The 57,671-nt window shown below is 74.7% G+C and carries 45 protein-coding genes, 2 tRNA genes and 1 pseudogene (2 of these 48 running past the window's edge); 15 read left to right on the forward strand and 33 right to left on the reverse strand.

Features of this window, described 5'->3' with window-relative positions:
• The 10 genes and pseudogenes from gltX to ilvD form a co-directional block, all read right to left on the reverse strand.
• A pseudogene (gene gltX, locus E7744_RS09550) lies at nt 1-423 on the reverse strand (glutamate--tRNA ligase); it reaches 1,124 nt to the left of the window's first position.
• 45 nt (nt 424-468) lie between these two features.
• Entirely contained in the window at nt 469-1,263 is a 795-nt protein-coding gene (locus tag E7744_RS09555) for a fumarylacetoacetate hydrolase family protein (RefSeq protein WP_137773911.1), read from the reverse strand.
• A 72-nt stretch (nt 1,264-1,335) separates the two neighbouring features.
• Nucleotides 1,336-2,439, reverse strand: coding sequence for a branched-chain amino acid aminotransferase (locus E7744_RS09560; RefSeq protein ID WP_137774971.1), 1,104 nt, complete (start codon nt 2,437-2,439; stop codon nt 1,336-1,338).
• Between the two features lie 169 nt (nt 2,440-2,608).
• Nucleotides 2,609-3,733: a 3-isopropylmalate dehydrogenase gene (locus tag E7744_RS09565; RefSeq protein ID WP_137773912.1), complete on the reverse strand. Its 1,125-nt coding sequence runs from the start codon at nt 3,731-3,733 to the stop codon at nt 2,609-2,611.
• 171 nt (nt 3,734-3,904) lie between these two features.
• Nucleotides 3,905-5,536 (reverse strand): methionine--tRNA ligase, encoded by a 1,632-nt coding sequence (metG, locus tag E7744_RS09570; protein ID WP_137773913.1) that lies wholly within the window; start codon nt 5,534-5,536, stop codon nt 3,905-3,907.
• A gap of 6 nt (nt 5,537-5,542) precedes the next feature.
• A complete protein-coding gene (gene serA / locus E7744_RS09575) occupies nt 5,543-7,141 on the reverse strand; it encodes a phosphoglycerate dehydrogenase (RefSeq protein ID WP_137773914.1) in 1,599 nt (532 codons plus the stop codon).
• 178 nt (nt 7,142-7,319) lie between these two features.
• Nucleotides 7,320-8,348: a ketol-acid reductoisomerase gene (gene ilvC, locus E7744_RS09580; protein WP_137773915.1), complete on the reverse strand. Its 1,029-nt coding sequence runs from the start codon at nt 8,346-8,348 to the stop codon at nt 7,320-7,322.
• Between the two features lie 103 nt (nt 8,349-8,451).
• The gene (gene ilvN / locus E7744_RS09585) at nt 8,452-8,964 is read right to left on the reverse strand and encodes an acetolactate synthase small subunit (protein ID WP_137773916.1); all 513 of its coding nucleotides are present in this window, start codon (nt 8,962-8,964) and stop codon (nt 8,452-8,454) included.
• Nucleotides 8,965-8,967: 3 nt separating this feature from the next.
• Nucleotides 8,968-10,806, reverse strand: coding sequence for an acetolactate synthase large subunit (locus E7744_RS09590; protein ID WP_371415397.1), 1,839 nt, complete (start codon nt 10,804-10,806; stop codon nt 8,968-8,970).
• A 432-nt stretch (nt 10,807-11,238) separates the two neighbouring features.
• A complete protein-coding gene (gene ilvD / locus E7744_RS09595) occupies nt 11,239-12,996 on the reverse strand; it encodes a dihydroxy-acid dehydratase (protein ID WP_256376011.1) in 1,758 nt (585 codons plus the stop codon).
• A 132-nt stretch (nt 12,997-13,128) separates the two neighbouring features.
• Between ilvD and E7744_RS09600 the strand changes: the two genes are divergently transcribed.
• From E7744_RS09600 to E7744_RS09635, 8 genes are all read left to right on the forward strand, one after another.
• Nucleotides 13,129-13,599: a hypothetical protein gene (locus E7744_RS09600; RefSeq protein WP_246858385.1), complete on the forward strand. Its 471-nt coding sequence runs from the start codon at nt 13,129-13,131 to the stop codon at nt 13,597-13,599.
• 165 nt (nt 13,600-13,764) lie between these two features.
• Nucleotides 13,765-13,840, forward strand: a tRNA-Lys gene (locus E7744_RS09605).
• Between the two features lie 261 nt (nt 13,841-14,101).
• On the forward strand, nt 14,102-15,826 hold the full coding sequence (locus E7744_RS09610) for a M23 family metallopeptidase (protein ID WP_137773918.1): 1,725 nt from the start codon (nt 14,102-14,104) through the stop codon (nt 15,824-15,826).
• A gap of 64 nt (nt 15,827-15,890) precedes the next feature.
• The gene (gene bcp, locus E7744_RS09615) at nt 15,891-16,367 is read left to right on the forward strand and encodes a thioredoxin-dependent thiol peroxidase (protein ID WP_137773919.1); all 477 of its coding nucleotides are present in this window, start codon (nt 15,891-15,893) and stop codon (nt 16,365-16,367) included.
• Nucleotides 16,368-16,474: 107 nt separating this feature from the next.
• Nucleotides 16,475-16,556: transfer RNA gene (locus E7744_RS09620), tRNA-Leu, on the forward strand.
• Nucleotides 16,557-16,699: 143 nt separating this feature from the next.
• Nucleotides 16,700-18,475 (forward strand): ABC transporter substrate-binding protein, encoded by a 1,776-nt coding sequence (locus E7744_RS09625; RefSeq protein ID WP_137773920.1) that lies wholly within the window; start codon nt 16,700-16,702, stop codon nt 18,473-18,475.
• A 45-nt stretch (nt 18,476-18,520) separates the two neighbouring features.
• Nucleotides 18,521-20,005, forward strand: a complete 1,485-nt coding sequence (locus E7744_RS09630) for a malate:quinone oxidoreductase (RefSeq protein ID WP_137773921.1) — start codon at nt 18,521-18,523, stop codon at nt 20,003-20,005.
• A 20-nt stretch (nt 20,006-20,025) separates the two neighbouring features.
• The gene (locus tag E7744_RS09635; protein WP_137773922.1) at nt 20,026-23,352 is read left to right on the forward strand and encodes an efflux RND transporter permease subunit; all 3,327 of its coding nucleotides are present in this window, start codon (nt 20,026-20,028) and stop codon (nt 23,350-23,352) included.
• A gap of 9 nt (nt 23,353-23,361) precedes the next feature.
• Here the strand turns inward: E7744_RS09635 and E7744_RS09640 are convergent, their stop codons facing one another.
• The 3 genes from E7744_RS09640 to E7744_RS09650 form a co-directional block, all read right to left on the reverse strand.
• Entirely contained in the window at nt 23,362-24,219 is an 858-nt protein-coding gene (locus tag E7744_RS09640; protein ID WP_137773923.1) for a transglutaminase family protein, read from the reverse strand.
• An 88-nt stretch (nt 24,220-24,307) separates the two neighbouring features.
• The gene (locus E7744_RS09645) at nt 24,308-27,424 is read right to left on the reverse strand and encodes an AAA family ATPase (RefSeq protein ID WP_168199792.1); all 3,117 of its coding nucleotides are present in this window, start codon (nt 27,422-27,424) and stop codon (nt 24,308-24,310) included.
• Nucleotides 27,421-28,761, reverse strand: coding sequence for an exonuclease SbcCD subunit D (locus E7744_RS09650; protein ID WP_137773925.1), 1,341 nt, complete (start codon nt 28,759-28,761; stop codon nt 27,421-27,423). The genes E7744_RS09645 and E7744_RS09650 overlap by 4 nt, the downstream gene beginning before the upstream one ends.
• Nucleotides 28,762-28,833: 72 nt before the next feature.
• On the opposite strand from E7744_RS09650, the gene E7744_RS09655 reads away from it, so the two are divergent.
• Both E7744_RS09655 and E7744_RS09660 read left to right on the forward strand, forming a co-directional pair.
• The gene (locus E7744_RS09655; protein WP_137773926.1) at nt 28,834-30,009 is read left to right on the forward strand and encodes an ADP-ribosylglycohydrolase family protein; all 1,176 of its coding nucleotides are present in this window, start codon (nt 28,834-28,836) and stop codon (nt 30,007-30,009) included.
• Nucleotides 30,010-30,321: 312 nt separating this feature from the next.
• Nucleotides 30,322-32,061, forward strand: coding sequence for an HNH endonuclease signature motif containing protein (locus E7744_RS09660; protein ID WP_137773927.1), 1,740 nt, complete (start codon nt 30,322-30,324; stop codon nt 32,059-32,061).
• A 19-nt stretch (nt 32,062-32,080) separates the two neighbouring features.
• Here E7744_RS09660 and E7744_RS09665 read toward each other — a convergent pair whose 3' ends face one another.
• The 7 genes from E7744_RS09665 to clpS all read right to left on the reverse strand — a co-directional run bounded on the left by E7744_RS09665 (nt 32,081) and on the right by clpS (nt 38,112).
• Nucleotides 32,081-33,352: an exonuclease domain-containing protein gene (locus tag E7744_RS09665; protein WP_137773928.1), complete on the reverse strand. Its 1,272-nt coding sequence runs from the start codon at nt 33,350-33,352 to the stop codon at nt 32,081-32,083.
• Complete coding sequence (rdgB, locus tag E7744_RS09670) at nt 33,352-34,035, reverse strand: RdgB/HAM1 family non-canonical purine NTP pyrophosphatase (RefSeq protein ID WP_137773929.1); 684 nt, start codon at nt 34,033-34,035, stop codon at nt 33,352-33,354. The genes E7744_RS09665 and rdgB overlap by 1 nt, the downstream gene beginning before the upstream one ends.
• Nucleotides 34,032-34,838, reverse strand: coding sequence for a ribonuclease PH (gene rph, locus E7744_RS09675; protein WP_246858388.1), 807 nt, complete (start codon nt 34,836-34,838; stop codon nt 34,032-34,034). The genes rdgB and rph overlap by 4 nt, the downstream gene beginning before the upstream one ends.
• Before the next feature lie 65 nt (nt 34,839-34,903).
• A complete protein-coding gene (locus tag E7744_RS09680; protein ID WP_137773930.1) occupies nt 34,904-35,719 on the reverse strand; it encodes an MBL fold metallo-hydrolase in 816 nt (271 codons plus the stop codon).
• The gene (gene murI, locus E7744_RS09685) at nt 35,716-36,855 is read right to left on the reverse strand and encodes a glutamate racemase (protein WP_246858389.1); all 1,140 of its coding nucleotides are present in this window, start codon (nt 36,853-36,855) and stop codon (nt 35,716-35,718) included. The genes E7744_RS09680 and murI overlap by 4 nt, the downstream gene beginning before the upstream one ends.
• A gap of 112 nt (nt 36,856-36,967) precedes the next feature.
• Nucleotides 36,968-37,744, reverse strand: coding sequence for a DUF2017 family protein (locus tag E7744_RS16500; protein WP_137773931.1), 777 nt, complete (start codon nt 37,742-37,744; stop codon nt 36,968-36,970).
• Entirely contained in the window at nt 37,744-38,112 is a 369-nt protein-coding gene (clpS, locus tag E7744_RS15970; protein ID WP_210417097.1) for an ATP-dependent Clp protease adapter ClpS, read from the reverse strand. Before clpS ends, E7744_RS16500 begins: the two co-directional genes overlap by 1 nt.
• Before the next feature lie 132 nt (nt 38,113-38,244).
• Here clpS and E7744_RS09695 point away from each other — a divergent pair, with 132 nt between their 5' ends.
• Nucleotides 38,245-39,582 (forward strand): nicotinate phosphoribosyltransferase, encoded by a 1,338-nt coding sequence (locus E7744_RS09695; RefSeq protein WP_371415398.1) that lies wholly within the window; start codon nt 38,245-38,247, stop codon nt 39,580-39,582.
• A gap of 25 nt (nt 39,583-39,607) precedes the next feature.
• The gene (locus tag E7744_RS09700; RefSeq protein ID WP_137773933.1) at nt 39,608-40,279 is read left to right on the forward strand and encodes an isochorismatase family protein; all 672 of its coding nucleotides are present in this window, start codon (nt 39,608-39,610) and stop codon (nt 40,277-40,279) included.
• A 24-nt stretch (nt 40,280-40,303) separates the two neighbouring features.
• Here the strand turns inward: E7744_RS09700 and E7744_RS09705 are convergent, their stop codons facing one another.
• From E7744_RS09705 to E7744_RS09730, 6 genes are all read right to left on the reverse strand, one after another.
• Nucleotides 40,304-42,100 carry a DEAD/DEAH box helicase gene (locus tag E7744_RS09705; RefSeq protein WP_137773934.1) on the reverse strand — a complete coding sequence of 599 codons (1,797 nt, stop codon included), beginning with the start codon at nt 42,098-42,100 and terminating at the stop codon, nt 40,304-40,306.
• A 380-nt stretch (nt 42,101-42,480) separates the two neighbouring features.
• On the reverse strand, nt 42,481-42,849 hold the full coding sequence (locus E7744_RS09710; RefSeq protein ID WP_137773935.1) for a DUF3039 domain-containing protein: 369 nt from the start codon (nt 42,847-42,849) through the stop codon (nt 42,481-42,483).
• A 142-nt stretch (nt 42,850-42,991) separates the two neighbouring features.
• Nucleotides 42,992-44,566, reverse strand: coding sequence for a Tat (twin-arginine translocation) pathway signal sequence (locus E7744_RS09715; RefSeq protein WP_137773936.1), 1,575 nt, complete (start codon nt 44,564-44,566; stop codon nt 42,992-42,994).
• Nucleotides 44,551-45,465 carry an ABC transporter ATP-binding protein gene (locus E7744_RS09720; protein ID WP_137773937.1) on the reverse strand — a complete coding sequence of 305 codons (915 nt, stop codon included), beginning with the start codon at nt 45,463-45,465 and terminating at the stop codon, nt 44,551-44,553. Before E7744_RS09720 ends, E7744_RS09715 begins: the two co-directional genes overlap by 16 nt.
• Before the next feature lie 34 nt (nt 45,466-45,499).
• Nucleotides 45,500-46,498 carry a co-chaperone YbbN gene (locus E7744_RS09725; protein ID WP_246858391.1) on the reverse strand — a complete coding sequence of 333 codons (999 nt, stop codon included), beginning with the start codon at nt 46,496-46,498 and terminating at the stop codon, nt 45,500-45,502.
• Nucleotides 46,499-46,536: 38 nt separating this feature from the next.
• Entirely contained in the window at nt 46,537-48,282 is a 1,746-nt protein-coding gene (locus tag E7744_RS09730) for a hypothetical protein (RefSeq protein WP_137773938.1), read from the reverse strand.
• 127 nt (nt 48,283-48,409) lie between these two features.
• Between E7744_RS09730 and E7744_RS09735 the strand changes: the two genes are divergently transcribed.
• Nucleotides 48,410-49,825 (forward strand): AI-2E family transporter, encoded by a 1,416-nt coding sequence (locus tag E7744_RS09735; protein WP_137773939.1) that lies wholly within the window; start codon nt 48,410-48,412, stop codon nt 49,823-49,825.
• A 38-nt stretch (nt 49,826-49,863) separates the two neighbouring features.
• Here E7744_RS09735 and E7744_RS09740 read toward each other — a convergent pair whose 3' ends face one another.
• Both E7744_RS09740 and E7744_RS09745 read right to left on the reverse strand, forming a co-directional pair.
• Nucleotides 49,864-50,694, reverse strand: a complete 831-nt coding sequence (locus tag E7744_RS09740) for an alpha/beta hydrolase (protein ID WP_137773940.1) — start codon at nt 50,692-50,694, stop codon at nt 49,864-49,866.
• A 92-nt stretch (nt 50,695-50,786) separates the two neighbouring features.
• Nucleotides 50,787-51,170 (reverse strand): hypothetical protein, encoded by a 384-nt coding sequence (locus E7744_RS09745; protein WP_137773941.1) that lies wholly within the window; start codon nt 51,168-51,170, stop codon nt 50,787-50,789.
• Between the two features lie 61 nt (nt 51,171-51,231).
• On the opposite strand from E7744_RS09745, the gene nucS reads away from it, so the two are divergent.
• Together nucS and E7744_RS09755 are read left to right on the forward strand one after the other, a co-directional pair.
• A complete protein-coding gene (gene nucS, locus E7744_RS09750) occupies nt 51,232-51,927 on the forward strand; it encodes an endonuclease NucS (RefSeq protein ID WP_137773942.1) in 696 nt (231 codons plus the stop codon).
• On the forward strand, nt 51,905-53,290 hold the full coding sequence (locus E7744_RS09755) for a hypothetical protein (RefSeq protein ID WP_137773943.1): 1,386 nt from the start codon (nt 51,905-51,907) through the stop codon (nt 53,288-53,290). Before nucS ends, E7744_RS09755 begins: the two co-directional genes overlap by 23 nt.
• Nucleotides 53,291-53,393: 103 nt before the next feature.
• Here E7744_RS09755 and E7744_RS16505 read toward each other — a convergent pair whose 3' ends face one another.
• The 5 genes from E7744_RS16505 to atpA form a co-directional block, all read right to left on the reverse strand.
• Nucleotides 53,394-53,867: a DUF2550 family protein gene (locus E7744_RS16505; RefSeq protein WP_137773944.1), complete on the reverse strand. Its 474-nt coding sequence runs from the start codon at nt 53,865-53,867 to the stop codon at nt 53,394-53,396.
• A 1-nt stretch (nt 53,868) separates the two neighbouring features.
• A complete protein-coding gene (locus tag E7744_RS09765) occupies nt 53,869-54,165 on the reverse strand; it encodes a F0F1 ATP synthase subunit epsilon (RefSeq protein WP_137773945.1) in 297 nt (98 codons plus the stop codon).
• A gap of 2 nt (nt 54,166-54,167) precedes the next feature.
• Nucleotides 54,168-55,625 (reverse strand): F0F1 ATP synthase subunit beta, encoded by a 1,458-nt coding sequence (gene atpD, locus E7744_RS09770; RefSeq protein ID WP_137773946.1) that lies wholly within the window; start codon nt 55,623-55,625, stop codon nt 54,168-54,170.
• Between the two features lie 55 nt (nt 55,626-55,680).
• Entirely contained in the window at nt 55,681-56,574 is an 894-nt protein-coding gene (locus tag E7744_RS09775; RefSeq protein ID WP_137773947.1) for a F0F1 ATP synthase subunit gamma, read from the reverse strand.
• A gap of 69 nt (nt 56,575-56,643) precedes the next feature.
• Nucleotides 56,644-57,671, reverse strand: partial view of a F0F1 ATP synthase subunit alpha gene (gene atpA, locus E7744_RS09780; RefSeq protein ID WP_137773948.1) — the 3' portion only. It continues 610 nt past the right edge of the window; the window shows 1,028 of its 1,638 coding nt (coding positions 611-1,638); its start codon lies beyond the right edge, outside the window; it ends in the stop codon at nt 56,644-56,646.

The raw sequence follows: 57,671 nt of genomic DNA on the forward strand, positions 1-57,671 counted from the left end.
CGCGGCCGGCGGCCCGGTGCCGGGCCTCGATCTCCTCCGGGGAGGAGAAGCTCTCGTAGATGTAGCCGGCCTCCCGCAGGCGGGCGATGACGTCCTGGTAGACCTCCCCGCGCTGGGACTGGCGGTAGGGCCCGTGCGGGCCGCCGACCTCGACGCCCTCGTCCCAGTCGATCCCGAGCCACGCCATGGCGTCCAGCAGTTGGCGGTAGCTCTCCTCGGAGTCGCGCTTGGCGTCGGTGTCCTCGATCCGGAACACCATGGTCCCGCCCGTGTGCCGCGCCCAGCCCCAGTTGAACAGGGCCGTGCGGATGAGCCCCACGTGGGGGTCCCGGTGGGCGAGGGGCAGAAGCGGACGCGGACGGGGGCGTCGGCGGGGACGGCGGGGATGTCGGCAGGGGCCGTGGCGGAGTGTGCAGTCGTCATGATGACTGCCAGTCTATTATCGACGCCGGCCGGCCCGGCCGGCGCTCAGCGGCGGTAGACGCTGGCCAGGGTCCCGATGCCCTCGATGCTCGCCTCGGTGCGCTGGCCCGCCTCGACCGTCCCGACGCCGGCCGGCGTCCCGGTGAGGATGACGTCCCCGGGCAGCAGCGTGAAGGCCTCGGAGGCCGCGGCCACGATCTCCCGGACGCCGAAGACCATGTCCGCCGTGGTGCCGTCCTGCACCGTCCGGCCGTCCAGCGCCATGGTGATGCGCAGGTCCTCCGTGGCGGAGGAGTCCAGGCCGGTCTCGATCCACGGCCCCAGCGGGCACGCGCCGTCGAAGCCCTTGGCCCGGGCCCACTGCAGGTCCGAGCGCTGGGCGTCCCGGGCGGTGAGGTCGTTGGCCACGGTGTAGCCGAACACCACGTCGTCCACGCGGCCGAGGGGGACGTCCTTGCAGATCGTCCCGATGACGACCGCCAGTTCCGCCTCGTAGGAGACCTCCTCGGACCAGGACGGCAGCGTGACCGGCTCCCCCGGGCCCACCACGGAGGTGTTCGGCTTGAGGAAGAACTGCGGGCGGTCCGGGACCTCGTTGCCCAGCTCGGCGGCGTGGTCCGCCCAGTTGCGCCCGACGCCGACCACCTTGGACCGCGGGATGATGGGGGCCACCAGCCGCACGTCGGCCAGGGCGTGCCGCGTGGAGGTGGGCTGGATGCCCTGGAAGAACGGGTCACCGTGCAGCTCGGTGACCGTCAGCTCCTCCGCGGGGGCATCCGGCTCCCCCTCGACGATGCCGTACACGGGCTCTGACTGGGCGACGAAACGGGCGATGCGCATGCTCCCAGCGTACTGTCTGCCGGCAGGGCGGGAGGTCGTCGTGCGCCGTGGGAGCGGGGGCGCCCCGCCGGCTCAGGCCAGGCGGTAGAGCCAGCCGTGGCGGTCCTCGCCGTGGCCGGTCTGCAGGTCCAGCAGCTCATGGCGGATGTCCAGGGCCACGGAGTCGCCCGGGGTGACGGCCGGGGAGTCGAAGTGCTCCTCCCCGTCCACCAGCCGCCCGATCGGCGTGATGACGGCGGCCGTGCCGCACGCGAAGACCTCGGTGATCTCGCCGCCGGCCACGCCCTCGCGCCACTCGTCCAGGGTGATCCGCCGCTCCACCACGTCCAGTCCGCGGTCCCGGCCCAGCTGCAGCACGGAGGAGCGCGTCACGCCCTCGAGGATGGTGCCCGTCAGCTCCGGGGTGACGAGCGAGCCGTCCCGGAACACGAAGAAGACGTTCATGCCGCCGAGCTCCTCGACCGCGTTGTCCCGCACGGGATCCAGGAACAGGACCTGGTCGCAGCCGTGCGCCGAGGCCTCCAGCTGGGCCGCGAGGGAGGCCGCGTAGTTGCCGCCGAACTTGGCGGCGCCCGTGCCGCCGTGGCCGGCGCGGGCGAAGTCCCGGGACACCCAGATGGAGACGGGCTTGAGCTCGCCGCCGAAGTAGTTGCCGGCCGGGGAGGCGATCACCTTGTAGGCGATCTCGTTGGCCGGGCGCACCCCGAGGAACGCCTCGGAGGCGAACATGAACGGGCGCAGGTACAGGGACTGGCCCTCGCCGTCCGGCACCCAGGCCTCGTCCGTGGACACCAGCAGCCGCAGGGACTCGAGGAAGTCCTCCTCCGGCAGCTCCGGCAGGGCCAGCCGGCGCGCGGAGCGGTTCAGCCGGGCCGCGTTGGCCTGCGGGCGGAACGTCCACACGGAGCCGTCGGCGTGGCGGTAGGCCTTGAGGCCCTCGAAGATCTCCTGCGCGTAGTGGAACACCGCGGCCGCCGGGGAGAGGGTGAGCGGTCCGAAGGGCTCGATCCGGGCGTCGTGCCACGTGCCGCCGTCCTGCCCGCCCTCGCCGCCGCGGGTCCAGTCGATCGAGACCATGTGGTCCGTGAAGTGCTGGCCGAAGCCGGGGTCTGCCAGGATCTCCCGCCGCCTCTCCTCGGTGACGGGCGAGGTCTGGGGGTGGACGGCGAATTCCATGGTCACGACTGCTTCCTTCTCGTTGGGCCGGGCGCGCCGGCACGGGCGCGCGGTGGGTTCCTTGACGGACCCGGTGGACAGCGTCGGAGCGCTGGGGCGCCGGGAGGGGTGAGTCCATCATAGGACCCGGTCACCGCCCGGCGCCGATGGCCGGCAGGCCGCGGCCCGCTCAGACGGCGGCGGCGATCGCGTCCCCGACCTGCGCGGTCGTGCGCGGGCCGGACTGGGCCGAGCCGGCCTCGCCGCGGGCGGCGATGTCCGCCCACACGGCCTCGTTGATCCGCTTGGCGGCGTCCGCCCGGCCGGCCTGCTCCAGCAGCAGCGCGCCCGAGAGGATCGCGGCGGTGGGGTCGGCCTTCTGCTGGCCGGCGATGTCCGGGGCCGAGCCGTGGACCGGCTCGAACATGGACGGCGCCGTGCCGGAGATGTTGAGGTTGCCGGAGGCCGCCAGGCCGATCCCGCCGGTGACGGCGGCGGCCAGGTCCGTGAGGATGTCGCCGAAGAGGTTGTCCGTGACGATCACGTCGAAGCGGGCCGGGTCCGTGGTCAGGTAGATGGTGGCCGCGTCCACGTGCATGTAGTCGTGGGTGACGTCCGGGAACTCGGCGGCCACGGCCTCCACGGTGCGCCGCCACAGGTGCCCGGCGTGCACCAGGACGTTGTGCTTGTGCACGAGCGAGACGTGCCGGCGGGGACGCGAGTCCGCCAGGGCGAACGCGTGGCGCACCACGCGCTCCACGCCGAAGGCGGTGTTGATGGAGACCTCGGTGGCGATCTCCTGGGGCGTGCCGGTGCGGATCGCCCCGCCGTTGCCCACGTAGGGCCCCTCGGTGCCCTCGCGCACCACCACGAAGTCGATGTCCCCGGGCTCGGCCAGCGGGCTCGGCACCCCCGGGTACAGCCGGGCGGGGCGCAGGTTCACGCCGTGGTCCAGGGTGAACCGCAGGCGCAGGAGCAGCTCGCGCTCGATCAGGCCCGAGGGGATCCGGGTGTCGTTGGGGTCCGCGCCCACCGCGCCGAACAGGATCGCGTCGTGGCCGCGCAGGCGCTCCAGCGTCTCGTCCGTGAGGGTCTCGCCGGTCTCGAGCCAGTGGGCCGCCCCGAGGGAGTACTCGGTGGCCCGGATCTCCGGGTCGCCCGCCTGCGCCGTGGCGGCCCGCATCACCTTGAGCGCCTCGGCCGTGACCTCGGGGCCGATCCCGTCCCCGCCGATCACGGCGAGGTCCAGGACGCCGGGGGTGCTGCCGGTGGCGGACGGGGCGGACGTGGAGGCCGGGAAGGAGACGCGTTCCATGCCGTTCAGGCTAGGCCGCGCCCCGTCCGGAGGTCCACCATGTGGTCCCTCCGTCCACCATGTGGACGCCACTCCGCCCCCGCCCATGCCTCATCCCCTCCCTTGACTTTGCGGGCAGGAACCACCGGTGGTTCCTGCCCGCAAAGTCATCGGGGGTGGGAGGGTGACCGGTCAGCCGGCCTCGGGCTCCTCGTGCCGGGGGAAGACGGGCACCGGGGCGGGCAGCGCGGTGCCCGGGACGAGGGCCTCGTCCCAGGCCGCGAAGGACCGCGGGCCGGTGGCCGAGGAACCGGTGCGGCCGGCGTCGCCCCCGGCCGCCACGCCGAGCAGGTCCAGCAGGCGCGTGGCCGAGCCCGGCATCACGGGCTGGACCAGCAGCGCCACCCGGCGCACGGTCTCCAGGGTCACGTACAGCACCGTGGCCATCCGGTCCGGGTCCGTCTTGCGCAGCACCCACGGCTGCTGCTCGGCGAAGTAGGCGTTCGCCTCGCCGAGCACGGCCCACGTGGTCTCCAGCGCGTGGTGGAAGTCCTGCACGGCGAAGTCCGCCCGGGCGGTCTCCAGCAGCCCGGACGCCCGGTCCAGCAGGGACCGGTCCGCGGCGGTGTACTCCCCCGGCTCCGGCACGGCGCCGCCGAGGTTCTTGGCCACCATGGACAGAGACCGCTGGGCGAGGTTGCCCAGGTTGTTGGCCAGGTCCGCGTTCTTGCGGCCCACCACCGCGTCGTGGCTGTAGGAGCCGTCCGCGCCGAAGGGGAACTCGCGCAGCAGGAAGAACCGCACGGCGTCCAGGCCGTAGTGGGCCACCCAGTCGGCGGGGGCCACCACGTTGCCCAGCGACTTGGACATCTTCTGGCCCTCGTTGTTGAGGAAGCCGTGGATCATGACCCGCCGCGGCAGCTCCAGGCCGGCGCTCATGAGGAAGGCGGGCCAGAAGATGCAGTGGAACCGGGAGATGTCCTTGCCGATGACGTGCAGGTCCGCGGGCCAGTACCGGCCGAACCGCTCCGAGCCGGTATCCGGGAAGCCCGCGCCGGTGAGGTAGTTCGTCAGCGCGTCCACCCACACGTACATCACGTGCTCGCGGCTCGGCGTCACCGGCTGCCCGTCCGGCCCGACGGCGGTCCCGCCGGCCGGGGCGGGCACGTCGATGCCCCAGTCGAAGGAGGTGCGGGAGATGGACAGGTCCTCCAGGCCGGACTCGACGAAGCGGATGACCTCGTTGAACCGGTACTGCGGCGCGGCGAACTGCGGCCGGGTGCGGTACAGCTCGAGCAGCGGCTCCTGGTACCTCGAGAGGCGGAAGAAGTAGCTCTCCTCCTCCGTCCACGTCACCTCGGTGCCGGTCTCGGTGGCGTACCGCACACCGTCCTCACCCACGTGGGTCTCGTCCTCGCCGAAGAACCGCTCGTCCCGCACCGAGTACCAGCCGGCGTAGCTGCCGAGGTAGATGTCCCCCGCGGCCTCCATCCGACGCCAGATCTCCTGCACGGACGCGCGGTGGTCGGCGTCCGTGGTGCGGATGAACCGGTCGTAGGACACGTCCAGCACGTCGTCGTCCACCGCCTGGAAGGCCGCTGCGTTGCGCGTGGCCAGCTCCAGCGGGGTGATGCCCTCCGCCTCGGCGGTCTGCTGCATCTTCTGGCCGTGCTCGTCCGTGCCGGTCAGGAAGAACACGTCCTTGCCGTCCAGCCGCTGGAACCGGGCCATGACGTCGGCGCCCACGTACTCGTAGGCGTGGCCGATGTGCGGCTCGCCGTTCGGGTACGAGATGGCCGTGGACAGGAAGTAGCTCTCGGACACGGGCGCTCAGTCCTCCAGGTCGATGCCGGCGACCCGGGAGGCGCCGATGGCCCGGCCGAGCTCCTCGGCGACGCCGGCCGGCACGGCCGCGTCCAGGGTCAGCAGGGCCAGGGCCTCGCCGCCCTCGACCTGGCGGGAGACGTCCATGCCGGCGATGTTCACGCCGGCGTCCCCGAGCATCTTGCCGATCGTGCCGATCACGCCCGGGCGGTCCGCGTAGCGGAAGACCAGCAGGTGCTCGGCGAGGGGCACCTCGAGCTCGTAGCCGTCGATCCCCACGACCTTCTGGACCTGCTTGGGGCCGGTCAGGGTGCCGGCCACGGACAGCTGGGTGCCGTTGGAGGTGGCGCCCTTGACCGTGACGGTGTTGCGGTAGGCCGGGGACTCCGAGGTGGTCGTCAGGCGGGACTCGACGCCACGCTGCTCGGCCAGGACCGGGGCGTTGACGTAGGAGACCTGGTCGGAGACCACGTCCGTGAACACGCCCTTGAGCGCGGCCAGCTGCAGGGACTTCACGTCCTTGTCCGCGATCTCGCCGGCGACCTCGAGCTCCACGACGGTCAGGGAGTCCCCGACGGACAGCGCGGTGAGGATCCGGCCGAGCTTCTCCGCCAGCGGGATCCCCGGACGCACGTCCTCGTGGATGACGCCGCCGGCGACGTTGACCGCGTCGGGGACGAGCTCGCCGGCCAGGGCCAGGCGCACGGACTTGGCCACCGAGACGCCGGCCTTCTCCTGGGCCTCCGTGGTGGAGGCGCCCAGGTGCGGGGTCACCACGGCGTTGTCGTGGGCGAAGAACGGCAGGTCGATCGCCGGCTCGGAGGAGAACACGTCGATCGCGGCGCCGCCGATGGCGCCGGAGGCCAGGGCGCGCTCCAGCGCGTCCTCGTCGATGAGCCCGCCGCGGGCCACGTTGACGACGAAGGCGGTGTCCTTCATCCGGGCGAACTGGTCGTCCGAGATCATCCCCACCGTCTCCGGGGTCTTCGGCATGTGGATGGTGATGAAGTCCGCCTCGGCCAGCAGCTCGTCCAGGCCCAGCAGGCGCGCGCCCATCTGCTGGGCACGGGCGGAGGTGACGTAGGGGTCGTAGGCCAGGATCTCCATGCCGAAGGAGCGCATGCGCTCGGCCACGAGGGAGCCGATGCGGCCCAGGCCGATGATGCCGAGCTTCTTCTCGTACAGCTCGACGCCCGAGTACTTCGAGCGCTTCCACTCCCCGCCCTTCAGGGCGCGGTTGGCCGGGGCGATGTTGCGGGCCACGCCGAGGATGTGGCCGCAGGTCAGCTCCGCGGCGGAGAGGATGTTGGAGGTCGGGGCGTTGACGACCATGACGCCGGCCTGGGTGGCGGCCTTGGTGTCCACGTTGTCCAGCCCGACGCCGGCGCGGGCGATGACCTTCAGCTTCGGGGCCGCGGCGATCGCCTCGGCGTCCATCTTCGTGGCGGACCGGATCAGCACGGCGTCGGCCTCCGGCAGGGCGGCCAGCAGCTGTCCGCGGTCGGAACCGTCCGTGGTCCTGATCTCGAAGTCCGGACCGAGGGCGTCCACGGTGGCCGGGGAGAGTTCTTCAGCGATGAGGACGACGGGCTTGGTTTCAGACACGGGACAATCACCTTCGGGTAGACAGTGGCGCCGGCACGGTACAGGTCGGCCGTTCCCGATTCTAGGACCTGCCGCGGCACCGGCCCGAACTTCGCCGGGGTGCGACGGGAACGACGACGGCCCCCCGCCGTGGGCGGGGGGCCGTCGCGGACCGGCAGGACCGGGCCGAGGGGGCGGCTCAGCGGGCCGCGGTGCCCTCGGTGTAGTCGTCGTCGGAGTCCTTCAGCCAGGAGAACATCTGGCGCAGCTCGCGACCGGTCTTCTCGATCGGGTGGGCCTCGCCCTCGGCGCGCAGCTTCTTGAACTCCGGGGCCCCGGCGGCCTGGTCGTCCATGAAGCGCTTGGCGAAGGTGCCGTCCTGGATGTCGGCCAGCACGGCCTTCATGTTCTCCTTGACGTGCGGGTCGATCACGCGCGGGCCGGAGACGTAGTCGCCGTACTCGGCGGTGTCCGAGACGGACCAGCGCTGCTTGGCGATGCCGCCCTCGACCATCAGGTCCACGATGAGCTTGAGCTCGTGCAGGACCTCGAAGTAGGCGATCTCCGGCTGGTAGCCGGCCTCGGTGAGGGTCTCGAAGCCGTACTGGATCAGCTTGGAGGCGCCGCCGCACAGCACGGCCTGCTCGCCGAAGAGGTCGGTCTCGGTCTCCTCGGTGAAGGTGGTCTCGATGACGCCGGCGCGGGTGCCGCCGATGCCCCGGGCGTAGGACAGCGCGAGGGCCTTGGCGTTGCCGGTGGCGTCCTGCTCCACGGCGATGAGGGCCGGCACGCCGCGGCCGGCCTCGAACTCGCGGCGGACCACGTGGCCCGGGCCCTTGGGGGCGACCAGGGCGACGTCCACGCCGGCCGGCGGCTGGATGAAGCCGAAGCGGATGTTGAAGCCGTGCGCGAAGAACAGGGCGTCGCCGTCCTGCAGGTTCGGCGCGATGTGCTCGTTGTACACGGCGGCCTGGACCTGGTCCGGGGTCAGGATCATGATGAGGTCCGCCTCGGCGGCGGCCTCGGCCACGGAGACGACGCGCAGGCCCTCGGCCTCGGCCTTGGCGCGGGACGTGGAGCCCTCGGCCAGGCCGATGCGGACGTCGACGCCGGAGTCGCGCAGGCTCAGCGAGTGGGCGTGGCCCTGGGAGCCGTAGCCGATGACGGCGACGGTGCGGCCCTGGATGATCGACAGGTCGGCGTCGTCCTCGTAGTACTTCGTGGTCACAGGAGATCTCCTCGTGGTGTTGGGGTCGTTGGGGTCGGAAGAAGGGTGGGGCGCGTCCGGCCCGGGCCGTGGGCCTCGGGAGGAAGCGCCCGGGACGTGGCGCTCAGGACTTGGCCAGGGCTCGGTCGGTCATCGACTTGCCCCCGCGCCCGACGGCGATGGTCCCGGAGCGCACGAGCTCGCGGATCCCGAAGGGCTCGAGGACCTCGAGCAGGGCGGCGAGCTTGTCCGCGGCGCCGGTGGCCTCGATGGTCACCGAGTCGGTGGACACGTCCACCACCGAGGCGCGGAACAGCTCGACGGCCTGGACCACCTGCGAGCGGGTGGCGGCGTCGGAGCGGACCTTGACCAGCAGGTGGTCGCGCTGGACCGAGTTGCCGGCGCTGAGCTCGACGATCTTGATGACGTTGACGAGCTTGTTCAGCTGCTTCGTCACCTGCTCGAGCAGGTCGCCCTCGGCGTCCACCACCACGGTGATCCGGGACAGGCCCTCGATCTCCGAGGTGCCGACCGCGAGGGAGTGGATGTTGAACGCCCGTCGGGCGAAGAGGCTCGCGACGCGCGTCAGCACGCCGGGCACGTCCTCCACCAGGACGGACAGGGTGTGTCGTGCCATGGGTCAGTCCTCCTCGTCCCAGTCCGGGGTCATGTCCCGGGCCACCTGGATCTCGTCGTTGCTCACGCCGGCGGGCACCATGGGCCAGACCATGGAGTCCCGCGAGACCACGAAGTCCACGACCACGGGGCGGTCGTTGACGGCCATGGCCTGCTCGATCGTGGCGTCCAGGTCCTCCTCGCGGTCGCAGCGCAGCCCGAGGCAGCCGTAGGCCTCGGCGAGCTTGACGAAGTCCGGGACCCGGATGGTGTCGTGGCCGGTGTTCAGGTCCGTGTTGGAGTACCGGGACTCGTAGAACAGCGTCTGCCACTGGCGCACCATGCCGAGGGAGGAGTTGTTGATGACCGCGACCTTGATCGGGATGTCGTTGATCAGGCAGGTCGCCAGTTCCTGGTTGGTCATCTGGAAGCAGCCGTCGCCGTCGATCGCCCAGACCACGCGGTCCGGGTCCCCGACCTTGGCGCCCATGGCCGCCGGCACGGCGAAGCCCATGGTGCCCAGCCCGGCCGAGTTCAGCCACTGGTGCGGCCGCTCGTAGCGGATGAACTGGCTGGCCCACATCTGGTGCTGGCCCACGCCGGCCACGTACACGGCCTCCGGGCCGGAGTGGGCGTCGAGGCGCTCGATGACCTTCTGCGGGGACATCAGCCCGTCCGCGGTGGGCGTGTAGCCCATCGGGTAGGTCTCGCGCAGCCGGTCCAGCACGGTCCACCACTCGCCGAGGTCGGGGGCGCCGGCCTCCTCGCGCAGGTCGCGCACCGCCGCGGTCAGCTCGGGGATGATCTCCTTGACGGAGCCGACGATCGGCACGTCCGCGGTCCGGTTCTTCGAGATCTCGGCCGGGTCGATGTCCGCGTGGATGACCTTGGCCCGCGGCGCGAAGCTGGACAGCAGCCCGGTGACGCGGTCGTCGAAGCGGGCCCCGAGGGTGATCAGCAGGTCGGACATCTGCAGCGCGGAGACGGCGGCCACGGAGCCGTGCATGCCCGGCATGCCCAGGTGCTGGCGGTGCGAGTCCGGGAACACGCCCCGCGCGGTGAGCGTGGTGACCACGGGGGCGCCGGTCAGCTCGGCCAGCTCGGCCAGCTCGGCGCTGGCGTGGCCGCGGGAGACGCCGCCGCCCACGTAGAGCACGGGGCGCTCGGCGTGCTGGATGAGCCGGGCCGCCTCGCGGACCTGCTTCGAGTGCCCGCGCACGACCGGGCGGTAGCCGGGCAGGTCGATCCGCGGCGGCCAGGAGAACTCCATCTGCGCCTGCTGGGCGTCCTTGGCCACGTCCACCAGCACGGGGCCGGGCCGGCCGGTCGTGGCGATGTGGAAGGCCTCGGCCAGCGCCTGCGGGATGTCCTGGGCCTTGGTCACCAGGCGGGAGTGCTTGGTGATCGGCATCGTGATGCCGACGATGTCCGCCTCCTGGAAGGCGTCCGTGCCGATGGCGCTCGAGGAGACCTGGCCGGTGATGAACACGCAGGCCTCGGAGTCCATGTGGGCGTCCGCGATCGCGGTGACGAGGTTCGTGGCGCCCGGGCCCGAGGTGGCGATCGCCACGCCGGGCCGGCCGGTGGCCAGGTAGTACCCCTGGGCCGCGTGCCCGGCGCCCTGCTCGTGGCGCACGAGGACGTGGCGGATGGTCGGGGAGTCCATCAGCGGGTCGTAGGTGGGCAGGATCGCCCCGCCCGGGAGGCCGAAGACGTCGGTGACGCCGAGCTCCTCCAGGGACCTGACGATGGCCTGCGAACCGGTCATGGCGACCGGTTCGACGACGCGGTTGGGCCCGGGGACCAGGCTCTCGCTCGGGGAGTCGTTCCGGTCCCGCTGGTCGCGGGGCGCATGGGACGTCATCACCGACGGGGTGATGCGGGATCCGTTACTCATTGCTGTGCCTTCTTGCCTCGTACTGGCGTGTCCGGTGTACGGCTGTGTACCTCTGGTGCCCGTCGCGGGTGTCCCCCGTGGCGTCCGCCTGCCGGCGGAGCAGTCCGTGGCGCCGATGTGGTGGCCGGCGCCATGCTTGCTGTCCAACAAAAAGACCCCGGGGGCGGCCGGTCGGCTCGCTCGGGGTCTCGCGCGTGGCGGCGGGCGGACCCGCCGGCCGAACCGTGGTTCAGGCCCCGCGCTGGCTGACGACGACTAGTCGCATGTCGGACATGTGCATCAGTATTCCCGAGCGGTCGGCCGGGTGCCAATCGCCCCCGCCCGTGTCTCACATCGTGAGACGGGTGTCCGCTCCGTGGACAGCGCCGGGGTGCGGCGCCGCCCACGGAGCGGGCCGGCTCAGCCCAGGTACGCGCCCTCGGCGGCGGAGTGGACGAGCTTGGCGTACTTGCCCAGCACACCCGTGGTGAACTTCGGCGGCAGGGGCTCCCAGTCCGCGCGGCGCCCGGCCAGCTCGTCCTCCGGCACCAGCAGGTCCAGGGTGCGCGCGGCGATGTCCACGCGGATCCGGTCCCCGTCGCGCACGAAGGCGATGGGGCCGCCGTCGGCGGCCTCCGGGGCGATGTGGCCGATGCACAGGCCGGTCGTCCCGCCCGAGAACCGGCCGTCGGTGAGCAGCAGGACGTCCTTGCCCAGGCCCGCGCCCTTGATGGCGCCGGTGATGGCCAGCATCTCGCGCATGCCCGGGCCGCCCTTGGGGCCCTCGTAGCGGATGACGACGACGTCCCCGGCCTGCAGGGTGCCCGCCTCGAGGGCGTCCATCGCTTGGCGCTCGCGCTCGAACACGCGGGCCGTGCCCTCGAAGACGTCGGCGTCGAAGCCGGCGGACTTGACCACGGCGCCGTCCGGGGCGAGCGAGCCCTTGAGCACGGCGAGCCCGCCGTTGTGGTGCAGCGGGTCGTCCAGGGCGCGCAGGACCTTGCCGTCCGGGTCCGGCGGGTTGATGCCGGCCAGGTTCTCGGCCACGGTCTTGCCCGTGACGGTCAGGGCGTCGCCGTGGACCAGCCCGGCGTCCAGCAGCGCCTTCATGACCACCGGGACGCCGCCGACCTTGTCCACGTCCGTCATGACGTACTGGCCGAAGGGCTTGAGGTCGCCCAGGTGCGGGACGCGGTCGCCGATCCGGTTGAAGTCGTCCAGGGTCAGGTCCACGCCGGCCTCGCGGGCGATCGCCAGCAGGTGCAGGACGGCGTTGGAGGAGCCGCCGAAGGCCATGGTCACGGCGATCGCGTTCTCGAACGCCTTCTTGGTCATGATGTCCCGCGCGGTGATGCCCAGGCGCAGCAGGTTGACGACGGCCTCGCCCGACTGGCGGGAGAAGGAGTCACGCCGGCGGTCCGCCGAGGGCGGGGCCGCGGAGCCCGGCAGGGACATGCCCAGCGCCTCGCCGATGCAGGCCATGGTGTTGGCGGTGTACATGCCGCCGCACGCGCCCTCGCCCGGGCAGATGGCCCGCTCGATGGCGTCCAGGTCCTTCTCGCTCATCAGCCCGCGGGCGCACGCGCCCACGGCCTCGAAGGCGTCGATCAGCGTGACCTGCTTCTCGGTGCCGTCCTCGAGCTTGGCGTAGCCGGGCATGATGGACCCGGCGTAGACGAACACGCTCGAGACGTCGAGGCGGGCCGCCGCCATCAGCATGCCCGGCAGGGACTTGTCGCAGCCGGCCAGCAGCACGGAGCCGTCGAGGCGCTCGGCCTGCATCACGGTCTCGACCGAGTCGGCGATAACCTCGCGGGAGACGAGCGAGTAGTGCATGCCGTCGTGGCCCATGGAGATGCCGTCCGAGACGGAGATGGTGCCGAACTCCAGCGGGTAGCCGCCCCCCGCGTGCACGCCCTCCTTGGAGGCCTGCGCCAGCCGGTCCAGGGACAGGTTGCACGGGGTGATCTCGTTCCACGAGCTGGCGATGCCGATCTGCGGCTTGGCGAAGTCCTCGTCCCCCATGCCGACCGCTCGCAGCATGCCACGGGCCGGAGCGCGCTCCATGCCGTCGGTCACCGCCCGGGAGCGGGGCTTGATGTCCGGGGTGCGGTCCGCGGCGGCGTCCTGGCCGTCTCGACCGCCGGGAAGGGTCGTGTCTGCGCTGGGGCTGGTCATGGCGACCATCCTAGGGCGGGGGGCCGCCCCGCAGGGCGCACGTGACGCGCCGGCCCCCGGCGCGGGGTGCGCGTGACGACGGGTGTCGGGTCCCTCCGGGCCGCCCGGGGGGCGGTCCGTAGACTGGGCGGCATGAACGGCGAGGACCTCAAGCAGCTGCTCCGCGGGGCGTTCGACGCCCGGGTCCTCAACTACGGGGACTTCAACCTCGTCTACGGCCAGCCCTCCGGCAGCGGCGCGGCCTGGGTGATCGGCTACCGGCACCAGCCCCTGGAGATGCTGCTGTGCCCCGTGGAGCTCGGGACGCTGCCGGAGGTCCCGGTCGCGGACGGCATCGCCACGGTGGCCCTGGACAACGTCGCCACGCTCGCGGACACCGGCACCGGCTACCAGGTGGAGACCGTCACCGGCTTCCGCACGTGGTTCGAGGTCACCGGTGCGCCCCGCGTCCCGCTGCCGGGGCGGATGCGCGACGGCGGCCCCACCGGGGACGGCGACGGCACCGTGGTGGTCCACCAGGAGGAGGACGCCGAGGACTTCCACCAGTTCATGACCCACTTCATGGACACCCTCGACTCGTACTACCGGCTCCCACGCGCCTGACGGCCGACTGCGGGTCCTCCCGCCGCGGGACGGCGTGCTGGGACGTGCGGCAGGGCCCCGACCGGGGACGTGACGGAGATCTCCCCCGCCCCGGTTTCGCGTCCGGGCCAGATCTCTGCTAGAGTCTTTCCTCGTTGCACGGACCGGTTTCCGGCCCCGCACACTGCGCCTCTAGCTCAACTGGCAGAGCAATTGACTCTTAATCAATGGGTTCCGGGTTCGAGTCCCGGGGGGCGCACCACACGGACCATCCCGCCCGGGATGGCACGCAGGAGGCCCCGGTCGTTCGACCGGGGCCTCCTGCGTTTCCCGGCCCCGCCGTCCTTCCCTGGCGGCCCCTCCGCCGGCCTCCACCCCACTCCCCCCGCCACGTGCTCCGGGGCCGGCCCCGGAGCGGGCACACCCTAACGGCACCTACCGCCCACTCCGGGTCTTACCGTGTCCGGGCAAGCGTGCCACGATGGGCGTGTTCCCGCGCCGGTCCGCTGAAAGGTGCACCCCCGTGACACGTCGATGGGCGCCCGCGCTCGCAGCACTGGCCTCCCTGGCGGTCCTGGCCTCCACCGGCGGGATCGCCCCCGCCTCGACCCCGCGGACGGAGCCGGCGACCCGCGCCACCCTCTCCCTGCCAGCGCGTCCCGGCACCGCCGCCGCGGCGCCCGCGGTCGTGCGTGCCGACGCCGGTCCGGCGCTGGCGGCGGCCCGGGGCCCGGTGGGGCCCGTGGCCGGCCCGGGGGTCGGTCCGGCCACCGGCGCGCAGGACCTGGCCGGCCGGGCCACCCTGGTGGCGTCCTGGTCCCCACGGCGCCTCCTCGCCGGCTACACCGGCGAGGTGCCCCCCTCCGTCCACGCCGGCCCGGTCGTGGTGACCGGGCCCGCGCTGGACCACCCGGTCGCCGGCCCCTTCATCCTCAGCTCGGCGTTCGGCTGGCGGGTCAACCCCACGGACGTCGGCCCGGCGCTGCAGTTCCACGTCGGCCAGGACTACGCGGTCGCGTGCGGCACCCCCGTCCACGCCGCGGCCGACGGCACGGTGACGTCCGCCGGGTTCCGAGGCACGGGCGGGCTCCGGGTGGACGTGCGCCACGACGGCCGGCTCGCCACCGCCTACCGGCACAACTCACGCCTCCTGGTCTCCCCCGGGGACCGGGTGGCCCGCGGGGACGTGATCGCCCTGGCCGGGACGACCGGCAACTCGACGGGCTGCCACGTGCACTTCGACACCCTGGTGGACGGGCTCCACGTGGACCCCGCGCTGCTGCTGCCGCCGGTGCCGGGCCAGCCGCGGCCCCTGTCCCCCGAGCACCTCGACCGCGCCCGGGACCGGGCCGGCCTCCCCCGCCTCGCCGCCGACGTGCGGGACCCCGAGGGACGGCCCACGGCCGGCGGGGAGGACGGCGGCCCTCCGGCGCCGCGGCCGGTGCGGACCGCGCCGTCCGCCCCCTCACCGAGGCCGTCCGGGGCCCGGGCCGAGGAGGGCACGCAGCCGGTACGCCCGCGGCCCGCCGCGCCGAGCGCGCCGGCGTCCGGTGCCCGCCCCGGCCCGACTCCCACCCCGAGCCCCAGCCCGACCACCGGCCCGGCCCCCGCCCCGGCCCCCACGAGGGCCCCCGCCGTCGAGCCGGCCGCCCGGCCCCCGGCGCGGCCCGCCGCGACGTCCTCGCCATCGCCCTCGCCATCGCCCTCGCCATCGCCCTCGCCGACGACGCCGCGGCCGTCGCCCACCTCACCCACCACCGCACCCTCGCCCACCCCGTCGCCGACCCCCACCCCGTCGCCGGAGCCGACGGGATCCGCGGGGCCCACCTCGCCCGCCGCCAGCCCGACGCCGACCCCCACCCCGAGCCCCACGCCCGCCCCGACGTCGGACCCTTTCCCGAGCCCCACGCCCGCCCCGACGTCGGCCCCCGCCCCGAGCCCCACGCCCACCGCCGCACCGGGCGGGACAGCCGCCCCGGTCCCGCCTCCCCCGGCCCTGTCCGCGGCCGAGGCGGCCCAGTGGTGCCTGCCCGCCACCGACGACGCCCGGCCCCCCACCCTGGCGGGCCTCTCCGCGCGGGAGCTGACGGAGTCCGTGGCCGTGCTCGACGCCGGCGGCACGCCCGTGCCGGTGACCGCTGCGACCCTGGCCGAGGTCGCCCCGGGAGCCGCCTGGCTGGATGCCCTGCCCTCCTGCACGAACGCCGACTTCCTCCGGGCCGCGCGGCAGGCCCGGACCGCGGGCTGACCCAGCGGGTCCCGCGGCGGGCGCCCTCGCCGCCTCCTCGCCGCCCACGCCCTACAGTGGTGCCATGACCACTCCCCAGCGCCTGGAACAGGGCGACACCGCGCCCGCCTTCACCCTCGACGACCAGGACGGCAACGCCGTCTCGCTGGCCGACTTCGCCGGCCGCCGCGTCATCGTGTACTTCTACCCGGCCGCCGCCACCCCCGGGTGCACCACCCAGGCGTGCGACTTCCGCGACAACCTCAACGCCTTCGCGGGCGAGGGCTTCGCCGTGGTGGGCATCTCCCCGGACGCCCCGGCCAAGCTGCAGAAGTTCGCGGCGGCGGAGGGGCTGACGTTCCCCCTGCTCTCGGACGCCGACCACGCCGTGGCCGAGGCCTACGGCGCGTGGGGGGAGAAGAAGAACTACGGCAAGACCTACGAGGGGCTGATCCGCTCCACCGTCGTGGTGGGCCGGGACGGCACCGTGGAGCTCGCGCAGTACAACGTCCGGGCCACGGGCCACGTGGCCAAGCTGCGCCGCGACCTCGGCCTCGACTGACCGGTCCCGGCCGCCTCGCCCCCACCGCGCGGGGAGGCGGCCGACCGCCTCCGGGGCGCCGGGCCACCGGGTAGGATGGGCCGTTGTCCCCGTCCCCGCGGGGGCCCGCGGGCGTGGCGAAATTGGCAGACGCGCTGGATTTAGGTTCCAGTGTCTTCGGACGTGGGGGTTCAAGTCCCCCCGCCCGCACGATGACGCGTCCCCGGCGACGCGGACGCAGGGTGCCGGGGACACCCGGACCGGGGGCCGCCCGCCGGCAGCGGCCCGCACGCCGGGGGACGCGAGGGCACGCCAGACACGCCAGACACGCCAGGACAGGGAGGCCCCACCGAGTGGACATCTCGCGTCGGACGGTGCTCACCTCCCTGGCGGCGGCCGTCGCCCTGCCCCTCACCGGTTGCGCGGCACAGATCCGCGCCGAGTCCGCCTCCGGCCCGGCCGGGACGCCCGCCACCCCGGCCCCGACCGTCCCCGTGACCATCGGGGTACCCGCCGGCCCGCTGACGCTCGACCCGGCCCTGGCCGTGGATGCCGAGTCCCACCGCTGCACGCGCCAGGTCCTGGAGACCCTGCTGGGCGTGGACCCCAACACCGGCGCCCCCGTCCCGCTGCTGGCCAGCGACTGGCGCGTGAGCGGGGACGGCCGCCGCTACACCTTCTCCCTCGAGCCGGGCGTCGTCTTCCAGGACGGCACCGCGCTGGACGCCGACACGGTGGCGGCCAACTTCGAGCGGTGGGCCCGCCTGCCGGAGTTGCTCGGGCGCCGGCGGATGGCCGCCCTGCCGCACCTGTCCTTCGCCTCGGTCTTCGGCGGTTACGCCGGCGACGACGGCTGCCGCTACGTCGAGTGCCAGCCCGTGGGTACCCGCACCGTCAGCCTCGTGCTGCGCGAGCCCATCGTCTTCCTCCCCGCGGCCCTGGCGGCCCCCGCGTTCGCCCTCAGCTCTCCCCCCTCCTGGGCCGCCTTCGACGACGCGCTGGCCGCCACGCCCGGGGACGCCCTGCCCCCCGCCCGTCCGGCCGGCACCGGGCCGTTCCGCTGGCCGGCCGCCGTCGCCCCGGACGGCACCGCAGGCCCCGACGGCGGCGCGGCCGGGTCCGCGGGCGGCACCACCGCCGCGGACGCCACGACCGGCGGGGACCCGGCCGGGGCGGACGCCCTCGTGCTCGAGGCCGACCCGGACTACCGGGGCGGGGCCTCCGCCGTCGGCCCCGTCACGCTGGCCGTGGTGCCCGACGCCCACCAGCGGCTGCGCGAACTGCGCCGCGGCCGGCTGGACGCCTTCGACTACGTCACCCCCGACACGCTGCGCCCGCTCGTCCAGGGCGGGGCGCAGGTGCTGCAGCGGGACCCGCTCTCGGTGCTCTACCTCGGGATGAACGCGCGGCACCCGGTGATGCGCCAGCTCTACGTACGCCAGGCGGTGGCCCACGCCGTGGACCGCAGGGCGCTGGCCGAGGAGTGCTTCCTGGCCGGCTCCTCCGCCGCCCACGAGTTCGTCCCGCCCTCCCTCGGCGTGCAGAACCCGGAGCTGACCCGCTACGGGCACGACCCCGCCGAGGCCACGCGGCTGCTCGAGCTCGCCGGCTACCGCGGCGAGCCCCTCGACTTCCTCTACCCGGTGGAGACCTCCCGCCCCTACCTGCCCGCCCCCGAGGTGGTGTACGCGCGGATCGCCGGCGACCTCGCCGAGGCCGGGTTCGTCATCAACCCGGTCCCGGTGCCGTGGGAGGAGGGCTACCTCGCCCGGCTCGGGTCCGGCACGGACCGGGCGTTCCACCTCTCCGGCCGCACCGGTGAGTACCGTGATCCCCACCACTTCCTGCACCCGCTGTTCGGGCACGGCTCGGTGGAGTTCGGCTACGAGAACCCCATGGTGGTCGAGGCGCTGGACGACGCGGTGTCCGAGACCGTGCCCGAACGCCGCACGGCCCTGTACCAGAAGGCCGCGGAATCGCTGGCGCTGGACCTGCCGGCCCTGCCGCTCGCGTTCCCGATCTCGGCCGTGGCCACGGGTCACGACCTCGTCTCCTACCCCACCTCCCCGGTCCTGGACGAGCGGTTCGACCGCATCGTCCCCGTGGACCGACCGCACCCGACCCAGTAGTAAAGTCGGGTGGAAACAACCAGTTCGCCACCCCGGGAGAGCACCGTGAGTCAGCAGTCCGCCACCACCACCTACGACGTCGTCCTGGTGGGGGGTGGCATCATGAGCGCCACGCTGGGGACCCTTCTCCGGCAGCTCCAGCCGGACTGGTCGATCGCCCTCTACGAGAACCTCAACCAGGCCGGGCTCGAGGCCTCGGACCCCTGGAACAACGCCGGCACCGGCCACGCCGCGCTGTGCGAGCTGAACTATTCCCCCATGGGCCCCGACGGCACGGTGGACCCCACCAAGGCCCTGGCCATCAACGAGCAGTTCCAGGTCTCCCGGCAGTTCTGGTCCCACCTGGTCACGGAGGGCCGCCTGGGCGACCCCAAGACCTTCATCAACCCGCTGCCGCACATGAGCTTCGTGTGGGGCGACGCCCACGCGGACTACCTCAGGACCCGGCATGCCTCCCTCAGCGCCCAGCCGCTGTTCGAGACGATGGAGTACACCGAGGACTGGGACGTGATCCGCGACTGGGCCCCGTTGCTCGTCGAGGGCCGCACCGGCTCCGAGCGCCTGGCCGCCTCCCGCCAGGCCAACGGGACGGACGTGGACTTCGGCTCGCTGACCCGCCAGCTGACCACCAACCTGTCCAACTCCGGGGTGGACGTGTGCTTCGGCCACAAGGTGACCTCGCTGGAGCGCGGCACCGATGGCCGCTGGGAGGCCAAGGTCAAGAACAAGGCGGCCGGCGAGACCTTCACCGCGCGCGCCCGCTTCGTCTTCCTCGGCGCCGGCGGCGGCTCGCTGCACCTGCTGCAGTCCTCCGGCATCCCCGAGGCCAAGGGCTTCGGCGGCTTCCCCGTCTCCGGCAAGTTCCTCAAGTGCACGGACGAGACGATCGTCAACCAGCACATGGCCAAGGTCTACGGCCAGGCCTCCGTGGGCGCCCCGCCGATGTCCGTGCCCCACCTGGACACGCGCTTCGTGGACGGCCGCCGCTCACTGCTGTTCGGCCCCTACGGCGGCTTCTCCTCCAACTTCCTCAAGTCCGGTTCCTACCTGGACCTGCCGCTGTCCGTGCGGACGCACAACCTGCTGCCCATGCTCAACGTGGCCAAGGACAACCTGGACCTGGTCAAGTACCTCGTCACCGAGGTCACCAAGAGCCAGGCCAAGAAGGTGGACACCCTGCAGGAGTTCTACCCGCTGGCCGACGGCGGCGACTGGGAGCTCATCACCGCGGGCCAGCGCGTGCAGGTCATGAAGAAGGACCCGAAGAAGGGCGGCGTGCTGCAGTTCGGCACCGAGGTCGTGACCTCGGCCGACGGCACGATCGGCGGCCTGCTGGGCGCCTCCCCGGGCGCCTCCACCGCGGCCCCGATCATGATCAACCTCCTGCAGACCTGCTTCCCGTCCCGGATGGACGCGTGGACGCCGCGGCTGCGGGAGATGATCCCGTCCCTGGGCCGCAAGCTCAACGAGGACCGCGCGCTCATGGAGGAGGTCGAGCGATCGACCAACGCCGCGCTCAAGCTCGCCTGACCGGCGGGGCCTGACCGACGATGGGCGCCCTGGCTCGATTCTCCCTCGCGAACCGGGCGCTCATCGCCCTGGTCACCGTCCTGACCGCCGTCTTCGGCGTGCTCATGGCCGGCCAGCTCAAGCAGGAGCTCATCCCCTCCCTGGAGCTGCCGGTCGTCTCCGTCAGCTCGATCATGCCCGGGGCCTCCCCCGAGGTCGTGGACCAGCAGGTCGGTGAGCCCCTCGAGTCGGCCCTGCAGGCGGTGGAGGGCCTGGAGTCCTCCACCTCCACCTCGACCACGGGGCTGAACACGATCGCGCTGCGCTTCGAGTACGGCACGGACCTGAACCGGGCCCGCGCGCAGGTGGACCGGGCCGTGGCCAACGTCTCCGAGCAGCTGCCGGACTCCACGGAGACCACGTCCTTCGCCGGCTCCATCTCCGACTTCCCCGTGGTCTTCATGGCCGTGGGCTCGGAGGACCCGGACGCCCGGCTCAACGAGCTGCGCTCCGAGGTCGAGCGGCTCGTGACCCCCCGGCTGCAGAAGGTGGACGGTGTCCGCACGGCCGCGGTGACCGGCGGCACGGACCAGCACATCGCGGTCCTGCCGGACGAGCAGGAGCTGGCCGCCGCCGGGCTCGGCACCGGGGACATCGTCACGGCCCTCGAGGAGAACGTGGGCCTGTTCCCGATCGGCCAGGTCACCGAGGGCACCGTGACCCTGCCCGTCCAGGCCGGAGCCCCGGTCGACTCCCTCGACGACGTCCGCGACGTGCCGCTCGTGGCGGCCGGCGACGGCGGCGGGTCGGGCTCCGCCGCCGGCACCCCGGCAGGGGCCGGCGCGGTCCCGGGCGCTCCCGCGGGTCTCGGCACGGATCCCGGCGCCGCGACCGGAGCGGACGCCGGTGCGGCCGGAGGGGCCCCCACCGGGAGCCCGCAGGCGCCCCCGGCGCCGGAGGCCTCGGCCGAGCCGGTCCGCCTGGGCGACGTGGCCGACGTCGCGATCCGGGACGACGACCCCACCTCGGTGACCCGGACCAACGGGGTGGACACCCTCGGGTTGTCCGTGACCAAGACCCCGGACGCGGACACCGTGACGCTCTCGCACGCGATCAACGACCTCATCCCGGAGCTGGAGACGCTGCTGGGCGGGCAGGCGACCATCACGGTGGTGTTCGACCAGGCGCCGTTCATCGAGCAGTCGATCGACACGCTCGCCGTGGAGGGCCTGCTGGGCCTGGCCTTCGCGGTGCTGGTGATCCTCGTCTTCCTCGCCTCGCTGCGCTCCACGCTCGTCACGGCCATCTCCATCCCGCTGTCCCTGCTCGTGACCTTCATCGGGATGCGCGTCTCCGACTACTCCCTGAACGTCCTGACCCTCGGCGCGCTGACGATCTCGATCGGCCGCGTGGTGGACGACTCGATCGTGGTGGTGGAGAACATCAAGCGCCACCTGGCCGGCGGCGAGGACAAGCGCACCGCGATCCTCAGCGGCACCGGCGAGGTCGCCACGGCCATCACCGCCTCCACCCTGACCACCGTGGCCGTGTTCGCCCCCATCGCCCTCGTGGGCGGCGTGGCCGGCGAGCTGTTCCGGCCGTTCGCCATCACCATGACGATCGCCCTGCTGGCCTCGCTGCTCGTGGCCCTGACGATCGTCCCGGTGCTGTCCTGGTGGTTCCTGGGCCGCCGCCCGCGGACGGCCTCCGGGCGGCACGTCCCCGGTGCGGAGGCGGGCCCGACGGCGGCGCGGGCCACGACCGCCCCGGTCCCGGACGCCCCGGGTGCCCCGGCCGGGAACGCCCCCGCCGCGGCGGTGCCCGCCGTCGTCGCGCGCGGGCCCCTGCAGCGGGCCTACCTGCCGGCCCTGCGCGGCACCCAGCGCCACCCCGTGCTCACCCTCCTGGCGGCGCTCCTGGTGCTCGGCGGCACGGTGGCCATGGTGCCCCTGCTGCCGACCAACCTGCTCGGCAACACCGGCCAGAACACGTTCACCGTCACGGCCACGCAGGCTCCGGGCACCTCGCTCGAGGCGACGGCGCAGGCCGCCACGCGGGTCGAGGAGGTCCTCGTGGGACTCGAGGGTGTGCAGGACGTGCAGTGGACGGCCGGCTCGGCCGGCTTCATCCCGGGACTCACCGGCACCTCGGACGAGGCGACCTTCACCGTGCTGACGGACCCCGAGGCGGACCAGGAACGCCTCCACGACGAGGCCCGCTCCCGGCTGGACGGCCTCGAGGGCGCGGGCGAGCTCAGCGTCAGCACCGCCCGCGGCTTCGGCACCTCCTCGGACGTGGAGGTGACCGTCGGGGCCCCCAGCCCGGAGCTGCTGGCCCAGGCGACCGAGCGGGTCGCGGCGGCGCTGGAGGACGTGGACGGGGCACAGGAGGTCTCCTCCAACCTGTCCGCGGCGCGGCCGACCTTCCAGGTGGACGTGGACCGGCTGGCCGCCGCCGAGGCGGGCCTGACGGAGGAGGAGGTCGCCGGCCAGGCCGCGGCCGCCCTGAACCCCGTCCCCTCCGGCACGGTCCGGCTGGGCTACACCGACTACCCCGTGCGGATCGGCGACCCCGAGGAGATCACCACGCTCGAGCAGTTGCGCGACGTGCAGGTCAGGACCGCCGACGGCCCCGTCGCGCTGTCCGGGCTCGCGGAGGTGTCCCGCCAGGAGGTGCTGTCCTCGGTGACCTCCTCCGACGGCGACCGGATCGCCGTTGTCTCCGTCACCCCGGCCGGGGACGACCTCGGGGCCGTCGCGGCCGACGTCGGGACGGTCCTGGAGGACCTGGACCTGCCCGAGGGGACCACGGCGGAGGTGGGCGGCGCGGCGACCCAGCAGGCCGACACGTTCCGCGACCTGTACCTGGCGCTCATCGCGGCCGTGGCGATCGTCTACGTGATCATGGTCGCGACCTTCAAGTCCCTCGTGCAGCCGCTCATCCTGCTGGTGTCCATCCCGTTCGCCGCGACCGGGGCCATCGCGCTGATCCTGCTGACCCGCACGGCGCTGGGGCTGCCCTCGCTCATCGGCATGCTCATGCTGGTGGGCATCGTGGTGACCAACGCGATCGTCCTGATCGACCTCATCAACCAGTACCGGCGCCGGCCCGGGCACACCCTGGCCTCCGCGCTGGAGCAGGGCGCCCTGAACCGGCTGCGGCCGATCGTGATGACCGCGCTGGCCACCATCCTGGCCCTGACGCCGATGGCGCTGGGGATCACCGGGCAGGGCGGGTTCATCTCGCAGCCCCTGGCGGTCGTCGTCATCGGCGGCCTGGTGTCCTCCACGCTGCTGACGCTGCTGCTGGTGCCCGTGCTCTACCGGCTCGTGGAGGGGTTCATCGAGCGCCGCCGGGCGCGGTGGTGAGCGGCGACCTCAGTCGAGCAGGACGGCGTCCACGCTGATGCGGTCCAGGTACAGGCCGCCGCGGACGGTGGACAGGAACGCCGTGTCCGAGGAGTCGGCGCCGGTGGAGATGCGCAGCAGCGTCGTGGTGTCGGCCAGGCGGGTCGCGTCCACGAGGTGCCACGCGTCGCCGACCCAGGCCTCCGCCACCGCGTGGAAGTCCATGGGGTCTAGGCCGGGCGCGTAGGCGGCGACGACCCGGGCCGGGACGTTGCGCGCCCGCAGCAGCGCGACGACGAGGTGCGCGAAGTCCCGGCACACGCCCTGGCGGGCCAGGAACGTGTCCACGGCGCCGTCGGTGCCCCGCGAGAAGCCGGGTACGTAGTGCACGTGGTCGTGCACCCACTCGTCCACCGCGGCCAGCAGGTCCAGGCCGTCCAGCGTGCCGAAGCTCGCGGCGGCCGTGCGGAAGAGCTTGTCCGACTCGGCGTAGCGGGACGGACGGACGTAGCGGATCAGGTCGGCCGGCTCGCCCACGGGCCGCGACTCGGCGCCCTGCACGGTGCAGGCGTACTCGATCCGCAGCGACCCGGGCGCGGGCGGCTCGGTGGAGAAGCCGGCCGCCAGGTCCGTGGGCGCCTCCGCGTCGTCCTCCCAGCCGACGGCCCCGGACGGATCGCCGAAGCCCGCCGGCACGTCGACGACGTGGAACCGCCCGCCGTGGTGGTCACGGACCTCCTGCACCGGCAGCCGGCCGGTGGAGGTCCTCACGGCGAGGCGCTCGGACACCCGGCTCACCCCCTCGGCGTCCGCCGCCGCGACCGCCAGGACCATGCGGGTCCCCTCGGACGGGCGGACGGTCAGGGAGGAACGGGCTTGGCGACGCATGGACTCCACGCTACCGCCGTCCGGGACCACCCCGGTCCGGCCCCGCCGTCCGCCCCACGGCGGGTCCGGAACCACCCCGCCGTCCGCCTCACGGCTGGTCCGGCACCACCACCCGCAGGTGGGAGCCCTGGCGCGTCTTGACGACCTGCAGGCGGTAGCCGATGTCCTGGCGCATCCGCTCGACGTGGCTCACCACCCCGATGGCCCGGCCGTCCGCCTGCAGCCCGTCGAGGACCTCCATGACGTCGGCCAGCGAGGACGAGTCCAGCGAGCCGAAGCCCTCGTCCACGAAGAGCGTGTCCATGTCCACGCCGCCCGCCTCGGCCTGCACGGTGTCCGCGAGGCCCAGGGCCAGGGCGAGGGAGGCCATGAAGGTCTCGCCGCCGGACAGCGTGCCGGCCGGCCGCTCGTCCTCGGTGTACCGGTCGAACACCGTGATGTCGAGCCCGCGGACCCCACGGCCCCGCGCGGCGTCGTCGTGGCGCAGCTCGTACCGGCCCTGCGTCATGCCCAGCAGCCGCTCGGTCGCCGAGGCCACCACCTCCTCGAGGCGGCCGGCCAGCACGTAGCTGCCCAGGGTCATCTTCAGGGCGTTCTCCCCCTGGCCCCGCACGAGCCGCAGCAGGCCCTCGGCCTCCTCGAGCTCGGCGACCTGGCCGGCCGAGCGCCCCGCCACGTCCCGCAGCACGTCCGCCTGGCGCCGGACCTGCCGGTGCAGGCTCTCCAGTCCCCCGGCCCGCGCGGCGGCCTCGTCCCGCACCCGGGCCGCCTCCGCCACGGCCGCGGCGGCCTCCCGCAGCTCCTCGTCCGCCGGGCAGGGGACCTCCCCGGCCACCAGGTCCCGGCCCCGGACGACGGCCTCGCCGGAGGCGAGGGCGGCCAGGGCGGCCTCCTCCCCGTCCCAGTCCCGCACGCGCCCGGCCAGGGATCGCTCGTCCTCCTCGTCCAGCAGCGCCGCGCGGGCCTCCTCGACGCTGCCGAAGCCGCTGGCGGACACGTGCTCGGCGAGGGCCTCCTCGGCCTGGCGGCACACCGACTGCGCCGTCAGCACGCCGTGCGCCGCCTCGAGCACCGCGTCCACGAGCCCCCGCGCCGTCTCCAGCCCGTCGCGCCGGTCCGCGAGGGAGCCCCGGCCGTCCAGCGCCTGCTCCACCGCCCGCTCCAGCCGCGTGGCCTCCTCCTCGGTCGCGGCGAGCCGGGTGCGCGCGACCGCGGCCTCCTCGCGGGCCGCCTCCGCGGACCGCGCCTGGTCCTGCTGCTCGCGCTCGTTCGCGGCGAGCGCCGCCCGTGCCCCGGCCAGGTCCTCCACGGCGCGCTCGGCCGCCCGGAGGACCTCCCGGGCGGACTCCAGCGCGGCCTCGGCCTCCCCGGGTGCCAGGCCGCCGGCCTCCAGCCGGTGCGCCTCCGCGGCCGCCCGGGCGCTGTCCACCCGCTCCTGGGCCTCCCGACGGCGGCCGGACAGCTCGTCCATCCTGCCCCGGGCGGACTCCTGGGCCTCGGCGGAGATCTCGGCACCGCCCGGGGCCGCCGGCGCAGGGTGCTCCGCGGAGCCGCACACCTGGCACGGCTCGCCGGGACGCAGCTCGGCGGCCAGCAGGGAGGCCGCCCCGGCCAGCCGGCGCTCGACGACCGCGTGCCACGCGTCCACGGCGGACTGCGCCTCGTCCGTGGTGGTGCGCAGGGCGTCCTCGGCCTCGGTCAGCCGCCGGCGGTGGTCCTCGTGTTCCCGCGCGGCCCGGAACCGCTGGGCGGCCGCCTCGACGGCCTCCCCGGCGCCCTGGGCTGCCGCGGCGGGACCGCCCAGCTCCTCCACGCGCCGCTGCAGCGCCGCCTGCGCCTCCTCCAGGCCGGCGCGGCGCCGGGCCGCCTCCTCGCCCCGCTCGGTGAGCGCCGCGATGGACTCCCGGAGGCGCCGCGTCTCGTCCCGGGCCTGCCGCAGCCGCTCGGCGTCCCGCTCACGGTCCGCGAGCCGGTCCAGCTCACGGTCGACCCGCTGGCGGAGCCCGTCGAAGAGGTCGACGACCGCCAGGGGGTCCGCGACCGTCGCGGTGGCCCTCGCGGAGCCGGCCTCCGGTCCGGCCGCGGACGACGGTCCGGCGGCACCCCACGCGCGGCACTGCTCATCGGCCGCGGCGGCCGCCCGCGCGGCGTCCAGTGCGGCCAGGCCGGACCGCAGGGCCGCCGCGGCCTCCTCGGCGTCCCGGGCCCGGCGGTCCACGGGCAGCGCCGCCCGGTGCAGCTCCACGGCCCGGCGGTCCGCGGCGGTCCGGTCGGCGAGCGCGGCGTGGCGCGCGGAGCGCTCCTGCCACTCCACCGCGGCCCGGATGTCCTGCTGGCGGCGCGTGAGGTCCTGGAGCCGGTCCTGTGCCGCGGCGAGCTCCTCGGCCGCGCGTGCCCGGGCCGCGGCCGCGGCCTCCACGGCCCCGCCGATGACGGCGCTGCCCTGGTCGGCGAGGTCCTCGTCGGTCCACGCGGTGGGCTCGTCCAGGGCCTCCTCGGCCTCCTCCCACCACCGCTCGCCCAGCCCGTCGGCCAGGCACGAGAGCAGGTCGGCCCGCGAGGCCGCGACCTGGTCGCGGTCCCGGCTCACGGCCGCCTCGAGCGCGCGGTGCCGGGCGGCCAGGAAGTCCTCGACGCCGTCGTACCGGCCGGTGCCGAAGAGCTTGCGCAGCAGGGTCTCCTTCTCCGCGGAACGGGCCCGCAGGAACGTGGCGAACTCCCCCTGCGGCAGCAGCACCACCCGCATGAACTGGTCGGCGTCCAGGAACAGCACGTCCCGCAGCAGCTGGCCGATCTCGTCCGCACGGACGGAGAGCTCGTGCCAGTGCCCGTCCCGCTGCTCGCGCAGCACGGCCCCGGCCTTCTCCTCGGTCAGTCCCGTGCCGTCCTTCGACCGCCGGCGGGCCGGCCTCCGGTACCGCGGCCAGCGCTGCACCTCGAAGCGGCGGCCGCCCACCGTGAAGTCCAGCAGCACCTCCGGCCGGGTGCCCAGCGGCGACTGCGTGCTCGCGAGCGCCTCGGGCGTGCGGTCCCCCGGCACGGACCCGTAGAGGGCGAAGCAGACCCCGGCCAGCACGGTGGACTTCCCGGCACCGGTGGGCCCGTCCAGCAGGAACAGCCCCGCCTCGTTGAGCACGGTGAAGTCGACCGTCTCGCGGCCGGCGAAGGGGCCGAACCCCTGCAGCTCCAGTCGGTGCAGCCTCACGCCTCGCCCCCCGTCCGGGTGCCGGCGAGGGCCTCGCGCAGCAGGCCGGTCTCGGACTCGCTCGCCGGGCGCTGCCGGACGTGGTCCACGAACCCGGTGCAGACCTCGAGCTCGGAGCGCGCGGCCGCGATCCGCGCCGCGTAGGTGGACGGCGCCCGCGTGGAGCCGCCCTCGGGCTCGAGGATGAAGTTCAGCAGCCCCTCGAAGCGCTCCTTGAGCCGGCGGTAGGCCTGAGGGGGCCTGACCGGGTCCGTGACCGTGACCTGGCACCACCGGTCCTCGGCCCACGCGTGCGCCGGGTCCTGGAGCAGGTCGTCGATCCGTCCCCGCAGCACGGCCAGCTGGCGCCCCGCGGTCCAGTCGACCGTCTCCACGCCGGTGACGGCGCCCCCCGCCGTGGACACGAGCAGCCCGCCCTTCACGTGGCCGGCCTCCGAGAAGGAGTAGGGCAGCGGCGAGCCGGAGTAGCGCACGGTGGGCGTCATCGCCTGGCGGCCGTGCAGGTGGCCCAGCGCCGTGTAGTCCACGCCCTCGAACACGGAGACCGGCACCTGCCCGAGCGTGCCGACGAGGGCACCCTCGGCCGGGACACCGTCCGCGCCGTCGCCCGCGCCGTCGTCCCCGCCGGTCGCGCGGCCCGCACCGTCGGCTGCCGTGGCCTCGGCGCCGTCCCCGTCGGCGCCCGTCTCCGCCGCTCCGTCGCCGGAGACGGCCGGCGCCCCGGCGCCGATGTCCCGCTCGCTGTCCGAGCCCGCCCCGCCGGCCGCGAAGAGGTGGGCCATCACGACCAGGGCGGTCCCGCCGTCGCCGGTCCCGGCGGCCTCCGCGCGCGGCCCGAAGCGCGCCTGCGCGTCCTCGCGGATCCGCCGGACGGCCTCCGCCGTCACGGCCGTGTGGTTGGCCGGGACGCCCCACGACTGCCCCGCCTGCCGGGGCTCGAGGTACGGCACGCCGTAGACGGCGACCCGGCCGCCGTCCGGATCCTCCAGGACCACCGGCTCGGTGATGCCGTCCAGCCGGGTGCGCAGGTGGACGCCCGCGGCGTCCATGAGGTGCCCGCCGAAGCCCAGGCGGATCGCCGAGTCGTGATTGCCGCTCGTGAGCACCACGCGGGCGCCGGCACGGCTCAGCTCCGCGAGGGTGTGGTCCAGCAGTTCCACGGCGTCGGCGGACGGCAGGGCGCGGTCGTAGACGTCCCCGGCCACGAGGACCAGGTCCACCCCGCGGTCCCGGACGGTCTCCGCGAGCTGCGCGAGCACCTCGCGCTGCGCCTCGAGCATGCCGGTGCCGTGGAAGGACCGGCCCAGGTGCCAGTCGGAGGTGTGCAGGATCAGCATGCGTCCCACGCTATCCGCCTCCGGGGACGACATTGTCGGATCTCCACGGCCGGTGTCCCTACCATGGAACCCATGACCCCTCCCGCGTCGCCGGCCGCCGTGCCGGCCCCCTCGTCCGCGCCCTCCTACGCCTCCCGGGTCCTCGGGCTGCTCGCGGGCGGCGCCGCCGGGGACGCGCTGGGCTACACCGTCGAGTTCTCCTCGCTCGAGCAGATCCGGGCCGAGCACGGCGAGGGCGGGTTGGCACATCCCGCGCAGCTGGCCGCGGTGCGCGCGGGCGGGACCGTGCCCGTCAGCGACGACACGCAGATGACCCTGTTCGTGCTGGACGGGCTGCTGGAGTGGATCGAGTGGGCCAACGAGGGCTCCATGGCCGATCCGGCCGCCTGCGTCTGGCTGTCCTGCCTGCGGTGGTACCGCACGCAGGCCGGGCAGGTCCCGGAGGGGGCGCCGGAGCCGCCGTCGCGCTGGCTGGACGCGCGCCCGGAGCTGCACGTGCAGCGCGCCCCGGGCGACGCCTGCCTGTCCGGGCTCGCCCAGCGGGACATGGGGCTGCCCGAGAAGCCGCACAACCCGGACGCGAAGGGCTGCGGCACCGTGATGCGCTCCGCGCCGTACGGCATGGTGCCCGGGCTGGAGGACGAGCACGTGGTGGGGCTCGCGCGCCAGGGCGCCGTGCTGACGCACGGGCATCCCGCGGCCTGGACCGCCGCCGCGGCCCACGGCCTCGTCGTCTCCCGGCTCATGGCCGGGCACGGCCTCGTCCCGGCCGTCGCGCACGCCCTGGAATGGCTGGGCACCGTGCCCGACGACGGCGGCACCGCCCGCGCGCTGTCCGCGGCCCTCGAGCTGGCCCGGTCCGCGGCCGGCTCGGCCGGCCGGCCGGCCCCGCTGCCGACGACCCTGCCGGCGGAGCTCGGCGAGGGGTGGGTGGCCGAGGAGGCGCTGGCCCTGGCCGTGTACGCGGCGCTCGCGACCGCCCCGGCCCGGGACGAGGGGGACGACGGTGACGAGGGGGACGGTGCGGGTCCGGCGGCCACCGCCGAGCCGGCCACGCACTTCCGGGCCGCGATCGCGCTGGCCGTCAACCACGGGGGCGACTCCGACTCCACGGCGTCCCTCGCGGGACAGTTGCTGGGCGCCCGCTACGGCCTGGACGTCTTCCCCGGCGGCGAGGTGCCGCGGTGGATCGGCGAGCGCGACGTGGTCATCGAGGCCGCCGAGCGCTGGGTCGCCGCCACGAGCTGAGGCGGCGGCTCCCCGGGAGGTCGTCCTGTACCGGTGGCGCCGCGGCGCGCCCCGGCTGCCTCTCGAGTACCCCTCTGGTACCCCTCTGGTATCTCTCTCCACGGACCCTCCAGCCCGGGCCCGCCGGCGCCGCGCCGCCTCCTGCGGGCGCGGCGCCGTGCCGGCCGCGAGCGCCGTGGCCCGCTACTGCACCGGTGACCCACCCGGGCGTGTCCCGCGCTGCCCGGACGATCCGCCCCGCGCCGGCATGCCGCCCCGTTCGAAGATGTGTACGAAGCCCGCGGCGGAGCGGACCGGGAGGACGGTGGGCACATGGAGCCGGACTGGGATGGAGCGCTGGAGGGCGCCGACGAGGCGGAGCTGCTGGAGCTGGCGCTCGCCGCCGCCTCCCGTCTCGCCGAACGCCTCTCGGCCCCGGGGGCCCTCCAGGGTTTCGGGACGCTGTCCCCCGGGCCCGGGGGCGGCCCGGGCCCCCGCCCCTCGGACTGGTCCGGACTGTCCGGCCCCCCGGCCGCCGGGATCCCAACGGCCGGGGCGGGCACGGCACCCCTGCCACCGGGCTCGGCCCGTGCACCGGGCGGAGCCCACGGCGAGCGGTGCCTGCGGCGCAAGCGGGACGAGCGGGACGAACGCGACGAGGGGAACGAGGGAGACGCGGGAGAGCAGGCCGCGCCGGACGCCGTCGGGCCCTGGACGCTGCCCGAGGCCCACCAAGGCGTCGAACGGCTCTCCCGCGTCATCGCCGCGGTGCAGACCTCCCTGGCCGGACACGCCGCCGCGGCACTGGACACGGCCGGGTTGCGGGAGGAGGTGCTCGGCATCCCGCCGGGGAAGTGCCCGTTCCGGGACGCGCCGGACTGGCTGGTCCACCAGGTGCGGATCCCCCGCGCCGAGGCGCGCCGGCGGGTCCACCGGGCCTCCGTGGTCCTGCCCCCGCCGCCGCAGCCGTCGGGCCACCAGCCCGGACCCGCCTTGCCGCGGCTGGCGGAGGCCCTCGACGGGGGCGAGGTGGACCCTGCCGCCGTCGACCTCGTCGCCTCGGTGCTGCAGGAGGCGCGGCAGGACGCGGTGCTGGCCGGGGTCGCGCCCGGCCTCGTGGACACGATGATCGGCGAGGGAGAGCGGCTCCTGGCCCGGCACGCCCGCGAGTTGGCGCCGGACAGCCTGCGCAAGGCCTGTGAGCGGTGGGCGCAGTGGGCCCAGCACGCCACCGACCCGGACGGGGCCGAGCCCACCGACGCGCAGCGCGCGGCCCGCCAGGGACTGCGGTACCGGGGCCGGCGTCGCGGCCTGCACGTGTGGCACCTCGAGGCCGACGACCACCAGCACGAGGTGCTCAGCGTGGTCGCGCGCACTGCCGCCAATCCCCGCTCGCCCGGCGACGACCCGGAGACCACCGACCGCCGGAGCACGGCCCAGCGCCGACTCGACGGGCTGGTCGCGGCCCTCACCGGGGCGCTGGCCCTCACCGGGGACAACGGCCTGCCGGCCTCGGGTGGCCTGAGGCCCCAGGTGCTGGTGACGATCGACCACGAAACCCTGGCGGGCCGCCTGGCCGGCCGATCCGACCGGCACGATCCCCACGACCCGGACGCGCCCGGGGAGCCCGGCGGACCCCCGTTGCTGCGCACGTTCCGCTCCGAGGCGTCCTTCACGGGCATCGTCTCCCCGCGGCTGGTCCGCACGCTCGCCTGCGACGCCGAGCTCCTTCCTGTCGTCCTCGGCGGAGAGGGACAGGTCCTCGACGTCGGCCGCGCCCAGCGCCTGTTCCCGGCGCGGCTGCGCAAGGCGATCACCGCGCGGGACGGGGGCTGCGCGGCGCCCGGATGCACCATCCCGGCGCCGTGGTGCGAGGTCCACCACGTGCACCACTGGGAGCACGGCGGGCCGACGAGCGTCGACAACGGGGTCCTGCTGTGCAGCCATCACCACCACGCCGTGCACGGCGGCTCCTGGGCCGTCGCGGTCCGCGACGGCGTCCCGTGGTTCACGCCGGCGCCCCACCTGGACGTGCGACGGGTGCCCCGGCGCAACCGTCACTGGCGGGCATGAGCCGGCCCGGGTGCGGGCCTCAGGGCGCGGTGGAGGGCCAGTTGCCGTCGAGCATCTGCAGGAACTCGGGCTCGGAGACCAGCTCCACGTGCTGTCCCTGGGCGCGGCGGGCGAGGGCGTCCCGCGTCTTGCGGTGCCCCGTGGCCCCGCCGCGGGGGCGCGAGGCCAGGTCCTCGGCGCGGAATCCGTCCCCCACCACGAGCATCGTGGTCTGTCCGTTGACCCGGCTGGCCGGGCGGGCCCCGCACGCCGCGGCGCGGTTCTTGGCGTCCTGCCGGGACATCCCCAGGTTGCCGGTGAACACGACGGACTGCCCGAACAGGGGGTGGCCGGGGTCGGCGTCCGGCGACGGGGCGGGGTTGGTCCCCTCGTCCGGCCAGTGCATCAGGTCCGGCATCCGCGCCTCGTGGGGCAGGACCACGGTCGCGTCGAACACGGGTCCCAGGCCTCGGGCCTGGCGGGTCGCCCGCGACTCGGGCCCCTCCCCGGCGCGGCGCGGCTCGAGCCGGCGCAACCGGATACCGTCGCGCTCCAGGAGGTCGGCGAGGCCGGACTCCAGCCCCGGCACCCACCCCGGTGCGCGCGCCGGCCCGCCCCCCGGTTCCAGGAGGGCCGTCGCCGCCCGGGGCGTGCCCTGTCCGCCGGGGCCGCCCGGGCCACCCGGTGCGTCCGGACGTCCGGCGGCACGTCCACCGGCGGCTGCGGGAACCGTCCCGGACCGCCGCAGCGCGGCGGGGACGGTGCCGGCGAGGTCCGTCGCGCCGGCGAGGTCCGTCGCGCCGGCCTGGCGGCGGCGGACCGAGTCGATCATCACCCAGGCGCAGGCCTCCGCGTCGGCGAGCGCGTCGTGGTGGTTCTCCAGCGGATGCCCGGCCTCGCGCGCCGCCACCGGCAGCGCGTAGGACGGCAGCTCATAGGCGCGCCGGGCCATCACGAGCGAGCAGGCGTAGTCCAGGCCGGGGATGTCCATCCCGGAGACCTCGAGGGCGGACTCGATGACGCCGATGTCGAACCCGGCGTTGTGCGCCACCACCGGGTCGTCCCCGATGAAGTCCGCCAGGTCGGCGAACAGCTCGCCGAACCGCGGCGCACCGGCGACCATCCCGGCCGTGATCCCGTGGATGCCCACGTTGCGCGCGTCGAAGCGGTCGAATCCCGACGGGGGCCGCATGAGCCAGTGGGCGCGCTCGACCGGTTGCCCGTCCCGCACGCGGACGAGCCCGACCGAGCACGGCGAGCCCCGGAAGCCGTTGGCCGTCTCGAAGTCCAGGGCGGTGAAGTCCAGGCCCATCAACGCGACTCGGGTCCGGCCGTCGTCCCCGCGGCCGGGGCGCCGCCGCCCAGCACGCGGACGAGGTCCGGCAGCAACTGGCGGAACGCCATCCCGCGATGGCTGATGGCGTTCTTCTCCTCGGCGGACAGCTCGGCGACCGACTCGCTGCGCCCGTGCGGCTGCAGGACCGGGTCGTAGCCGAACCCGCCCTCGCCGCGCGGCTCCGTCAGCAGCGTGCCGGTGAGGACGCCGGTCTCCACGTACTCGGTGCCGTCCGGGGTCGCGACGGCGGCCGCGCAGACGAAGGCCGCCTGCCGGTGCTCGGGACGCACGTCCGCCAGCTGGTCCAGCAGCAGGCGCAGGTTGGCCGCGTCGTCGCCGTGCCGGCCGGCCCACCGGGCGGAGAAGATGCCGGGCGCCCCGCCGAGGACCTCCACGGCCAGGCCCGAGTCGTCGGCCACGGCGACGAGCCCGGTGTGCGCGGCCACGGCGTGCGCCTTCTTCAGGGAGTTCTCGGCGAACGTGACGCCGTCCTCGACGACGTCCGGCGCGCCGGCGGCCTCGGCATCGATCACCTGCGTGTCCACGTCCAGGCCGGGGACTTGGCCGCGCAGCAGTTCGCGCAGCTCCCGCAGCTTGCCCTGGTTGCGGGTCGCCAGCACGAGCCGCGGTGACCCCACGCCGCCCTCGCCGGCGCTCATCGCTCCCCCGCCAGGGTCTCGCGCTGGATCCGGGTCAGCTCGGCGGTGCCCTCCACCGCGAGGTCCAGCAGCACGTCCAGCTCGGCGCGGCGGAACGGGGCCCCCTCGGCCGTGCCCTGGACCTCGACGAAGTCGCCCGAGCCGGTGACCACCACGTTCATGTCGGTCTCGGCCCGGACGTCCTCCACGTACGGCAGGTCCAGCATGGGGGTGCCGTCGATGATGCCGACCGAGACGGCGGCCACCGAGTCCTTGAGCGGCTCGGCGGCCCTCGGGATGATGCCCTGCCCCTTGGCCCACGCGACCGCCTCGGCCAGGGCCACGTAGGCCCCGGTCACGGCCGCGGTGCGGGTGCCGCCGTCGGCCTCCAGGACGTCGCAGTCCAGCACGATGGTGTTCTCGCCGAGCACCTTGAGGTCGATCACGGCGCGCAGCGACCGGCCGATGAGCCGGGAGATCTCGTGCGTGCGCCCGCCGATCTTCCCCTTGACCGACTCCCGCGCCGAGCGCGTCGAGGTGGCCCGGGGCAGCATGGCGTACTCGGCGGTGACCCAGCCGGTGCCCTCGCCCTTGAGCCAGCGCGGGACACCCTCCGTGAAGGAGGCGGTGCACAGCACGCGGGTGTTGCCGAACTCGATGAGGGCCGAGCCCTCCGCCTGGCGCGACCAGCCCCGGGTGATGCTGATGGGCCGCAGCTGGTTGACCGCGCGGCCGTCCTGCCGCGGGCCCGGGGTGGGAACCGATCCCCCGGCGGGGGTGCTGTTCGCGGGCAGGGCGGTGTCTCCGGAGGTCGGTGAGGTCATGACCGCCATCCTACCGAGCGTGCGGACGGCCCCGCGCGGACCGGCCACGGGAGGTGACGGACCCCTCAGACGCGGTAGGTGACGCCGGAGACGGCCACGGCCAGGTCGCCGTCGTAGGTCTGGCGCGCCTCGAGGGAGGCCCCGAGCGGGTCCGTCCACACGGGCAGGTGGGTCAGCAGCAGGCGGCGAGCGCCGGCGTCGGTCGCCATCTGGCCGGCCCGGCGGCCGGTGAGGTGCACGCCGTCGATGCCGTCGTCCCGGCCCTCCTGGAAGGCGGCCTCGCACAGGAACAGGTCGGCGTCCCGCGCGGCCTCCACGAGGCCCTCGCACGTGTCCGTGTCCCCCGAGTACGTCAGGACCCGGTGGACGCGCTCGCCCTCGGGACCGGTCTCGGTCGTCTCCACGCGCAGCGCGTACGCCTCGTCGATGGGGTGGCGGACCGGCACCGCGGTGACGGTGAAGGGGCCGATCGTCACCGGCTCGCGGGACCGCCAGGGCCGGAAGTCGAACTCCTCGCGCATCCCCGGCTCCGGGTCCAGCCCGTAGGCGGTGGCCATCCGGTCCGCCGTGGCCTCGGGGCCGTAGACGGGCACGTGGATGCCGTTCCAGCCGTAGGGGTTCCACCGGATCGCCACGTGCAGGCCGCACAGGTCCATGCAGTGGTCCGGGTGCAGGTGGCTGAGCAGGACGGCGTCCAGGTCGTCGAGGGCCATGTACCGCTGCAGGGTGCCCAGCGAGCCGTTGCCGAGGTCCATCAGGATCCGCCAGGTCTTCGGCGCGGAACCGTCCGGGGTCCGGCCCTCCGCGGTGACGAGGTAGCACGATGCCGGCGAGCCCGGGCCCGGGAAGGATCCGGAGGCACCGATGATCGTGAGCTTCACCCTGCTTCAGGCCTTCCCTCGATGGCGGTCGACGGCGCCGCGGACGCCGCACCCGTCCTCGTGCCGGCGTACCCGGCGCCCGACGGGCTGCCGTCCACTGTACTGCCCGCCCGGGACCCGCGACCGCGTGCGGCGGCGATCATCTCCGGGGTGATCCGTGCCAGCACCCCGGTGGGGTAGCGCTCGGCGATGTGGTCCACGTGCTGGACGCCGCCCACCTCGGGACCGAGGAACCGCCGGGCGAGGCGCTCGAACTGCGCCGGGTCGCCGGTGGCCATGAATTGGTGTCCCGGGCGCTCGCCCGGGTTCCCGACGCCGGCCCCGTCCGGTCCCGCGGTACCCGCGGAGGACGGCGCCCCGCCGTCGCCCGCGGGACGCTCCAGCCCGTGGCGCACGAGCGCGCGGTACACGTCCTTGGCGGTCTCCTCGGCCGAGGAGACCAGGGTCACGTCCTCGCCCATCACGAGCGAGATGACCCCCGTCAGCAGCGGGTAGTGGGTGCACCCGAGCACCAGGGTGTCCACGCCCGCGGCCTTGAGCGGGGCCAGGTACTCCTCCGCGGTGGCCAGCAGCTCGGGGCCCGTGGTGATGCCGGCCTCGACGAACTCGACGAACCGGGGGCAGGCCACGGAGGTGATCTCCAGCTGGGGCGCCGCGGCGAACGTGTCCTCGTAGGCCCGCGAGCCGATCGTCGCCGCGGTGCCGATCACCCCGATCCGCCCGTTGCGCGTCGCCGCGACCGCCCGGCGCACGGCCGGCTGGATGACCTCGACCACGGGGATGCCGTACCGGGCCGTGTACCGCTCCCGGGCGTCCCGGAGCACGGCGGCGGACGCCGAGTTGCACGCGATGACCAGGACCTTCACCCCGGCGTCGACCAGCTCGTCCATGATGCCCAACGCGAAGGCCCGCACCTGCGCGATCGGCCGGGGACCGTAGGGCCCGTGGGCCGTGTCCCCCACATAGGCGATCTGCTCGCCCGGCAGCTGGTCGATGATCGCCCGGGCCACCGTCAGCCCGCCCACGCCGGAGTCGAACACCCCGATGGGCGCCAGCGGCGCGGGGGCCGGCACGGTGGCGGTCGGCGCGGAGGCCGCCGGTGCGGGGCGTGGGGAGGTATCGGGGATCTGGGTCATGGTCCTTCCGAGGATAGGCCCCGCGAGCGTGCCGTTCGCGCAGGTGCCGCGTCCGTGGGCCGGATGCGACGGCGCGGGGCGACGGGGGTCGCGGACCGGCGGGGGCGCGGCCTCAGTCGGACAGCCGGGAGGACAGCGCCGTCATGAGCGTCTCGAGCAGCCACGTCGTGAAGTTGTACAGCAGCGCCATGTAGGACTCGACGTCCGTGGCCTCGGACCAGTCGTCCACCTCGTGGACGCGCTCAGCGTCCTCCTCGGTCTCGATGCCCAGCCGCGCCGACAGCACGAGGCGCACGTCGTTGAGCGCGCGGCCGAACGAGACGGCCTCCGCCTCGGAGAGCACCACGGGATTGGCCTGCAGTGCCGCGACGGCCCGCTGCAGGTCGTCGGTCTTGGACCGGCGCACGGCCTCCTCGGTGAGCGCACGGAACTCGCCGGCCGCCTCCTCGTCGCCCTCGACGCCGGAGGGCAGCAGCCGCGCCAGCGCCGGGTCCTCGGGCGCCCGGCGGCGGGGCCCGACCGGGCCGGCGCCGGGATGCGCGTCCGGGAACGGGCCCGCGGACGGCACGGTGCCGGCCGCCGTCGGGCCGCCGGCCGCCGTGGGGCCGCCGGCCGCACCCTCGCCGAGGGCGCCGAGGCCGGCGACGATGTCCCAGAACGCGGCGTCCCCGTCCGGGTCCCGGTCCGGGTCCCGGGACGCGCCGGCGCCGGGCGCGCCGGCGCCGGGCGCGCCGACGGGTCCGGGCGCGCCGACGTCCCGGCGGTCCCCCTCGTCCTCCTCGGACAGGAGCTGGATGACGTCCTGGAACAGCGTCCGCAGCAGCCGCCGCTCCGCCCGCTCGAGGTCGGCGACGAAGCCCCTCGGCGTGCTCTTGAAGGCCCGTGCCATCAGTCGCCCTCCCCCTCGTCGTGCTGCAGGGTGGCCCACAGCCCGTAGCCGTGCATCGCCTGCACGTGGCGCTCGGACTCCTCGCGGCCGCCGGTCGCGACCACGGCCCTGCCCTCCTCGTGCACCTGGAGCATGAGCCGGTCGGCCTTCTCGCGGCTGAAGCCGAAATAGGAGCGGAAGACGTAGGACACGTAGCTCATGAGGTTCACGGGGTCGTTCCACACGACCACCCGCCAGGGACGGTCCAGCGCGGTGAGCTCGCCGGCCTCCGGGCGCTCGAGCACGCCGGTGGCGCCGCCGGGCGTGGTGCCGGGTCCGGGTCCGGGTCCCGGGGCCGGGGGCAGGGTGAGGTGACTGCTGGCGGACATGGCCTCCATTCTACGGCCCGCCTCCCCGGCGGGCCGTGCCCGGGCGGCGCCGGGACAGCCCCGGGACAGCGCCGGGACGGCGCGGGACGGCGCCCGCCCGGGGCCGCCGGGGGTTGTAGGGTGGCACCCGTGATCGAGCAGAAACCCACGGCGACCCCCGACTGGCTCCTGCCCACCTCGCTGTTCACGGACCACTACGAGCTCACGATGCTGCAGGCCGCCCTGCGCTCGGGCGCCGCCCACCGGCGCAGCGTGTTCGAGGTCTTCACGCGGCGGCTGGCCGAGGGGCGGCGCTACGGCGTGGTCGCCGGGACGGGCCGGCTCCTGGAGGGGCTGTGCACGTTCCGCTTCGGCACGGAGGAGCTGGACTTCCTGGCCGACCACCACGTGGTCGACGACGAGACCCTGGCGTGGCTGGCCGACTTCCGCTTCTCGGGCGACGTCCACGGCTACGCCGAGGGCGAGGCGTTCTTCCCCCACTCTCCCATCCTCCAGGTGGAGTCGACCTTCGCCGAGGCGTGCATCCTCGAGACCTACCTGCTCTCGGTGCTGAACTACGACTCTGCCGTGGCCTCGGCCGCGTCCCGGATGACCTCCGCCGCCGGGGACCGGCCCTGCATCGAGATGGGCGCGCGGCGCATCAACGAGGAAGCGGCCGTGGCCGCCTCCCGGGCGGCCGTCATCGCCGGGTTCCGCTCCACCTCGAACCTCGCCGCGGGCCTGCGGTACGGCGTGCGCACCGTGGGCACCGCGGCGCACTCCTTCACCCTGCTGCACGACTCCGAGCGCGAGGCGTTCGAGGCCCAGGTCGCCTCGCTCGGCCGGGACACCACCCTGCTCGTGGACACCTACGACGTCGAGCAGGGCGTGCGGACCGCCGTCGAGGTCGCCGGCCCGGACCTGCGCAACGTCCGCCTGGACTCGGGCGACCTCGTCGAGCAGGCGCACCGGGTGCGCCGGCTGCTCGACGACCTGGGCAACCCGCGCACGGGCATCATGGTCACCTCCGACCTGGACGAGTACGCGATCGCCTACCTGCGCTCGGCGCCGGTCGACTCCTACGGCGTGGGCACCCGGCTCGTCACCGGCTCCGGCGCGCCCACGGCGTCCATGGTCTACAAGCTCGTGAGCCGCCAGGACGACGACGGCCGGTGGGTGGACGTGGCCAAGGCGGCCTCGGGGAAGGTCTCGCACGGCGGGCGGAAGGTGGCCGCGCGCCGGCTCGACGCCGCGGGCCGGGCCACCGCCGAGCTGGTCGGCGTGGGCGCCTCCCCCGAGCTCGACGACGACGACCGCCCGCTGCAGCACGTCCTCGTCCGGGACGGGGAGCTGCAGCCCGGGTGGACCGGGCCCGAGGGCGTGGCCCGGGCGGCCGAGCGCCACCGGCAGTCCCTCGCCGAGCTGCCGGCCTCCGTGCACCGGCTGCAGCCGGGCGAACCGGCCATCCCCACCGTCTTCAGCCAGTCCTGACGGCACCCCAGAGGAAGGAATCACCATGCGAGCGCTCGTGATCGTGGACGTGCAGAACGACTTCTGCGAGGGGGGAAGCCTCGCCGTCGAGGGCGGCGCGGCCACCGCCGAGCGGATCACCGCCTTCCTCGAGGAGCACGGCCCCGAGTTCGACGCCGTCGTGGCGACCCGCGACTGGCACGTCGAGCCGGGCGACCACTTCGCCCCCGCCGGTACGGCGCCGGACTACGCGCGCTCCTGGCCGGTGCACTGCGTCGCGGGCACCCCGGGCGCGGAGCTGCACCCGGGCCTGGACGCGGAGCACGTGGACGCCCAGTTCCTCAAGGGCCGCTACGACAGCGCCTACTCCGGCTTCGACGGGCAGCTCGGCAGTCCCGACCTCGTCCGCTCCGGGGCCCCCGAGGGCCCCGCCGGACCGTGGGGGGCCACCGCCGCGGCGGCCGCCGCGGTCGAGGAGGACGCCCCGGGCCTGGACGACTGGCTGCGGTCGAGGGGCATCGACGCGGTCGCCGTGGTGGGCATCGCCACCGACCACTGCGTGCGGGCCACCGTGCTCGACGCGATCGACGCCGGCTACGACACGGTCGTCTACACCGACCTCGTGGCCGGCGTGGACGAGGACCGCTCGGCCGAGGCGCTCGAGCTGATGGCCGACCACGGCGCGGTGCTCGAGTCCTGGGGCGGCGCGGCCGAGTAGTCCGGCGGCACCGGCCGCCGCCCGTCACGTCCGGCCGACGAACCAGCCCTGCAGCGTCTTCAGCCGCGTCTCGATCTGCTCCGCCGTCGCCTGCGCCACCGCCGGGCCGCCGCTGATCTCCCGCAGCCGGTTGTGGATGACCCCGTGCGGGGTGCCGGACCGCGCCGACCACGCGGAGACGTTCTTGGACAGCTGGGTCCGCATCTCCTTGAGCCGCCGGTGGTCCACGACGCCGGCCGGGGCCTCGGGTGCGCCGGCGTGCCCGGCCTTCGGCCGGCGGCGCAGCTGCTCGGCCTGCCGCTGGCGCAGCAACTGGCCGACCTGGTCCGGGTCCAGCAGCCCGGGGATGCCGAGGAAGTCCAGCTCGTCCTCCGAGCCGATCGCACCGCCCGTGCCGAACTCGGCGCCGTCGAACAGGACCCGGTCGAACGCCGCCTGGGACTCGAGGGCCTTGAACTCCGAGCGCGTCAGGGAGTCCGAGGCCCTCTCCTGGCGGTTCGCGGCCGCCAGCAGGTCCTCCTCGGGGGACAGGGACAGGTTCTCCGACTCGAGGACGCCGGGACCGGCCTCGGGCCGGTCGAGGGCGTGGTCGCGCTCGGCCTCCATCTCGTTGGCCAGCAGCATCAGCTGGGGCACCGAGGGCAGGAACACGCTCGCGGTCTCGCCGCGCCGCCGGGAGCGCACGAAGCGCCCGACGGCCTGGGCGAAGAACAGGGGGGTCGACGTCGAGGTGGCGTAGACGCCGACGCACAGCCGGGGCACGTCGACGCCCTCGGACACCATGCGCACCGCCACCATCCAGCGCTGGGTCCCGGCCGAGAAGTCCTCGATCCGCTCGGAGGCGCCCTTGTCGTCGGACAGGACGACGGTGGCCTCCTCGCCCGTGATCGCCTGCAGCTGCGCCGCGTAGGCGCGGGCGTCCTCGTGGTCGGTGGCGATGACGAGCGCCCCCGCGTCCGGGACGTTGCGCCGCACCTCGGTCAGCCGCCGGTCGGCCGCCCGCAGCACGGAGGGGATCCACTCGCCCTCCGGGTCCAGGGCCGTGCGCCAGGCCTGGGCGGTGATGTCCTTGGTGGCGGCCTCCCCGAGCTGGGCCTCCATGACGTCGCCCGTGGAGGTCTGCCAGCGCATCTGGCCCGAGTAGGCCATGAAGATCACCGGGCGGACCACGTGGTCGCGCAGCGCGGGGCCGTAGCCGTAGGTGTAGTCGGACTTCGAGCGGCGGATGCCGTCGCCGTCGTCCGCGTACTGCACGAACGGGATGGCCGCGGTGTCCGAGCGGAACGGGGTGCCGGTCAGGGCCAGGCGCCGGGCCGCGGGCTCGAACGCCTCGCGGATGGCATCGCCCCAGCTCAGGGCGTCACCGCCGTGGTGGATCTCGTCCAGGATCACGAGCGTGCGCGCGTTCTCCGTGCGGTTGCGGTGCAGGATGGGCTTGGAGGCCACCTGCGCGTAGGTCAGGGCGACGCCGATGTACTCGTCGCCGTGGCGGCCGTCGGCGTTCTTGAAGTTGGGGTCGATCGCCAGGCCGATGCGGGCGGCGGAGTCCGCCCACTGGCGCTTGAGGTGCTCCGTGGGCGCCACCACCGTGATCCGGCTGACCGTCCCGGCCTCCACGAGCATCCTCGCCACGCGCAGGGCGAAGGTCGTCTTGCCGGCCCCGGGGGTCGCGACGGCCAGGAAGTCCTGGGGCTGCTTCGAGAAGTACAGCTCGAGCGCCTCCTGCTGCCACTGGCGCAGCTTCGGGGCGGTACCCCACGCGGCCCGCTCCGGCAGCGCCGGGGGGAGGTCTTCACCGAGATGGAACAGTGCATCGGACACGGAGTTTCGCTGGCCTCCTCAGGGCGGGGTGTGGGCGTGCCGCCGGTCCGCGGCGGGCGGGTCCGGGGCGTGGGCCGTCGGGGACGGACGGTGGCGTGGTCACCCGCGGGTGACGGGCCGGCTCGCGGGACGACGGGGTGTGCGGGGTGCGGGTGGTGCGGGCGTCCGGGGCGGCCTCGGCGACCCCTGCCGTCCGTCCCCGGCCCGCGGCGCGGACACCGGAGGTCACGGGACCGGATCGACGCCGGCCCAGGACCGGGGCGGAACCGGGTCCGGGACCGTTGCGGCCCCGACGCGGGGGCCGGGAGCGACCCGTCCCACGTCCGCCGCGGGGCGGGCCGCAGGGCCGTGCCGGTGTGCTCCTGGACGCGCGGAAGGGGTCAGCCGCGACCCCGGCCGCCGAACCAGCCGCGACCGCCGCCCCCGGAACCGGAGCCGCCCCCCGAGCCGGAGCCGTCGCCGCCGCCGGGCCTGAGGCCCTCGTAGATCTCCTTGCACTCCGGGCACACCGGGAAGCGCTCCGGGTCACGGCCCGGCGTCCACACCTTGCCGCACAGGGCCACCACGGGCTCGCCCGTCAGGGCGGACTCCATGATCTTCTCCTTGCGGACGTAGTGGGAGAAGCGCTCGTGGTCGCCCGGCTCGGCGTCCTGCAGCTGCTCCTTGCGGTCCAGCACGGCGGCCCCGGCACCGCCGGGACCCTGCGGTGCGCCGGGTTCGTTCACATCGGGCTCGGCAGGCAGACTCATGCCGACCAGTCTAGCGCTCCGCCCGTGGCGGCACGCCGGGACCGGGACGGAGCGGACCGGGACGGCGCGGACCGGGCGGTCCCGCCGGACCCACCGCGCCGGCCGGGCCGGGCGCGCCGCTTGGCCCGGGCGGAGTCCGGCCCTAGGCGAAGTCCAGCACCGACTGGTAGGTCTCGGCCTGGGCGCGGTCGAACCACCGGCCGCCCACGCGGATCCCCAGCCACAGCACGAGGGAGCCGCACGCCAGCCCCGCGGCCAGCGACAGCCAGTGGAGGAGCACGGAGCCCGTCACCAGGCCCGCGGCGAACAGGGCGAGCTCGGGCAGGGTCAGCAGGCCGATCACCACGAGGGCGCCCAGCGAGACGACCATGACCCGCAGGACGGAGCCCTCCGGCGTCGCGAAGGGGCTCGCCCCCGGCTTCGGCACGGGGTAGATGAACCGGGCCGAGGAGACCGCGGACACCCCCGCCCCCGTGAGCAGCGCCCCGAGGGCCACGCCCAGCAGGCCGGGCAGGACCGTCCACGCGCCGGCCGGCCACGCCGTGAGCACCGTGACCATGGTGGTGACGGGCACCGCCCAGAGCAGCAGGGCCCCGACCCGGCCGGTCCGGTCGTCCCGGCCCGACACCCCGGAGGTGACGTGCAGGGCGAAGGCCGAGCCGTCGTAGGCGATGTCCGCCGAGATGGCGTAGCCGAGCAGGAACCCGGTGAGCGGTCCCACCACCAGGACCATGACGTGGTCCCCGGACTGGGCACCGAGGAGCCAGAACAGCACGGCCAGCAGCGGGATCACCACGAGGGAGGCCGTGTACCGCGGGTCCCGCACCCAGTACAGCAGCGAGCGCGCGGCGATGGCCCCGGCCGGGGTGGCCGGCAGGATGCCGAGCAGGCCCGGCCCCGTGCGGGGCGGCCGGCCGCCGGCCCCGGCGGTGCCGACGCGCTCGGCGGCGCGGTCCACGGCCGCCTGCCACAGGCGCAGCGCGCCGGCGAGCCAGGCCAGGCACAGCAGCCCCTGGCCGGCGGCCTCCGCCCAGCGCCCCTCCGCCACGGACCACGGCACGGCGGCGAACGAGCCCAGCGGGGTCCACGCCAGCCCCCGGGCTAGGCCGGGCAGGGCGTGCAGCGCGTCCGCGACCGACCCGGCGACGGCGGAGACGGCGAGGCCGCCGAACATCAGGGGCACGATCGCCACGAGGGAGATCACCTCGCGGATGCGCCGGCGCCCCGTGTAGGCCGCGAGCAGCCCGGTCACCGCGTGGGACAGGCAGACGCAGGTCAGCGCCCCGAGCACCGCGGCCGGGACGGCGGCGACGAGGGCGGCCGGGGCGTCCGTCCAGGCCAGGCAGGACAGCAGCCACGCCGCCAGGGTGGCCGCACCGGGGACCGTGACCAGGCCGGCGAGCGCCAGGCCCGCCACGAGGGTGCGGGTGGGGATGCCGAAGGTGGCGAAGGCGGCCGGGTCCAGCGTGAGGTCCACGCCGGTGAGGAAGACCGGGATGGTCATCCAGGCCACCACCACGAGGGCTCCCGCGAGCACGAGGACCGTGCCGCGCAGCGGCACCTCGAGCTGGGCCAGCGCGGCGGCCCCGATCCCCCACAGTCCGAGCATCGCCACGGCGTAGAGCATCGCCAGGATGGCCAGCACGAGCTGGAAGGTGCTGCGCCGCCACCCGTTGACCGCCAGCGCCAGCCTCATCCGCATCAGGTGTGCAACCACGTCAGCCCCTCCGGCGTGGCCGCGCCGCCCACGAGCTCCACGAACCGCTCCTCGAGCGAGCGGCCCCGGCGCACCTCGTCCACCGTCCCGGCGGCCAGCAGGGTGCCCCGGGCGATGACGGCCACGTGGTCGCACATGCGCTGGACGAGGTCCATGACGTGGCTCGAGACGACCACGGTCCCGCCCGAGGCCACGAACTCCGCCAGGAGGGCGCGGATGGTGGCGGCCGAGACGGGGTCCACCGCCTCGAAGGGCTCGTCCAGCACGAGCACCCGCGGGGCGTGGACGAGGGCACAGGCGAGCGCGACCTTCTTGGTCATCCCGGCCGAGTAGTCCACCACGAGCCGGCCGGCGTCCGCCGCGAGGTCCAGGACGCGCAACAGGTCGGCGGTGCGCCGGGCCACGGTCTGCCGGTCCAGGCCGCGCAGCAGGCCGGCGTAGGTCACCAGCTGCTCGCCCGTCAGCCGGTCGAACAGCCGCACCCCGTCGGCGAGCACCCCCATCCGCCGTTTCGCCACGAGGGGCTCGGCCCAGACGTCGGTGCCGTGGACCCAGGCGCGGCCGTGGTCGGGGCGCAGCAGTCCCGTCACCATGGACATCGCCGTCGTCTTGCCGGCGCCGTTGGGTCCCACGAGGCCGTAGAACGACCCCGCCGGGACGTCGAGGGAGAGGCCGTCGACGGCGATCCGCTCGCCGAAGCGCTTGGCCAGGCCCCGGACGGCGAGGGCGAAGTGCGGGTCCGGAAGGTCCTCGCCGTCGCGCCCGGAGGGGCCGTCCGCCGCCTGGTCCCCGCGGTCGTCCGTCCTGCGGTCGTCCGGGCGGTCCGCCGCTCCGTCCGGGACCCGGAGCGGCCGGCCGGGGGGCGGGAGGGATCCGGGAAGGGGCTCGGGCGCGCTCATGGCCTCACCGTAGCAAGGACCGGCCCGGCCCGGCTCAGAACAGGGCGCGGGCGAGGGCCTTGCGGGAGGCCGCGGTGCGGGGGTCCTGGTCCCCCACGACCGCGTACAGGTCCACCAGGTGCTCGCGCGCGGTGTTGCGCTCGGGCCCCGGGTGGGCGGCGATGAACCGCACCAGGCGGGCGAACGCGTCCTCCACGTGGCCCCCCAGCAGGTCGAGGTCGGCCACGTCCAGCTGCGCCTGGACGTCGTCCGGTGCCCCGGCCGCGCGCTCGCGCACGGCGGCGGCGTCCATCGTGGCGGTGCGCGCGAACAGCCCGGCCTGGGACAGGCCGATCCTCGCGTCCTCGTCGCCGGGGTTCTCCGCCAGGGCGCGCCGGTAGGCGTCCGTGGCCGCGGCGTAGTCGCCGCGGTCGATCGCCTCGATGGCCTCCTGGTGCAGCGGCGGCAGCGGGGGCGGGGCCGCGGCCTCCCCGCCGGCGGCCCGGTCCCGCGGCGGGCCGAGCGGCGGCACCGCGCCGGTCATCCCGTTCTGGGCGGCGGCGGCCAGCAGCTCGTCGAGGAGCTGGGCGAGCTGCTCGGCGGGCACCGCCTGGTTCAGCACGGGGATCGGCTGGCCGCCCAGGACGGCGACGACGGCCGGCCCCGCGGCCAGCCCGAAGGCCTGCAGGGCCTGGGGCTCGGCATCGGTGTCGATGCGTGCCAGCACGAGGCGACCGCCGCGGCGGTCGACCTCGGGGGCGAGCAGGGCGTCCAGCTCGCCGCTGACCGGGTCGGACGGGGCGGCGAGGTGGATCAGGACGGGGACCCGGCCGGAGAGCTGCACGAGCTGCTGCAGGTCGGCCTGCCGGACGCCGTCGAGCACCCACGTGCCCTCGGCCGGCTGGTCCCTTCCCGCGGGACCGGCCCCGGGACGGGCGGTCCCCGGCACGGCCGCGGGCCCGGCGGGGCGGGCCCCGGAGGAGGAGCGCTGCAGTCCGGACAGGTCGACGGCGCCCCGCAGGTGGGACGGCATGGCGGGAGGCTGCTGGGACATGGCGGGTCTCCTGGGTCTCGTCGGTGGGTCGGGCGGCGTCAGTCCAGGAACTCCACCGAGCGCAGCTCGTCGGCCACGCCCACGAGGGAGACCTTGGACTCGTTCCCGCGCGTCCCGTCCGCCGGGACGTGCAGGGCCACGACCTCACGGTACGTCATGCGGACGCCGCCGCCCGTCTCCCGGTCTCCCCCGCCCACCTCGGCGACGAGGTCGTCCACGATCACGGAGCCACCGCGCTCGCGCGGGGAGGCGAGGGTGTCGGCGTCGAGCGCGCCGACCACGAGCGCCGATCCGTCCGCGAGCCGCAGCGCGGTGACCGAGTCCTGCACCTCGGTGCGCTCGAAGCGCAGCCGCGCGTCGTCCGCGGACTCCACCTGTTCGCGCTGGTAGTCGTGCACGGCCTTCGCGTAGGGGTTGGGCGCGATGCGCTCGGAGAAGTCATGCTCCGGGACGTTCAGGTACCGCGCCGTCCCGGCCATGGCGTCGGCGGGGGACATCACCAGTCCGGCGGCGTCCGCGGGGTCGAGGGTGGCCACGCCGGCCTGCTCGAGGGTCCCGCCGGGCAGCTCGGCGCCGGGGGTCATCGGGACGGTGTCCACGAGCCGGTACTGCTGGCGCGCCGACTCCTGGCGCAGCACGAGGACCTGCGGGGTGTCGTTGCCCTTGCCCTCGGTCACGGCCATGGCCGTGCGCGGGAACGCCGGGTCGGAGACCGCCACGGCGGACAGCACGGGCGAGGCGGCGATCGGGGCGGGCGCGTTCCGCTCCTCGTCGATGTCCCGGTTGCGGTAGTTCAGGTCGCGCATCTGCAGGGCCGTTCCCCCCACGCGGGGCTTGAGGACCTTGGCGTCGCGCTTCTCATCCCCGGCCGCGACCGTCTTCGCGACATCCCCGAGGATGCGCTCGAGCTGGCTGTCCACCAGCACGGGGTAGGCCTCCTCCTGGGCGTCCGCCGGGGCATCGACCGCGCCGTCGGTCGCCGCGGGGCCCTGGGCCCCCGCCGGGACGGTGCCGGCCACGCCGAGGGCCAGCACCGCGAGGCCGGCACCGATCCCCCGGGCCGACCGCACGGCCGTGGTCCCGGAGCCGCGGGCGGCGCCGGCGGCGGACGACCGGCCGGCGGCGTGCGCCACCGTCCCGGTGCGCACGGCCCCACCCGGGCGGCCGCCCGCACCGGGGCCACCGCGGCGCCGGCGCAGCAAGGCCCAGGCGAGCAGGGCGATCCCGGCGGCCACGAGCAGCCCCCCGAGGACGTAGAGCGGGACGATCCACGGGCTGTCACCGGCGCGGTTGGTCCAGGTGACCGTCAGGTCGGTGGGGGCGGGATCCGTGCCGTCACGGGCGACGAGCAGGGCCCACTCCCCCTCGGAGGGGACGGTCCAGCGCTGTTCGAGCCGGTCCCGGCCGACCTGGACGTCCAGCCACAGGTCCGAGTCGCGGGGATTGGGCACGGTCGCCTCCCCCTCGGCGTGCTCGACCTCGATCCGCGGCGCCTCGCCACGGTCCGCGCCGGTGTCCACGCCGGTGACGGTGTTGTGGGCGGCGTCCCCGACCCACGCCTCGACGTCCCGGGCGCGCCCGAGCATGACGTTGAAGTAGCCCTCGCCGGTCAGCGTGAACTCGACGGGGTCCTCGTCGACCTCGCCGATGCCCTCGGTGATCACCGTCAGCGGCGCCTCCTCCGTGCCGGCGGGGACCGTGGCCGCCAGCGACTCCGGTGGCGCCCACACCGTCTGCAGTCCGCCGGCGACGAACAGGGCCACGAGCCCCAGCAGTAGGGCCACGATTCCGGAAACGACGCGCACAGCTCACCTGTCCATGGGGGGCGGGGAAGGGCATAATGGCCCGCCCCCAGTATAGCCGTCAGGTCACCGAACGATAACGGCAGGTCAGTGCCGTAGCCTGTCGCTTGTGCAGGACCACGACTCCCTCCGCCCGGGTCCCGGACCCGCCCCCGAGGCCCACCCGGCCGGCCCCGCCGCTCCCGGCGAGCCCGTCGCGGGGTCGCCCGACGCCGGACCGGCGGGCACCCCGGGGACCGGTCCGCACGGCACCACCGTCCCGGCGGGCCCGGCCGGCGCACCCGATCCCGCCGCGGCGTCCGGTGCGGCGGGGAGTCCCCGGCGGCCCGGCCACCCGGGCACCGCGCGCGCCTCCGGCCTCGTCGGCCGGCTCCTGGCCGGGCATCGGCTGCCCGGGGCCCGGCCCCGGCCCCGCTTCGAGCTGCGTCCGGAGTCGGAGCAGGGCGCCGAGGGGGAGGCGGCGCCGGCGGTGGACCGCCAGCGCCTCGTCAGCTGGGCCCACCCCGTGCAGACCGGCTTCCTGCTGACCGTGGGGGTCGGGCTGGCCCTGCTGCTCTACGGCATCCTCTCCGCCAACACGCAGCTGCTCGTGTGGATCGGCGCCGCCCTGTTCATCGCCCTGGGCCTGGACCCGCTCGTGCGGCGTATCGAGGGGTGGGGGGCGCCGCGGGGGGTGGGCGTGGCGGCCGCCGTGCTGCTGCTGGCGGCGCTGCTGACCGCGTTCTTCTCGCTGCTGATCCCCACCGTGGTGGAGCAGACCACGACCTTCATCGGCGACCTGCCGCGCATGGTCTCCGACTTCCTGGAGTCCCAGTTCCTCCACGACCTCGACGCCCGGTTCGGCATCCGTGAGCTCGCCGCGACGGAGATGGAGAAGTTCGTCGGGAACTCCGCGAACGTCACGGCGATCTTCGGCGGGCTCTTCGGCGTCGGCTCCGCGATCGTCAACACGGGCTTCTCCGTGCTGATCGTCCTGGTGCTGACGCTGTACTTCCTGGTCTCCCTGCCGGCCATGAAGTACTGGGCCTACCGCCTCGCCCCGCGCTCGCGCCGCCACCGGGTGGAGTACCTCGGAGAGGAGATCACGTCCTCGGTGGGCCTGTACGTGATCGGGCAGTCCCTCGTGGCGGTGCTGAACGGGTTCGTGGCCTTCGTCGCGATCTCGATCGCCGGCATCCCCTTCGGCGCCCTGCTGGCCTTCTTCGCCGGGCTCATGGCGTTCATCCCGCTCGTCGGCGCCCTCACGGGCGGGGTCATCATCACGCTCATCGCCCTGGCCGGCGGCTGGCAGCAGGCGGTGGTGTTCGCGGCCATCTACTTCATCTACCTCCAGGTGGAGGCGTACTTCGTGTCCCCGCGCGTGATGAGCAAGGCCGTCGCGGTGCCCGGTTCCGTGGCCGTCATCGCGGTGATCGCCGGGGCCGCCCTGCTCGGCGTCCTCGGCGCGCTGATGGCGATCCCGCTGGCCGCGGCCGTCATGCTCGTCGTCAAGGAGGTCCTCATCCCCCGGCAGGACCGCCTGTAGGCCGTCGGCCTCCGGCCGCCGTCAGGCCGCGGCGGCCGTCAGCCCTCGCCGGCGTCCGCGACGACCGGCCCGTCCCAGGCCGTGGGCAGCGCCACGGGGCGGCCCAGCGCGGTGGAGGCCACGTCGTCGAGCACCCCGCGGGTGTAGGTCCGGCCGATCCACAGGTGGCGGGCGCCCTCCACCCCGACGACCTCGGCCTGCGGCACGCGCGCGAACCGGCGGCGCGCCTCCTCCGGGCGCAGGAAGTCGTCGAGTCCCGGGACCAGCACGCGCAGGGGCCGGCCGTCGGCCGCCCAGCGGTCCAGGTCCGCGTCCGTGGAACGGCGCAGCGGGGGCGAGAGCAGGATGCCGCCGCGCACGTGCCCGGCGTGCGGCACGGAGGTGCCGTGCTGGAGCACCAGCTCGGTGCCGAAGGACCATCCCACCAGCCACGGGTCCGGCAGTCCCCGCTCGGCCACGAGGGCCAGGGCGGCGGCCACGTCCTCGCGCTCGGCGACGCCGTCGCCGAACGCCCCGTCCGAGCACCCGCGCCGGGAGCACGTGCCGCGGGTGTTGAACCGCAGCACCGCCAGGCCCGCGGTCGCCGGCAGCCACTGGGCCGCCTTGAGGTACAGGTGGATGTCCATGTGCCCGCCCACCGTCGGCAGCGGGTGGAAGGTGACGAGGGTGGCCCGCGGCGGGGCGTCCTCGGGGAGGGCGAGCTCCCCGACCAGGTCGAGGCCGTCGGCGGTGCGCAGCACGAGCCGCTCCCGTCGGGCCGGCAGGACCGTGCGCGCCTGCAGCGGCTCGGGGCCGGCCGTGCGGCGGTAGTGCTGCTCGACGGGTCCGGCGGGCGGCGGGGTGGCCGGCACGGGCGAGAGGTCGCGCATCGGGGTCCTTCCGGGCTCGGTCAGGGCGGTCGGTCAGGGCGGTCAGTGCGGTGCGTGCGGCAGGTCCGTCGGACGCTCGGCCAGGCGGGCGGTCAGTACGGACCGTCCTGGCGGCGGGAGGACCAGCACATCGGGTGCCAGTGCCGCCGGTCCGCGGCGGCGGCCTCGTCGCCCAGGACGGAGTCGCTGCGCCAGGCCACGAGGTGGGCCAGGCCCGGCGGGATCGGCCGGCCACAGCCGGGGCAGGTGTAGTCCTTCACCGCGCGCCAGGCCGGGATCCGGCGCACGTGCCAGCCGCCGTCGTGCCCGTCCTCGTGCCGGTACCCGGAGTCCAGGCCCAGCAGCCGGTCCAGCTCGTCCGTTCCCCCGGTCCCCGTGCCCGACGCCGGCCCGTTCCGGCGGCGCGCGGGTCCGCCGGTGCCGGGGCGGCCGGAGGGACCGCCGGTGCGGCGACGGGGACGGTTGGAGCGGGGCACCCCCTCATGGTGTCACAGTGCCGGCGCGGGACCGGATGGGCCAGGCAGTAGACTGCCGGACGTGCGTTTGGTGATTGCCCGGTGTTCCGTGACCTACGAGGGGCGCCTGCGCGCCCACCTGCCCCAGGCCACCCGGCTGCTGATGGTCAAGGCCGACGGCGCCGTGCTGGTGCACTCGGACGGCGGGTCCTACAAGCCGCTGAACTGGATGAGCCCGCCGGCCACCCTGCGCGTCGCCCCGCCCGGCGAGGAGCTCGCGGAGGAGGGCGTGGCGGAGGTGTGGACCGTGCAGTCCACCAAGACCGACGACCGGCTCGTGGTGCACCTCTTCGAGGTGCTGCACGATTCCTCGCACGAGCTCGGCGTGGACCCCGGCCTCGTCAAGGACGGCGTGGAGGCGGACCTGCAGCGGCTGCTCGCCGAGCAGATCGAGCTGCTGGGGGCCGGCCACTCCCTCGTGCGCCGCGAGCACATGACGGCGATCGGCCCCGTGGACATCCTGGCCCGGGACGCGGAGGGCGGCACGGTGGCCGTGGAGCTCAAGCGCCGCGGGGACATCGACGGCGTGGAGCAGCTCACCCGGTACCTCGAGCTGATGAACCGCGACCCCCTGCTGGCCCCGGTGCGCGGGGTCTTCGCGGCCCAGCAGATCCGCCCCCAGGCCCGCACGCTCGCCGAGGACCGCGGCATCCGCTGCCTCACGCTCGACTACGACGCGATGCGCGGCGTGGACGATGCCGAGTCCCGCCTCTTCTGACCCCTCCCCCGGCCGCCCGCACGCGCCGGGCCGGCTCGTCACGCCCGGGCTCGTGGACCAGCACTGCCACGGCCACGCCGGCGTCGACTTCGCCACCGCCTCCCCCGCGGCCGTCCGGGCGGCCGTGGCCGGGCTCGCCGCACGCGGGGTCACGCGCGTGGTGGCCTCCGTGCCCACCATGCCGGCCGCCGAGCTGCTCGACGCCGTGCACCGGCTCGCCCCGCTCGTCTGGGAGGGCGTGCTCGCGGGGATCCACCTGGAGGGGCCGTTCCTCTCGCCCCGGCGCTGCGGGGCCCAGTCCCCCGCCGACGTGCTCCGGCCGGACGCCCCGGGAGCTCCCGGCCTCGTCCGCGCCCTGCTCGCGGCCGGCGCCGGCCGGGCGGCCCCGGCCGGTGTGGGTGCCGGGCCGCGGGAGGACGCTCCCCCGGGCTCCCCGGACGGGGCGAACGCCATCATCGCCATGACCTACGCCCCCGAGCTGCCCGGCGCGGACCGGCTCGAGGCCGCCCTGCTCGCGGCCGGGGTGCTCCCCAGCCCCGGCCACACCGACGCGACGGCCGAGGAGTTCGTCGCGGCCCTGGAGCGCCTGGCAGACCGGCCGGGCGGTGCCCCCGATGGCCGGGAGGACTCGCGGCCCGGCGGACGGCACCGAGGCGGCCCTGAGGACCCGCAGCAGGGACGCGACGAGCGACACGACGGGGGCCGCGTCCCGGCGGTCACGCACCTGTTCAACGCCATGGCCGGCTTCCACCACCGGCGCCCCGGCCCGGTGCCCGCAGCCCTCGCCGCGGCGGCCGCCGGACGGCTGCGGCTCGAGCTCATCGCCGACGGCCACCACGTGGACCCGGCCGTCGTCCGGGACGTCGTCCGCCTGGTGCCCGGCGCCGTGTGCGTGGTCTCGGACGCCTCCGCCGCCACGGAGGCCCCGCCGGGCCGCTACCGTCTGGGGGCGGTGGCCCTCGAGCGCGCGGCCGGATCCGCCGCGCCGACGCTGGCGCCCGCGGCCGTGCCGGCCGGCACCCCGCCGGGGCGGGGGTCCGCTGCCGCGGCGGACCCGTCCGGCACCCCGGCCGCCCGGCGCCCGGCGGGGCCCGCCGGCGCGACCCTCGCCTCCGGCGCCGTGGCCCTGGACCGCTCGCTCGCACTGCTCGTGGAGTGGGGCGTGCCGTGGGAGACCGCCGTGCGCACGGTCACCACCACCCCCGCCCGCGGGCTGCCGCCCTCCCGGCGCCCCTCCGGCTGGGTGGTGTGGGACGCTCCCGGCCGGGCGGCCGACGTCGTGCTCCCGCAGCGTCCCGCGCCGCGCCCGCGGGGCGCCGGGCCGGCGCGGCCCCTTCCTCCGGACGCCGCTCCCGGCCGTTAACGACTCCAGCGCACCGCCCCGGGGGCGGTGCGCTGGAGTGCGGTGCGCTGGAGTGGCGCCGCGTCGGTGTACGGGTGACGGCCCGGCCCGCGGACCGGGCCCGTCAGGGGGCCCGGCGGTGAGGTCCCCGGTGCAGCCGGAGCAGCCGGGAGGAGCGCCGGGGCACCTCGCGCCACGTGCCGAGGCCCGCCACGGGGCCGGCCTCGATCCAGGCGGAGAGCCCGGCGCACGCATCGGAGTCCATGTCCAGGTCGATCGGTGACGGCCCGCCATCCACGCGCACCACCACCGATCCGTCCTGGCGGCCGGGCCCCGAGCGCCGCAGGTGCAGCAGGTGCCGCGCCGCCCGCCACCGGGGCCGCGGGTCGACCGACCAGACGCTCATGAGGTCCAGGCCGGCCTCGTCGTAGCGGCCGATGACCCGGGCCCCGCGGCCGGACCGGCCAGCCGGGCGGACCCGGGCCGAGAACGTCCCGGGTGTCCGCACCAGCGTCCGCCAGCGCCACCCCACCATGAAGGCGACGACCAGCACCGCGGCTGCCACCGCGGCGACCAGGGCCGACCAGCCGGGACTCACCTCAGGCTGCGCCCTGTCCGGCGGAGGCGGGGTCCAGCGTCGCGGCGCCGGCCACGATCACCACGCGGTCGTTGTCCACGGAGAAGAACCCGCCCTCGGCGTGGGCCGTGACGGTCTGGCCGTTGGCCTGCTGGACGACGACGTCGCCGTCGCCCAGCACCGCGAGCAGCGGCGTGTGCCCGGGCAGGATGCCGATCTCGCCGTCGATGGTCCGCGCGCTGACGGCCTGTGCCGGACCGGACCACACGAAGTGGTCCTCCGCCACGATCTCCACCTCGAGCTCGTGCCTGTCCGCCATGGTCAGTTCTCCGACTGGATCTTGGCCCAGTTGCGCTCGACGTCGTCGAGGCCGCCGACGTTGTAGAACGCCTGCTCGGCCACGTGGTCCAGGTCACCGTTGGCGATGGCGTTGAAGCCCTCGATGGTGTCCTTGATCGGCACGGTCGAGCCCTCCACGCCGGTGAACTGCTTGGCGGTGTAGGTGTTCTGGGACAGGAACTGCTCGATGCGGCGGGCGCGGGAGACGACGATCTTGTCCTCCTCCGAGAGCTCGTCGACGCCGAGGATCGCGATGATGTCCTGCAGCTCCTTGTTCTTCTGCAGGATCTGCTTGACGCGGGTCGCGGCGTCGTAGTGCTCCTGGCCCACGTACTGCGGGTCGAGGATGCGCGAGGTCGAGGCCAGCGGGTCCACGGCCGGGTACAGGCCACGGGAGGCCAGCGAACGGGTCAGGTTCGTGGTGGCGTCCAGGTGGGCGAACACGTTGGCCGGGGCCGGGTCGGTGTAGTCGTCCGCGGGGACGTACACGGCCTGCATCGAGGTGATGGAGTGGCCGCGCGTGGAGGTGATGCGCTCCTGCAGCACGCCCATCTCGTCGGCCAGGTTCGGCTGGTAGCCCACGGCGGAGGGCATGCGGCCCAGCAGCGTGGAGACCTCGGAACCGGCCTGGGAGAAGCGGAAGATGTTGTCGATGAACAGGAGCACGTCCTGGTTCATCTCGTCGCGGAAGTACTCGGCCATGGTCAGGCCGGTCAGGGCGACGCGCAGTCGCGTTCCCGGCGGCTCGTCCATCTGGCCGAACACGAGCGCGGTGTCCTTCAGGACGTCCGCCTCGTCCATCTCGACCCACAGGTCGTTGCCCTCACGCGTGCGCTCACCGACGCCGGCGAACACCGAGGTGCCGCCGAAGTTGCGGGCCACACGGGTGATCATCTCCTGGATGAGCACGGTCTTGCCCACGCCGGCGCCGCCGAACAGGCCGATCTTGCCGCCCTTGATGTACGGGGTGAGCAGGTCGATCACCTTGATGCCGGTCTCCAGCATCTCGGTGGAGCCCTCGAGGGCGGCGAAGTTCGGGGCCGGGCGGTGGATCGGCCAGCGCTCGGTGACCTGCAGCTCCGAGGTCGGCACGTCCAGGGACTCGCCGAGCACGTTGAAGATGTGGCCCTTGACGACCTCGCCGACCGGCACGGAGATCGGGGCGCCGGTGTCGGTGACGGAGGCGCCGCGGACCAGGCCGTCGGTGGACTGCAGGGAGATGGCGCGGACCAGGTTGTCGCCCAGGTGCTGCGCGGTCTCGAAGGTGATGGTGCGGGTCTGGCCGTTGACGGTCAGCTCGGCGGTCAGGGCGTTGTACACGGCCGGCATGGCGTCCGCGGGGAACTCGGCGTCGATCACCGGACCGATCACGCGGGCGATGCGACCGATGGCGCCGCCGGTGGCGGTACCGGTGCCCTGTTCGTTCGTGGTGGCAGTCATCTCTCTCACTTCTTTGGTGTGGATGGCGGGTGCAGTGTTGCGGGGCGGTGCGGCGTCAGGACGCGCTGAGCGCGTCGGCACCGGCGATGAGCTCGGTGAGCTCCTGCGTGATCTCGGCCTGGCGGGCGTTGTTCATCTTCAGGGTGTACTCCCGGACGAGCTCCTTGGCGTTGTCGCCGGCCGCCTTCATCGCGCGCTGGCGGTTGGCCAGCTCGGACGCCGCGGACTGGAGCATCGAGGAGAAGATCCGCGACTCGATGTACTTCGGCAGCAGCGCGTCGAGGACCTCCTCGGGAGCCGGCTCGTACTCGTACAGCGGGTACAGCTCGGTGTCCTCGGAGACCTCCTCCTCCACCACCTGGAGGGGCAGCAGCCGGACGACGGTCGGGACCTGGGTCACGAGCGACTGGAACTCGGTGTAGACGACGTGGATCTCGTCCACGCCGCCGGCCTCGGTGTCCTGCAGGAACGACTCGACGAGGATCTCGCCGATCTCGCGGGCGCGGGCGAACTTCGGGCTGTCGGTGTCGCCGGCCCAGAACTGCTTGTACTCGCGGTTCCGGAAGTCGAAGTACCCCTGCGCCTTGCGGCCCACGAGGTAGATGTCCGTCTCCTTGCCCTCCGCGTGCAGCTTCTCCAGCAGCTCCTCGGCGTGCCGCAGCACGTTCGCCGAGTACGCGCCGGCCATGCCGCGGTCGGAGGAGAGGACCAGCACGGCCGAGCGCTTCGGGTCCTCGACCTCGGAGGTGAGCACGTGCTCGATGTCCTGCTGCGACGACACGGCGGACACGGCGCGGGTGATCGCGTTGGCGTACGGCAGCGACGCGGCTACGCGCTCACGCGCCTTGCCGATGCGGGACGTGGCGATCAGCTCCATCGCCTTGAAGATCTTCTGCATCGACTGCGTCGAGGCGATCTTCTGGCGGTAGACCCGGATCTGGGCTCCCATGGTTGTCCTTTCCTTCGCTCCCGAGCACCGGTGCCCGCCGCGGGGGCGGGCACCGGTGCTCGGCGGCGGTCAGCGCTTCTGCTTGACGATCTTTTCCTGGGTGACCGCGTCGGCGGCCAGCGGATCGTGCTCCTCGTGCCCGGCGGCCACGAGCTTGTTGTCGCCCTCGCCGAAGAAGCCCTTCTTGAAGGCCTCCACCTCGGCCTTCAGCGTCTCCAGGGCCGAGTCCTCGAGCTTGCCGGTCTCCCGGATCGAGCCGAGCACCAGGTCCTTGTGGCGCAGGTGGTCCAGGAACTCGCGCTCGAAGCGCAGCACGTCCTCGACCGGCACCTCGTCCAGGTGGCCGTTCGCGCCGGTCCAGATGGACACGACCTGCTCCTCGACCGGGTACGGCGAGTACTGCGGCTGCTTGAGCAGCTCGGTCAGGCGCTCACCGCGCTGCAGCTGGCGGCGGGTGGCCGGGTCCAGGTCCGAGGCGAACATGGCGAACGCCTGCTGGTCGCGGTACTGGGCCAGGTCCAGCTTCAGGGTGCCGGAGACCTTCTTCATCGCCTTGATCTGCGCGGCACCGCCCACGCGGGACACCGAGATGCCCACGTCCACGGCGGGACGCTGGTTGGCGTTGAACAGGTCCGACTGCAGGAAGATCTGGCCGTCGGTGATGGAGATGACGTTGGTCGGGATGTACGCCGAGACGTCGTTGGCCTTGGTCTCCACGATCGGCAGGCCGGTCATCGAGCCGCCGCCGAGCTCGTCGGAGAGCTTGGCGCAACGCTCCAGCAGGCGGGAGTGCAGGTAGAAGACGTCGCCCGGGTAGGCCTCGCGTCCCGGCGGGCGGCGCAGCAGCAGCGAGACCGCACGGTAGGCCTCGGCCTGCTTGGACAGGTCGTCGAAGATGATCAGCACGTGCTTGCCGCCGTACATCCAGTGCTGGCCGATGGCCGAGCCGGCGTAGGGGGCGAGGTACTTGAAGCCGGCCGGGTCGGAGGCCGGGGACGCCACGATCGTGGTGTACTCCAGGGCGCCGTGCTCCTCCAGGGTGTGGCGGACCGCGGCGATGGTGGAGGCCTTCTGGCCCACGGCGACGTAGATGCAGC

This window comes from Citricoccus sp. SGAir0253 (assembly GCF_005877055.1).
Lineage (GTDB): Bacteria > Actinomycetota > Actinomycetes > Actinomycetales > Micrococcaceae > Citricoccus.

Bases quoted from the DNA above. Each gene is read 5' to 3' on its own strand.
- E7744_RS09555 (WP_137773911.1), bottom strand. From the start codon at position 1,263: ATGCGCATCGCCCGTTTCGTCGCCCAGTCAGAGCCCGTGTACGGCATC.
- E7744_RS09560 (WP_137774971.1), bottom strand. From the start codon at position 2,439: ATGGAATTCGCCGTCCACCCCCAGACCTCGCCCGTCACCGAGGAGAGG.
- E7744_RS09565 (WP_137773912.1), bottom strand. From the start codon at position 3,733: ATGGAACGCGTCTCCTTCCCGGCCTCCACGTCCGCCCCGTCCGCCACC.
- ilvN (WP_137773916.1), bottom strand. From the start codon at position 8,964: ATGGCACGACACACCCTGTCCGTCCTGGTGGAGGACGTGCCCGGCGTG.
- E7744_RS09590 (WP_371415397.1), bottom strand. From the start codon at position 10,806: ATGACGTCCCATGCGCCCCGCGACCAGCGGGACCGGAACGACTCCCCG.
- ilvD (WP_256376011.1), bottom strand. From the start codon at position 12,996: ATGACCAGCCCCAGCGCAGACACGACCCTTCCCGGCGGTCGAGACGGC.
- E7744_RS09600 (WP_246858385.1), top strand. From the start codon at position 13,129: ATGAACGGCGAGGACCTCAAGCAGCTGCTCCGCGGGGCGTTCGACGCC.
- bcp (WP_137773919.1), top strand. From the start codon at position 15,891: ATGACCACTCCCCAGCGCCTGGAACAGGGCGACACCGCGCCCGCCTTC.
- E7744_RS09635 (WP_137773922.1), top strand. From the start codon at position 20,026: ATGGGCGCCCTGGCTCGATTCTCCCTCGCGAACCGGGCGCTCATCGCC.
- E7744_RS09640 (WP_137773923.1), bottom strand. From the start codon at position 24,219: ATGCGTCGCCAAGCCCGTTCCTCCCTGACCGTCCGCCCGTCCGAGGGG.
- E7744_RS09650 (WP_137773925.1), bottom strand. From the start codon at position 28,761: ATGCTGATCCTGCACACCTCCGACTGGCACCTGGGCCGGTCCTTCCAC.
- E7744_RS09655 (WP_137773926.1), top strand. From the start codon at position 28,834: ATGACCCCTCCCGCGTCGCCGGCCGCCGTGCCGGCCCCCTCGTCCGCG.
- E7744_RS09660 (WP_137773927.1), top strand. From the start codon at position 30,322: ATGGAGCCGGACTGGGATGGAGCGCTGGAGGGCGCCGACGAGGCGGAG.
- E7744_RS09665 (WP_137773928.1), bottom strand. From the start codon at position 33,352: ATGGGCCTGGACTTCACCGCCCTGGACTTCGAGACGGCCAACGGCTTC.
- rdgB (WP_137773929.1), bottom strand. From the start codon at position 34,035: ATGAGCGCCGGCGAGGGCGGCGTGGGGTCACCGCGGCTCGTGCTGGCG.
- rph (WP_246858388.1), bottom strand. From the start codon at position 34,838: ATGACCTCACCGACCTCCGGAGACACCGCCCTGCCCGCGAACAGCACC.
- murI (WP_246858389.1), bottom strand. From the start codon at position 36,855: ATGACCCAGATCCCCGATACCTCCCCACGCCCCGCACCGGCGGCCTCC.
- E7744_RS16500 (WP_137773931.1), bottom strand. From the start codon at position 37,744: ATGGCACGGGCCTTCAAGAGCACGCCGAGGGGCTTCGTCGCCGACCTC.
- clpS (WP_210417097.1), bottom strand. From the start codon at position 38,112: ATGTCCGCCAGCAGTCACCTCACCCTGCCCCCGGCCCCGGGACCCGGA.
- E7744_RS09700 (WP_137773933.1), top strand. From the start codon at position 39,608: ATGCGAGCGCTCGTGATCGTGGACGTGCAGAACGACTTCTGCGAGGGG.
- E7744_RS09710 (WP_137773935.1), bottom strand. From the start codon at position 42,849: ATGAGTCTGCCTGCCGAGCCCGATGTGAACGAACCCGGCGCACCGCAG.
- E7744_RS09720 (WP_137773937.1), bottom strand. From the start codon at position 45,465: ATGAGCGCGCCCGAGCCCCTTCCCGGATCCCTCCCGCCCCCCGGCCGG.
- E7744_RS09725 (WP_246858391.1), bottom strand. From the start codon at position 46,498: ATGTCCCAGCAGCCTCCCGCCATGCCGTCCCACCTGCGGGGCGCCGTC.
- E7744_RS09740 (WP_137773940.1), bottom strand. From the start codon at position 50,694: ATGCGCGACCTCTCGCCCGTGCCGGCCACCCCGCCGCCCGCCGGACCC.
- E7744_RS09755 (WP_137773943.1), top strand. From the start codon at position 51,905: ATGCCGAGTCCCGCCTCTTCTGACCCCTCCCCCGGCCGCCCGCACGCG.
- E7744_RS09765 (WP_137773945.1), bottom strand. From the start codon at position 54,165: ATGGCGGACAGGCACGAGCTCGAGGTGGAGATCGTGGCGGAGGACCAC.
- atpD (WP_137773946.1), bottom strand. From the start codon at position 55,625: ATGACTGCCACCACGAACGAACAGGGCACCGGTACCGCCACCGGCGGC.
- E7744_RS09775 (WP_137773947.1), bottom strand. From the start codon at position 56,574: ATGGGAGCCCAGATCCGGGTCTACCGCCAGAAGATCGCCTCGACGCAG.